Below are 57,541 nucleotides of genomic sequence, written 5' to 3'. Positions count from 1 at the left end.
GCTCGGCGGTCACGGCTCCACCGCCACCGACACGATGACGCAGACCGTGTACGTGCCCTACGGCTGCAAGGCCACGGTCTCCTTCTGGCTTCGCATCCTCACCAACGAGTCGACCAAGACGATCCCCTACGACAAGCTGACCGTCCAGGCCAACGGCACCACACTGGCGACGTACTCCAACCTCAACGCGAGCTCCGGGTACGTCCAGAAGTCGATCGACCTCAGCTCGGTCGGCGGCCAGTACATCACCCTGAAGTTCACGAGCACCGAGGACCTGGCCGCCCCGACCTACTTCATGGTCGACGACACCGCGTTCACCATCCACCCCTGACACGTCGAGACACGGCGAGGCCTGTCCCCCGAGAGGGGACGGGCCTCGCCCGCGTCATGGGAAGCGGTCCGGCGCGGTCAGCTCCACTGGATCGACGAGGTCCGGTCGTTCATGAACTCGCCGATGTAGTACTGGCCGTACTGGTAGCCGGTGTGGTCCCCGGTGTAGAACGGTCCGTCGAAGTGATCCGCGTAGCAGTTGGCGTAGGTGCGGAACGAGGAGATGTTGTCGCTCCACGGGGCGCGCCAGAAGCTGAACTCCCACTCCGGGCCGTCGAGGGCCGTGGTGCAGCCGTAGTCGGCGGAGAGCACATAGGTCGAACCGGCCCATCCGATGTGCCAGTACTCGATGCCGATGACGGTGCTGCCCTGCGCCGCCGTCGGCCGGGTGGACGAGGCGGTGGAGGAGGGGTGCTTGGCCGCGGTCTCGTCGAGCCGTGCGGCGAAGCGCGGGTCGTTCAGGGCCGACCGCGCGTCGGCCGGTGCGTCGGTGATCTTGCCGCCGGTCGCCGACGAGATGGCCGCGGTGAAGCTGCTGAAGCACGACACCTGGTCCGCGCGGGACAGGTGCACCACGCAGTGCCGGCCCGCCTTGGGCTGCGGCGCGCCGCGGCCGGCGGGCGCGCTGTCGCCGTGCGCGGAGGCGGGCGCCGCGAGCCCGGCGGCGACGATGCCCGCGACGGCCAGAAGCCGGGCGGCCCGCCGCACGAACGGCCGGCGCGGACGGGAAGTCGAGCGCGGATGTGGATCCGACGATGAACGCTTGACGACGCGCATGACGTCGTTCCCCCTTCGAGACCGTGACGAGCCGGATCGGCCCGTCTTCGGAACGTGGGACCGACGGTAGAGGCGCGGTGCCGCCGCGGGCATCCGTGCCGGCACGGAGCGTGACTCCCGTGCCGGCCCCGATGCGCCAGGGCGTCGGATCCGGGACACTTCACGGACCGGCTTCCTTCCCGGCGATCCCCCCACACGGTCAGGACCAGGTACTTCACGGCCGGCGCGGCGAAGATCGACCGTCCTGGGGCTGGGTCGCCACCGGAGGCGGAGTCGGCGCCGACAGCCCGGCCGACAGGGGCGTGACCCGCACGGAGCCGATCCCGAACTCCGCCCACACCCCTATCGGCTGGAAGGCCACCTCATGGCCGTGCGTCAGCCGCGTTCAGTCAGGCGTCGGCGCGGACCGCTGTGCGAGGTCCGCGGGTGTGTCGCTCGCGGCGCGACGGGCCGGGATCGCCGCCCGGGTGACGAACGGCGCGAGCCCCCGACCAGGACCGTCCGCTGACCTTGTTCCTGCTGGATCTCTGCCATTCCGGTGACGCGGCGACCCTCCCCTGGCACCAGAGGATGCCCGCGGCACACCGGCGTGCCTGGGTGGTCGCGGCCTGCGCACGGCGCACGGACTGACCGAGGACACCCTCACCCTGGCGGTCGTCGGGCGCTTCAACAACGGCAAGTCGACCCTGCTCAACGCCCTGCTCGGCGAGCGCACCCACCCGGTGGACACACCTGCCGACCAGGGCCCTCTGGTGACGGGCTACTACCCGTCCACGCCGGTCATCACCACCGTCTCGTACAACTCGGAACCCGTTGTCGAGGCCGTCCATGTCAACGGCCGCCGGGAGCCGTGGGACTGGGAGCGCTACTGGAACGAGTCGACCCTGCTGAACAGCAGGCCGGGGCAGGTCGGGGGAGAGCGCGGGCGTCCGGGAGTTCCAGATCGGCTACCCGGCCACGCTGTGCGAGGCGGGTGTGGTCCTGCTCGACACCCCGGGACTCGACGAGGACGAACTGCGGACCAGAGTGACGCGCGGCGCCAGCGAGTTCTGCGACGCGGTGATCGCCGTCTACCGCTCGGAAGCCCTGATGGGCACCGATGAACTGGCCCAGATCGACGCGCTGACCAGAAGCGGCCTCCATGTGTTCACGGTGATCAACGACATCGACGGCAGGGCCGGCGCGGAACTGCCCGGGTATGTGTGGAACCGGTATGTGCACGGGCATCTGGGCGGACCGCGGTACGACGGCCAGGACCTGGCGGAGCACGACCTCTTCGTCGTGGACGTGGAACGGGCGCGCCGGGGACGCCGCTCGGCGGACCAGGAGGAGATCGACGCCTCGGGCCTCCCGGCGCTGGAGGCCCGTCTCGCGGACTTCCTGGTGAACGAACGGCAGGACCTGCATCTCGACCCCTACGTCCGTGAGGCGCTCCTGTGCGCGGGCGAGCTGGAGGAGCAACTGCGCGGGCGGGTACGCGCCGTGACACCGGCCGACGCGCGGCACGTGGACGGCGGCCCCGATCCGGTCGCGGCGCTGCACGCGATCCGCGGGCGGGTGACGGTTCTGGACGACACCTTCCGCGAGTACGCGGAGCGAGCCGTGCACGCCCTCGCCGTCAGCCTCCTGCGGGAGATCGACGAGCTCAGGAGGGAACTGCCCGCACGCGTCGACTCCCTGGACCTCCGCCTGGGACGTCTGACAGGGGTGCTCCAGGCCAAACGCGCCAGCGAGACGCTGAACACCGCGATCAGCGAGCTGGTCGTGCACCGGCTCGACGCCTGGTGCGAGGTGATCGCGCAGGAACACCTGAACCCCCTGCTCGCGGAACTGTCCGAGGGGCTCGACGACGAGCTCGGCGCACTGAGCCAGGAGCTCACGGCCGTCCGGCTGCGCCTGGGCTGGGAGGAACTGCCGAGCGACCGGATCACGCCCGTGCGGCACCGCATGCTCGCGGCGACCGCCGGGTTCACGCTCGGCGGGCTGGGCGTCGGGCTCGCCGGCGGGGTCGCGGGCTGGCGGGGGGTGGCCGCGGGGACCACGGCCACGGCGCTGCTGATCGGCCTGGTGGGGGTGGCGCCGTTGTTCCTGCCGGCGGTCGCGGCCGCCGCGGTCGTCGCGGGAGCGGGCGCCGGCAGTCACCGGCTGGAGGCCCGTATCAAGCGCTCCACCCTCGACGCGGCGGACGCCTGGCTCGCGGACCTCCCGCCGCCGCACTGCCGCGGCTGACCGACCAGGTGCACTCCGCGTTCGACGACGTCCGGGCCGTGGTGCTGGCCTCGGTGAGCGCGCTGATCGACGAGGAGGAGCAGCTGATCAGCCGTGCCGCGGCGGACAGCGCGGCCGAGCGCGCCCAGCGCGAGTCCGAGCTTGGCCGTCTGCGCGAGGCTCTGGCCCAGGTCACGGAGGGCCGTTCCCGGCTGGAACGGATGTCGTCCGACGGCACGTCGACCCACGGCTGACACCCGACGACGAGGGGTGCGCGTTCACACTCGCCCGGCCGCGACGCCCCCGTCCGGCGACGTGAGCGGCCTGCGGCTGGCACGTGGGTGGCCTGCGGCTGGCGAGCGGCGGTGACAGGCGCGGGTCCAGGCTCGTCCGGGCCGTGTCGAAATCGTCCGAGGGTGGGGGGCAGCGTCGTGGCCCTCCCTGCGGCACGGGCGGGTCTCGGCGCGCCCCCGTCGGTGCGCGGCTGACGAGCGGCGGTGACCGGCGTCGAGGCTCCTCGGCTGCGGCGCCCCGCGTCTGGCGGTGTGGCTGGTGGCCTGTGGCTGACTACCAGCGGTGACAGGCGCGGGTCCAGGCTCGCCCCCGGCCGTGCCGGAATCGTCCGACGGTCAGCGGGCGGCGTCGTGCCCTCCCTGCGCCAGGGGCGGACCGTGGCGCGCCACGGTCGGTGTGCGGCTGACGATTGGCGGTGGCAGGCAGGTGTTCGTCCGGCCGTGCCGGAACCGTTCGACGGTGGGCGGGCGGCGTCGTGCCCTTCTGCCAGCACGGGCGTGGGCCACGGCGCGCAACCGTCGGCGTGCGGGCGACGAGCGGCGGTGACCGGCGTGCAGGCTCGTCCGGCCGCCGTGCCCTTTCGCCTGGTGGCGTGGGCGGTCTGTGGCTGGCGAGTGGCGGTGAGGGGCGTGTGTCCAGGCTCGTCCGGCCGCCGTGCCCCTTTGCCTGGTGGCGTGGGCGGTCTGTGGCTGGCGAGTGGCGGTGAGGGGCGTGTGTCCAGGCTCGTTCGGCCGTTGCGGAATCGTCCGTGGGCGGGTGGCGTCGTGGCCTTCCGACGGCACGGGCGGGTCTCGGCACGCCCCCGTCGGTGCGCGGCTGACGAGCGGCGGTGACCGGCGTCCAGGCTCGTCGGCCGCGGCGGCCGCCCCGCCCGAGGGCATCTCGGGCCGCGGCCGACGAGCCGCGGTGACCCGCGTCCACGCCTGCCCGGCCGCGACGCCCTCCGTCCGGGGGCGGGCGGCCAGCGCGGCGCCCCCGTCCGGGCGCGGGCGGCCAGAGCGACGAACCCCACCGGCGCCACCCACCGGCCACCACGCCACGCCACGCCCCGCCCCACGACTCGCGCGATCTTCTTGAAATACCGAACCGCTCGGTTTAGTTTTATCGAAGTGAAGGCGCCACGCCCAGGACCGAGCCAGGCGCCCCACTCTCCGAAAGGGACTCCCATGCGTTACGCAGTACTCGGCACCGGAAGCGTCGGCCGGACCCTCGCCGCCAAGCTCGACTCTCTGGGGCACGAGGTGGTCGTCGGGACCCGGGACGCCGAGGCCACCCTCGCCCGGACCGACCCCGACACCTTCGGAAACCCGCCCTTCGCCCAGTGGCTGGCCGAGCACGACCGGGTGCGGCTGCTGGACTTCGCGGAGGCGGCCGCTTTCGGTGAGGCGGTGCTGAACACCACCTCCGGCACCGCCTCGCTCCAGGCCCTCGAAGCCGCGGGCGGCGACAACCTGGCGGGGAAGGTCCTGCTGGACGTCGCCAATCCGCTGGACTTCTCCCAGGGCATGCCGCCGTCGCTGAACCCGGTGAACACCGACAGCCTCGGCGAGCAGATCCAGCGCGCCTTCCCCGGGGCGAAGGTCGTCAAGACGCTCAACACCATGAACGCCGCGATCATGGTGGAGCCGTCCCGCGTGGCCGGACCGCACAACGTCTTCGTCTCCGGCGACAACGCCGGCGCCAAGAAGCACGTCACCGAACTGCTCGCCGAGTTCGGCTGGCCCGAGGCGAGCGTGATCGACCTCGGCGACATCAGCACCGCGCGCGGCGCCGAGATGCTGCTGCCCGTCTGGCTGCGCCTGTACGGAGCGTTCGGCCACGCCGAGTTCAACTTCCACATCCAGGGCGCCCGGACCGACGCCTGACCGAGCACCGCGCGGGCGGTGCGGCCGGCCATGGCGCCGAACCCGTACCGAACCGCTCGGTGCGGTAACCCTCTATCCTGCGACGATGCGCGAGACAAACACCGTCAGGAGCGCGGGACGGCCCCGTTCCGCCGAGAAGGACGCGGCGATCCTGCAGGCCGCGCTCGAACTCCTGGCCTCCCACGGGTACACCCGGATGAGCCTGAGCCAGGTGGCCGCGGCCGCGCAGGTCAGCAAGTCGACCATCCATCTGCGCTGGAAGACCAAGGCGGACCTGGTCACCGCGGCCCTGGAAGCCATGCGCATGGTGCACGCCCCGCCCGCGAGCGGCGACACGCGCACGGACCTGGTGGCCGTCCTGGAGGACTTCGCCGAGACGATCCGCAGGGTGCGCGGCATGGCCCTGATCGGCACCTGCCTGGCCGAGGAGGCCCACACCCCCGACCTGCTCGCCCTGCTGCGCGAACGCACGGTCCTGCCCCGCCGGGCCCTTCTGCGGGAGATCCTCGAAGGGGCCCGGGAGCGTGGCGAGATCCGCGAGGACGCCGACCCGGAGGCGGCCGTCTCCGCCCTGCTCGGCCCGTTCTACGCCGACTACCTGGGCGGCCGCGGCGGCCACCACGGATGGGCCGGACAGGCCGTCGACCTGGTCCTGTCCGGCCTGCGCCCACCCGGCCCCTGACGTCCGCGACGCCCCCCGGCGGCCCCCCGGCCCACTGTGACTTCTCCCACCCGCTCTTGCCCAGGACGGAAAGGGCTACCTACGTTCGACCGCATGTCCTCCCATGACCCCGCTGCCGTCGAGTTCGCCGTAGACCTCACGGCCCACGAAATGCTCCGGCGCGCACACGTCCTGGACGCCCTCGGTCCCGACTGGGACCCGGGCGCCGCGCTGCGCGGTGAGGAAGAGGCGTACGACCTGCTGTACTCCGGCCTCGACGCGGACCAGCAGCGTGTGTACGACGAACTCGTCGAGGCCGGTGTGCTGCCACCCCGAGGGGGCGGCCATGCTGCCCCTTGACCCGCAGGCGGACATCGGCCGCCGCGCCTGGGTCGCCTGCCCGAACTGCGACGACCACCAGGGCTGCGGAGACTGCGCGCAGCAGCGCAGTTGCTCGCGGCACTGGCGCTATCTGCTCTCCAACACGGGCAGTCTGCTGCACCTCCAGTGCAGCGGGTGCGCCCATGTCTGGACGCACGAGACGGGTTTCGGCGCCACTCGCTCCCTGTGGAAGCGCATCACCGGCACCCCGTGAGGCCGGTCGGCGGATCGGGCCCCGCTTTCGGATGACCCTGCCGTCCGGCTCCGCGCACGAAGGGCCGTCCTGCCCCAGGATCGCGGTCGGCGGTCAAAGCCCGGCCGCCGTCCACCAGCCCGGAGGCAGCCGTGCGCATCCTGCTCGTGGCCAGCGCGTTCAACAGCCTCACCCAGCGAGTCCACGCCGAACTGCGCGACCGCGGCCACAAGGTCGCCGTCGAACTCGCCCTCCCGGACAGCTCACTGCCGCAGGCCGTGCGGCGGCACGATCCGGAGATCGTCGTCGCGCCGATGCTGAAGACGGTGATCCCCGAGGAGGTGTGGTCGGCGTACACCTGCCTGGTCGTCCATCCGGGGCCGGTGGGTGACCGGGGCCCGTCCTCCCTGGACTGGGCGATCCACGAGGGCGTAACCCGGTGGGGCGTGACGGTCCTGCAGGCCGACGCGGAGATGGACGCGGGGGACGTGTGGGCCTCGGTGCTGTACCCGGTCCCGCCCGTGGCCAAGAGCGATCTGTACCGGGGTGAGGTCGCCGACGCGGCGCTCACCGCCGTCCTGCTCGCCGTGGAGCGCTTCGCGAGCGGCACCCACGTCCCGCTCCGGCAGGACGAGGAGGGCCTGGCCGGGGCCGCCCCGCGGGTCAGGCCGTATCTCGACCAGAGCGTCCGGCGGATCCACTGGGACGCGGACTCCACCGAGACCGTCGTCCGCAAGCTGCGGGCGGCCGAGTCGCAGCCCGGTGTGCTGGACGAACTGCTGGGCGGGGAGTGGTACCTGCACGGCGGTCACGCCGAGAGCGCGCTGCGCGGCCGGCCGGGCGAACTGCTGGCCACCCGGACGGGGGCGATCTGCCGCGCCACCACCGACGGTGCCGTGTGGATCCCCGAACTGCGCCCGCGACGCCTGCCCGGACAGCCGCCCACCTTCAAGCTCCCCGCCGCGCGGGCCCTCGGCGACCGGCTGCCGGCCCTGCCCGAGCTCACCCCGCCCGCGCTGCCCGACGGACGCGACGGCACCTGGACGGACATCCGTTACCGGGAGGAGGGCGACGCGGGCTTCCTGTCGTTCTCCTTCCCGGGCGGGGCCATGAGCACCGGACAGTGCCGGCGGCTCCTGGACGCCTACCGCGCGGCGTGCGCCCGACCCACCTCCGTGCTGGTGCTGGGCGGCGAGCGGGACTTCTTCTCCAACGGCATCCACCTCAACGTCATCGAGGCCGCCGCCGACCCCGCCGCCGAGTCATGGGCGAACATCAACGCCATCGACGACCTCGTCGAGGCGGTCCTGACCACGACGGACCGGCTGGTGGTCGCCGCCGTCGGGGGCAACGCGGCGGCGGGCGGGGTGATGCTCGCCCTGGCGGCGGACGAGGTGTGGTGCCGCTCCGGGGCCGTACTGAACCCCCACTACCGCCTGATGGGGCTGTACGGCTCCGAGTACTGGACGTACACCCTGCCCCGCAGGGCCGGTGCCGCCGAGGCCGAACGGCTGATGCGGGAGGCGCTGCCCGTGAGCTCGGCCGGCGCCCTGAACCTCGGTCTCGCGGACCGGGTGCTCGACTGCGGGCCCGCCGACTTCGCGCGGGAGGTCGGCGCCCTCGCGGCTCGGCTCGCGTCCCACCCGGCCACGGCGCCCCGGGTCCTCGCGAAGAAGGCGGAACTCGACCGGCAGGAGGCCGTGGCCCCGCTGGCAGCCTTCCGTGAGCGGGAGCTGGACCGGATGCGCCGCACCTTCGAGGACCCCGGCGCCCCGTACCACGCGCTGCGCCGGGCGTTCGTCCGCAAGGAGCGGCCACGGGGCACCCCCGAGCACCTCACCGGCCCTCCGGTTGCGCCGAACGACTCCATCCCCTCTGTGACCCATGTCACCGGAACGGCCCTCGTCGATGTCTCAGAGCGGCCGAACGGCTGATACGAAGAGAAACGACGGCCCGAAATGCAGGCCTTCATCCCATACCTCCCCAGGAGGCGGTCCCATGACTGAGGCGACGCAGGACACGGCATCCGCAACGGACACCACCGGCGCGCCCGCCGACGAGACGCCCACCATCCACATCCTCTGGATCAACGCGGGCCTGAGCTGCGACGGCGACTCGGTCGCGCTGACCGCGGCCATGCAGCCGAGCATCGAGGAGATCGTCCTCGGCGTGCTGCCAGGCCTGCCGAAGATCCAGGTGCACTGGCCGCTCATCGACTTCGAGTGCGGTCCGGTCGGCGGCGCGGACACGTTCATCGAGTGGTTCTTCAAGGGCGAGCGGGGCGAGATCGACCCGTTCGTCCTGGTCGTCGAGGGGTCCGTCCCCAACGAGGCGATCAAGCCCGAGGGCTACTGGTGCGGCTTCGGCGACAACCCCGAGACCGGCCAGCCCATCACCACCAGCGAGTGGATCGACCGGCTCGCCCCGAAGGCCCTGGCCGTGGTCGCCATCGGCACCTGCGCCACGTACGGCGGCATCCACGCGATGGCCGGCAACCCGACCGGCGCGATGGGTGTGCCCGACTATCTCGGCTGGGACTGGAAGTCCAAGGCCGGCATCCCGATCGTCTGTGTGCCCGGCTGCCCGATCCAGCCCGACAACTTCGCCGAGACCCTCACCTATCTGCTCTACCAGGCGACCGGCGCCGCCCCGATGATCCCGCTGGACGACAAGCTGCGCCCGGCCTGGCTGTTCGGTGCCACCGTGCACGAGGGCTGCGACCGGGCCGGCTACTACGAGCAGGGCCAGTTCGCGGAGACCTACGACTCCCCGAAGTGCCTGGTGAAGATCGGCTGTTGGGGCCCGGTGGTGAAGTGCAACGTCCCCAAGCGCGGCTGGATGAACGGCATCGGCGGCTGCCCGAACGTAGGCGGCATCTGCATCGCCTGCACGATGCCCGGCTTCCCCGACAAGTTCATGCCGTTCATGGACGAACCCCCCGGCGCCAGGCTGTCCAGCACCGGCAGCTCCATCTACGGCTCCGTGGTCCGCAGACTGCGGACCATCACGGCCCGGACGGTGGACAAGGAGCCCAAGTGGCGCCACACCGGAGAGCGGATCACCACCGGCTACCGGCCGCCCTGGTGACATCCCCCCAGCTGATCACGCGTGACCCGCACAGCTGACCAGGAGTGACCCGCTTCTGCTTCGTGCACCCCCACACCCGAACCTCCCGCGCAACGAAGGGCACGGCAACGACCATGGCAAGGACGAAGGCGGCCGGAGACGGCACAGGTCTGGTGGAGATGTCCTGGGATCCGATCACCCGGATCGTCGGCAGCCTGGGCATCCACACGAAGATCGACTTCAAGCAGAAGAGGGTCGCCGAGTGCTACAGCACCTCGTCGGTCTTCCGCGGCTACAGCGTCTTCATGCGCGGCAAGGACCCTCGCGACGCACACTTCATCACCAGCCGCATCTGCGGCATCTGCGGCGACAACCACGCCACGTGCTCGGTGTACGCGCAGAACATGGCGTACGGCGTGAAGCCCCCGCACCTCGGTGAGTGGATCCTCAACCTCGGCGAGTCCGCGGAGTACATGTTCGACCACAACATCTTCCAGGAGAACCTGGTCGGGGTCGACTACTGCGAGAAGATGGTCAAGGAGACCAACCCCGGCGTCCTCGAACTCGCCGAGCGCACCGAGGCCCCGCACGCCGCCGAGCACGGCTACCGCACGATCGCCGACATCATGCGCTCGCTGAACCCGCTGGAGGGCGAGTTCTACCGCGAGGCCCTCCAAGTCAGCCGCTACACACGGGAGATGTTCTGCCTGATGGAGGGGCGCCATGTGCACCCCTCCACGCTCTACCCGGGCGGCGTCGGCACGGTCGCCTCCGTGCAGCTGTTCACGGACTACATGAGCCGCCTGATGCGCTACGTGGAGTTCATGAAGCGGGTCGTGCCCCTGCACGACGACCTGTTCGACTTCTTCTACGAGGCCCTGCCCGGCTACGAGGAGGTCGGCCGCCGCCGCGTCCTGCTCGGCTGCTGGGGCGCCCTCAACGACCCCGAGTACTGCGACTTCACCTACGCCAACATGACGGACTGGGGGCGGCGCATGTTCGTCACCCCGGGCATCATCGTGGACGGCAAGCTCGTCACCAACGACCTCACGCAGATCAACCTCGGCATCCGCATCCTGCTGGGCAGCTCCTACTACGAGGACTGGGAGGGCCAGGAGCAGTTCGTCACCCACGACCCGCTCGGCAACCCCGTCGACCCGCGCCACCCGTGGAACCAGCACACCATCCCCGCCCCGCAGAAGCGGAACTTCGACGACAAGTACAGCTGGGTGATGTCCCCGCGCTGGTTCGACGGCAAGGAGCACCTCGCCCTGGACACCGGCGGCGGCCCCATCGCCCGCCTGTGGTCCACCGCCCTGTCCGGGCTCGTCGACATCGGCTACGTCAAGGCCACCGGCCACAGCGTGGTCATCAACTTGCCGCGCACGATGACCAAGCCGGAGACCACCTTCGAGTGGAAGATCCCGCAGTGGAGCAACGCGCTGGAACGCAACCGCGCGCGCACCTACTTCCAGGCGTACTCCGCCGCCGTCGCCCTGCACTGCGCGGAGAAGGGACTTGAGGAGGTCCGCGCCGGACGCACCCAGACCTGGGAGAAGTTCGAGGTCCCCGACGAGAGCATCGGCTGCGGCTTCACCGAGGCCGTGCGTGGTGTCCTCTCCCACCACATGGTGATCCGCGACGGCAAGATCGCCAACTACCACCCGTACCCGCCCACCCCGTGGAACGCCAGCGTCCGCGACTCCTACGGCACCCCGGGCCCCTACGAGGACGCCGTGCAGAACACCCCGATCTTCGAGGAGAACTCCCCGGAGAACTTCAAGGGCATCGACATCATGCGCACCGTCCGCAGCTTCGACCCCTGTCTGCCCTGCGGCGTCCACATGTACGTCGGCGGCGGCAAGACCGTGAAGACCCTGCACGTGCCCACCGGCCTGAGCGGACTGGGCGGATGAGCGCGCCGACGACACCCCGGGCCATGACCGCGCAGGAGACCGGCCGCCGGGTCGAGGAGATCCTCGACCGGCTGGCCGCCGGCGGCGACCTGGCCACCGCCACCGCGGCCGAGGAACTCGTCCGGTCCCTCATGGACTTCTACGGCTCCGGACTCGCCCGCATCCTCCAGCTGCTGTCCGCGACCCTCACCGCCCCCGGCGAACCGGCGGCACGGCTCCTCGGCGACGAACTCGTCGCGAGCCTGCTCGTCCTGCACGATCTGCACCCCGAGGACCGCGACACCCGCATCCGCCGCGCCCTCGACAGCGTGCCGGGCCAGGACCTGGAGGTCCTGGGATTCGACCAGGACACCGGCCTGTTGAGGCTGCGGGCGGCTGCCGCGAGCGGCGGCTGCGGCTGCGGATCCGGGGCGGACGGGGCCCGGGAGGCGGTCGAGGCCGCTCTCGCCTGCTTCGCCCCGGAGGTCGGGGCCGTCGACATCGAGACCGCGCCCGCCGGGCCCACGTTCCTGCAGATCGGCGCGGCACCGACGGGGGCCCGATGACCGCGCCCGCCGCCGGCCTGCGCAGATTCCTCGGCGAACGCCCCCCGCGCCCCGAGGTCTGTGAACTGTGCGCGACCGAGGTGCCCGAGGACCACCGCCACCTGGTCGACACCGAACAGCGCGCCCTCGTCTGCGCCTGCGCCGCCTGCGCGGTGCTCATGGAACAGCCGGGCTCCGCCGCGGGCCGCTTCCGCGCGGTCCCGACCCGCTACCTCACCGACCCCGGCCACCGGCTCGACCCCCGGGCCTGGGAGACGTTGCAGATCCCGGTCGGCGTGGCCTTCTTCTTCCGCAACGCCGCGCTCGACCGGCTCGTCGCGCTCTATCCGAGCCCCGCGGGCGCCACCGAGAGCGAACTCGAAGCCGCCGCCTTCGACGAGGTCCTCGGCGGCACCCGGCTCGCCGAGCTCCTCGAACCCGACGTGGAGGCACTCCTGCTGCGCCGCACCGGCGACAGCTGCGAGTGCCACCTCGTCCCGATCGACGTCTGCTACGAACTCGTCGGCCGGATGCGCCTGTTGTGGCAGGGCTTCGACGGCGGCGCCGAGGCGCGGGCCGCACTCGACGCCTGCTTCGCGGACGTCCGGCGCCGGGCACGGCCCCTGAAGGAGACGGAGCGGCCATGACCGAGTTCTCCTTCGCCTGCACCGGCGTCCGCGCCGACCAGTACGCGGCCGGACCCACCCTCGTCTTCCGGCTGCGCGTCACCGCCTCCGGCGACACCCCCGTGCACGCCCTGGCGCTGCGCTGCCAGCTGCGCATCGAACCCGCCCGCCGCGGCTACGCGGCCGCCGAGGCCGACGGGCTCACCGACCTCTTCGGCGAACGCTCCCGCTGGGGCAGCACCCTCCATCCGGTGCAGTTCGCGCAAGTCCCGCTGATGGTCTCCGCGTTCACGGGCGAGACCGAGACCGACCTCGTCGTCCCCTGCACCTACGACCTGGACATCGCCGCGACCCGCTACCTGGACGCCCTCACCGACGGTGAGGTCCCGCTGCTGATGCTGTTCTCCGGTACGGCGTTCACCGGATCCGGCGGCTTCCAGGTGGAACCCGTCCCCTGGGACCGCGAGGCCACCTGCCGGATGCCCGTCGCCACCTGGCGGGAGATGGTCGAGCAGCACTTCCCCGGCTGCGGCTGGATCCGGCTTCCACGCGACACCATGGACGCCCTCCTCGCCTACCGCTCCCGGCACGCCCTGCCCTCCTGGGAGGCCACCCTCCGGGCGCTGCTCGACGGCGGCGCCGCCACGGACGTGCCCGCGAACGACCCGCTGCGCGCCCTCACCGGCACCACCGGAAGGACCCACCCGTGACCGCGACCGCCTTCGCGCCCGAGACCGAGGAGCGCCTCGCCCTCGCCCGGCAGGTCGCCGACGCCGTCCTCTTCGAGGGCTATGTCCTCTACCCCTACCGCGCCTCGGCCGCGAAGAACCGGCTGCGCTGGCAGTTCGGCGTGCTCGTGCCGCCCGCCTGGGGCGCCGAGCACGACGAACACGACTTCCAGCACACCGAATGCCTGATGGAACCGAAGCAGGGCGCGATCCTCTCGGTCGAGGTCCGTTTCCTGCGCGCCCGCCGGCGCACGGTGCAACAGGCGCGCCCGGACGGCGGTTTCGACACCGTTCCCGAACTCCACCTGGACGACCGGGTGCTGATGCCCTGGGACGAGGGCACCGAGGAGCGCGTCGAGCTCGTCGTGCCCGTGGCCGAACTGCTCGGCGACGGTGTCACCCGCCCGTTCACGCTCCCCGCGCGGGAGGACACCGAACCGGTCCTGGACGCCGCCGGACGCACCGTCGGACGACTGCTGCGCCAGTGCGAGCGGACCAGCGGCAGGGTCACCCTGTCCGCCCGCGAACTCGACGGCCCCTACCGCACATCGCGGCTGACCGCGGTCGTCGAGAACACCAGCGACTGGACCCCGAGCGGGGAGCGGGGCGACGGCCGGGAGGCAGCCCTGCCGCACTGCCTGGTCGCCACCCACCTCCTCATGGCCCTCAGCGCCGGTTCGTTCCTGTCGATGACCGACCCGCCCGAGTGGGCCAAGGGCGCGGTCGCCGCCTGCCGCAACCTGCACACCTGGCCGGTCCTCGCCGGCGAGCCCGGACGCGGTGACCTCGTACTCTCCTCGCCGATCATCCTGGAGGACCACCCCGCCATCGCCCCCGAGAGCCCCGGCGCCCTCTACGACGCCACCGAGATCGACGAGATCCTCGCGCTGCGCACGGCCGCCCTCACCGACGAGGAGAAACGCGAGGCCCGCGGCACCGACGCCCGCGCGGCCGCGGTCATCGACCTCGCGGACTCGATGCCCGCGGAGGTGCTGGAACGCCTGCACGGCGCGGTGCGCGGTCTGCGGGAGATCACCGGTGAGGCCGACGGCGGGTTCCCCGACGAGAACGGCGTGCAGCGCCCCGACACCCCCTGGTGGGACCCGGCGAGCGACGCCGGGTTCGACCCGGCGCACGACCGGGTCGTCGTCGGCGGCCGGACCCTCGGAGCGGGCAGCCGCGTCGAACTGCGGCCGGGACTGCGGCACACGGACGCCCAGGACCTGTTTCTCCAGGGCCGCGCCGCCACCGTGGAGGCGGTGCTGCACGACGTCGACGGCGCGGTGCACCTCGCGGTCACGGTCGACGGCGACCCCGGCGTCGACATCCGCCGGGAGCAGGGCCGCTACCTGTACTTCCAGCCCGACGAACTCGTACCGCTGGAGGGCGACGCATGAGCCGTGCCAGAACGCTCGTCGCCGGCATCGGCAACATCTTCCTCGGCGACGACGCCTTCGGAGTGGAGACCGCCCGTCTCCTCGCCGCCCGCGACCTGCCGGACCACGCCGAGGTCGTGGACGTCGGCGTACGCGGTGTGCACCTCGCCTACCAACTGCTGGACGGCTACGACATCCTCGTCCTGCTCGACGCCACGGAGCGCGGCGGGACCCCCGGCACCCTGTACGTCATCGAGTACGACGGTCCGGGCGGCGCCGGAACCACCCCCGCGATCGACGGCCACCGCATGACCCCCGACGCCGTACTGGCGCTGCTGGACACGCTCTGCGCCGGCACCGGCGGACAGCGGCCGCGACGCGTACTGATCGTCGGATGCGAACCCGCCTCGGTCGACGAGGGCATCGGCCTCAGCCGACCGGTGTCCGACGCCGTCCCCGAGGCCGTCCGGCTCGTCGAGGAACTGCTCCGGGACAACGCCCCCGACCTGGCGCGCATCCCCGCCGCCGACACTTCCACAGGAGGAGACAAGGCATGAAGAAGATCATCGCCGCCGGTGCCGCCGGTGCCGCCCTGGCCGCCGTCGCCGCGGTCGTCTCGCAGGTGCTTCCCGACGTCCGCCGCTATTTCCGCATCCAGCGCATGTGACACACCGCCCCGGCACGCCGTCCGGCACGGGTGACCGTCCGCCCCGGTACGCCGCCGCCTTGCGTCGAACGGCGTACCCGCCGCCGCGGGCACGGCGTGCCGGGCCCTCGCACCAGGAGCCCTCGCCTTGAATGAGGGCCGGCCCTGGGAGGACGAGGACCTATGCACGAGATGTCCATCGCGCTGGCCGTGATCGACCAGGTGGAAACGGCCGCCGCGCAGCACACAGGTGTCACCGCCGTGCGATCGGTACGGCTGAAGGTGGGCGAACTCGCCGGTGTCGTACCCGACTCCCTCACCTTCTGCTTCGAACTCGCCTGCGCCGGCACCCTGCTGGAGGGCGCCGAACTGGTCACGGAAGAGGTGCCCGGCCGGGCCCGCTGCACGCCCTGTGCGCGCGAGTGGGCCGTCGGCATGCCGCCCCGGCTGAACTGCCCCGGCTGCGACGGGTCGGCCGTCGAACTGCTCGCGGGCCGGGAGCTGCAGATCACCGACGTGCGGTGGGAGAGCGGCGACCCGGCCGCCCGCGAACCGATCTCCGAGGAGAGCTGAACCATGTGCCGTGTCGTCGACCTGCAACAGGCCGTGCTCGCCAAGAACGACGCCAGCGCCGGACTTCTGCGCAGCCACCTCGCGGCCCGGGGTACCACCGTCGTCAATCTCCTCTCCAGCCCGGGCAGCGGCAAGACCGCGCTGCTGGAACGCGAACTGGTCCTAGCCCGCGAGCGGTCCGTTCCCGTCGCCGCGCTCACCGCCGACCTCGCCACCGAGAACGACGCCGCACGCCTCGCGCGCTCCGGCGTCCCGGTCAAGCAGGTGCTCACCGACGGACTGTGCCATCTGGAGGCGGCGATGCTCGCCGGACACCTGGACGGCTGGCTGCCCCTCGGCACCCGGCTGCTGTTCGTGGAGAACGTCGGCAACCTGGTCTGCCCCGCCTCCTACGACCTCGGCGAGACCCTCCGGGTCGTCCTCGCCTCCGTGACCGAGGGCGAGGACAAGCCCCTCAAGTACCCCACCGCCTTCGGCCTGGCCCACCTGGTGGTGGTGACGAAGACCGACATCGCCGAGGCGGTGGAGTTCGACGAGGACGCCTTCCGCGCGAACGTGGAGCAGGTCAACCCGGGTGTGGAGATCGTGCTGACCTCGGCGCGCCGGGGCGAGGGCGGCGGCGTTCTGCTCGACCGGGCGCTCGCCGCCGCGCAGGGCGCGCCCCCGCACACACCGGTCATGGCCCGCCACCCGCAGCACGGCCACGCGCACCAGGACGCGCACGCACACCCGCACCCGGGCGTGGCCGACGCCCTCGCCCCGGCCCCGACCCGCTCGTGAGCGCACCGGCCCGGCCGGCCGCCGGCCCGCAGGATCCGCCGCACCGCCGACGGGTCGTCGTACGGGGCGTGGTGCAGGGCGTGGGCTTCCGGCCGTACGTCTACGGCCTGGCCAACGAACTCGCCCTGACCGGGCATGTGACCAACACCCCCGAGGGAGTCGTCGTCGAGGTCGAGGGCAGTGCCGCGGCCGTGACCCGCTTCTGCGACCGGATCGCGCTCCAGGCGCCACCGCTGGCCCGGGTGGAGTCCGTCCACCACCGGGAGGTGCCCGCGACCGGGGGCGGGGCCTTCACCATCCTCGCCTCCCGCGCCGGCGGCCCGGCGCGCACCCTGGTCTCGCCCGACACCGCCACCTGCGCCGACTGCCTCGCCGAGCTGGCCGATCCGGCCGACCGGCGCCACCGCCACCCGTTCGTCAACTGCACCCACTGCGGGCCGCGCTTCACGATCGTCACCGGTGTGCCCTACGACCGGGCGAACACCACGATGGCCCGCTTCCCGATGTGCCCCGACTGCGCCCGCGAGTACGGCGATCCGGCCGACCGGCGCTTCCACGCGCAGCCGGTCGCCTGCCCGGCCTGCGGGCCCCGGCTGCGGCTGGTGGTTCCAGGGACCGACAGCACGGCGACGGACGCGGTCGCCGAGGCCCGCGCCCTCCTCGCGCGCGGCGCGATCCTCGCCGTGAAGGGACTCGGCGGCTACCACCTCGCCTGCGACGCCACCGACGAGGCCGCGGTCACCCTCCTGCGGCAGCGCAAGGCACGGGGCGACAAGCCGTTCGCCGTCATGGCCAAGAGCGCGGCCGAGGTCGAGCACCTCGTCCGGCTGGGCCCGCATGAGCGCGGTCTGCTCGAAGGCGCGGTCCGCCCCGTCGTCCTGCTGCGCCGCCGCCCCGCACCGGCGTATCCGGCAGGGTCGGTGCGCCCCGCCGAGGCCGTCGCCCCCGGCAGCCCCGATCTCGGCGTGATGCTGCCGTACACACCCCTGCACCACCTGCTGCTCGGCCTGCCCGGCGACCCGGACGGCCCCCGCCTGCTCGTCATGACCAGCGGAAACCTCTCCGGCGAGCCGATCGTCACCGACGACGCCGAGGCCATGGAGCGACTGGCGCAGCTGGCCGACGCCTGGCTGACGCACGACAGGCCGATCAACGTCCCCTGCGACGACTCCGTGGTCCGTGTCTGCGACGGACAGCCCCTGGTGCTCCGGCGCTCGCGCGGCTACGCCCCGCTGCCGGTGGCGCTTCCCGTGCCCGTACGTCCCGCACTCGCCGTCGGAGGCGACCTGAAGAACGCCTTCTGCCTGGGAGAGGGGCGCATGGCCTGGCTGTCGGCGCACATCGGCGACATGGACGGCCTCGAAACCCAGCACGCCTTCGAAGGCGCCGTGGAACAAATGGAGTTCATCACCGGTGTACGGCCGGGGAGACTGGTCGCCGACCGGCATCCCGGGTACCGCTCCGCGCGCTGGGCCGAGCGGAACGCGGCCGGCCGGACCGTCGTCCGTGTCCAGCACCACCACGCCCACATCGCCTCGACGATGGCCGAGCACGGGCTCGACGGCACTCGGCCGGTGATCGGCGTCGCCTTCGACGGCACCGGGCACGGCGACGACGGTGCCGTGTGGGGCGGGGAGTTCCTGCTCGCGGACTACGACGGCTACCTCCGGTTCGGGCACCTCGGCTATGTCCCCCTGCCCGGCGGCGACAGCGCGGTGCGCAGGCCGTACCGCATGGCCCTGGCCCACCTGCGCGCGGCCGGCCTCGACTGGGCCGGCGACCTCGCCTGCACGACGGCTTGCCCGCCCGACGAACTGCGCTTGCTGGAGCGGCAGTTGGAGCGCGATCTGAACTGCGTCCCCACCTCCAGCATGGGCCGCCTGTTCGACGCCGTGTGCTCGCTCGCCGGGGTGTGCCACCTGGCGGGCCACGAGGCGCAGGCCGCCGTCGAGCTGGAGGCCGCCGCGCTGCGCGCACCGGGCGCGGACACCACCGCGTACCCCTTCGACGTCCGGGCGGGCGAGCCGCTGCGGGCCGACCCGGCGCCCCTGATGGCGGCCGTCGTGGCCGACCTGCGCGCGGGTGTCGGAGCGGACGTGATCGCCGCCCGCTTCCACCGCGGGGTGGCCGCGCTGGTGCACCGGATGTGCCGGCTGGCGCGGGAGCGGCACGGGCTGGACACGGTCGCCCTGACCGGCGGGGTGTTCGCCAACACGCTGCTTTCCACCGCCTGTTCGGCCGCCCTCGGCCAGGACGGCTTCACGGTCCTGCGGCACCGGCTGGTGCCGCCGGGCGACGGCGGCCTGGCGCTCGGCCAGCTGATGGTGGCCGCCCGGACGACGACCGACGACTGAACCACCCGCGACCACAGCGAGGAGAGGCCCATGTGCCTGGCGGTACCCGGCAGAGTGCTGGACATCGAGGACCGGGACGGCACCCGGATGGCCACCGTCGACTTCGGCGGAGTCGTCAAGGAGGTGTGCCTGGAGTATCTGCCGGACCTCCAGGTCGGCGAGTACGCCATCGTGCACGTCGGGTTCGCCCTGCAACGGCTGGACGAGGAGTCGGCGAAGCAGACGCTCGAACTCTTCGCCGAACTCGGCATGCTCCAGGAGGAGTTCGGCGACGCCTGGGAGATGGCGGCGGCCGAGGCGGGCGTCGAACCGGTGGAAGAGGTGCGCAACCAGTGAAGTACATCGACGAGTTCCAGGACCCGGAGCTGGCCCGACGGCTGCTCGACGACATCCACGCCACCGTGACCAGGCCCTGGGCGCTGATGGAGGTGTGCGGAGGGCAGACGCACAGCATCATCCGGCACGGGATCGACCAACTCCTGCCGGACGAGATCGAGTTGATCCACGGGCCGGGCTGCCCCGTGTGTGTGACCCCGCTGGAGATCATCGACAAGGCGCTGGAGATCGCCTCCCGCCCCGAGGTGATCTTCTGCTCCTTCGGCGACATGCTGCGCGTGCCCGGCACCGGCCGGGACCTGTTCCAGGTGCGCGGCGAGGGCGGTGACGTCCGGGTCGTGTACTCCCCGCTCGACGCCCTGCGGATCGCGCGCCAGAACCCGCACCGCGAGGTGGTGTTCTTCGGCATCGGCTTCGAGACCACCGCGCCGCCCAACGCCATGACGGTCCATCAGGCACGCAAGGAGGGCATCAAGAACTTCAGCATGCTGGTGTCCCACGTGCGCGTGCCCCCCGCGATCGAGGCGATCATGTCGTCGCCCACCTGCCGGGTGCAGGGCTTCCTCGCCGCCGGGCACGTGTGCAGTGTGATGGGCATGGGGGAGTACCCGGAGCTGGCCGAGCGCTTCCGGGTGCCGATCGTCGTCACGGGCTTCGAACCCCTGGACATCCTGGAAGGCGTACGCCGCACCGTACGGCAGCTGGAACGCGGCGAGCACACCGTCGACAACGCCTACGCCCGAGCCGTCCGCCCCAGCGGCAACCCGGCGGCCCGCGCCATGCTGGAGGACGTCTTCGAGGTCACTGACCGCGCCTGGCGGGGCATCGGAGTCATCCCCGACAGCGGCTGGCGGCTGTCGCCGAAGTACCGCGACTACGACGCCGAGCACCGCTTCCGCGTGACCGGCATCCGCACCGAGGAACCCGCCGAGTGCCGCAGCGGAGAAGTCCTCCAGGGACTGCTCAAGCCGCACGAGTGCGCCGCCTTCGGCACCCTGTGCACCCCCCGGACGCCGCTGGGCGCCACCATGGTCTCCAGCGAGGGCGCCTGCGCGGCCTACTACCTCTACCGGCGGCTGGAGCTGCCCACCACGCCCCGGGAGGCGAGTCCCGTTGTCTGACCGTACCGAACTCGACCCCGCGCCCCTGGACATCGAGGCGTGGACCTGCCCGGCGCCCGTGCGCGACCGGCCCAGGGTCGTCATGGGCCACGGCGGCGGCGGTGCCCTCTCCGCCGAACTCGTCCAGCAGATCTTCGCCCCCGCCTACGGCGGCGAGACGCTCTCCCAGATGGGCGACGCCGCGGTCCTCGCCCTGGGCGGCGCCCGGCTGGCGTTCTCCACGGACTCCTACGTCGTACGCCCACTGTTCTTCCCCGGCGGCAGCATCGGCGACCTGGCGGTCAACGGCACGGTCAACGACCTCGCCATGAGCGGGGCCCGAGCCGCCTACCTCTCCTGCGGGTTCATCCTCGAAGAGGGCGTCGAGCTGGAGACGGTCACCCGGGTCGCCGAGGCGCTGGGCGCGGCCGCCCGCACCGCCGGCGTGGAGGTGGCGACCGGCGACACCAAGGTCGTCGAGTCCGGACACGGAGACGGCGTCTACATCAACACGGCCGGTATCGGGCTCGTCCCGGCGGGCGTCGATCTGCGCCCGCAGCGGGTGGTTCCCGGTGACGTCGTGATCGTCAGCGGCGCCATCGGTGTCCACGGCGTGGCGGTGATGAGCGTCCGCGAGGGCCTGGAGTTCGGCGTGGAGATCGAGAGCGACTGCGCGGCACTCGGCGGCCTCGTCGAGACCATGCTCGCCGTCACCCCGGATCTGCACGTGCTGCGCGATCCCACGCGCGGCGGTCTCGCGGCCTCCCTCAACGAGATCGCGGCCGCCTCCGGTACGGGCGTGGTCCTGCGGGAACGCGATGTGCCCGTGCCGCCGGAAGTGGCCAACGCCTGCGCCATCCTCGGCCTGGACCCCCTGTACATCGCCAACGAGGGCAAGCTGGTGGCCTTCGTCCCGCGCGAGCACGCCGACGCCGTCCTCGCCGCGATGCGGGCCCATCCGCTGGGCCGGGACGCCGCGGTGGTCGGTGAGGCCGTCGAGACCCATCCGGGCATGGTCGTGGCCCGCACCGGGCTCGGTGGGACACGGGTGGTCGACCTGCCGATCGGGGAGCAACTGCCGCGGATCTGCTGAACCGCGCAGGCCGCGCTCCCACCGCGGCCGCCGCCCCGGCCGCCGTCCCGGCCGTGGTGCGGCGGCCGGGGCGGTGACTCAGCGCCCCAGGTACAGCTCCGTGACGGCCAGCGCGGCAGCCATGATGCTCAGCTGCGGATTGACCCCGGGGCAGGACGGCAGCACCGAGGCGTCGGCGATCAGGACACCCCGCACCCCGCGGAGGCGTCCGTCGGCGTCCGCGGGGCAGCGTCCCGGGCCCGCGCCCGCGGCGATCGTGCCCGTGGGGTGGTGGGCGGAGACATGGAGCCGGTTCGCCCCGGTGCGGGCGAGCAGGTCCTCAAGCTCTTCGAGGGTGCGCACCCGGGGCGTGGCGGGGATGCCCGTCAGTACCTCTTCGGCGCCCGCGGCGAAGAGCAGTTCGCCCATCGCGTGCACCGAACGCAGCAGCCGTCCGGCGTCGCGGCGGTGGAGGTCGTACCGGATCAGCGTGCGATCGCCGCCGAGTACGCGCCCGGAGGGGCGGTCGGCGATCATCGCGCCGAGCGTGGCGAGCCGGTGGGCGTCCTCCAGCTCGCGGCGCAGGTCGGCGCCCAGGCCCGGCAGGACGAAGGTGCCCATGCCGGGCGGCGTGGCGGTGGCCTCGATGAGCACACCGTGGCGTTCGTGGTGCTCCTCCACGCCCACGCTCTGCAGCACCCCCTCCCAGGCGGTGACCGGCTCGGCGAAGCGGCCGGCGAGAGTCGTCGCGGGATGGACGCTCAGATTGCGGCCGAGCCGGGGATGGCGGCCCAGACCGGAGCGGCGCGCACAGCGGCGGCCGTCGCGACCAGACGCGGCGTCAACGGCGGGCGCACGAGGTGGAACCGTGCCGCGCAAGTCCCGGGAGTCGGACGCGGGCGATGTGCCGGGACACCACCCGTTGCGCGACCCCGGCATCGTAGGGCCCCTGGGAGGATCCTCTGTCGCGCAGGTGATCCGCGCGGAGGCGCGGCGCGAGCTGAAGCAACGGCAGGCGGGCCGGGGAGGCCGGGCGGGACCTGCTCGGCCCGCTCACCGCCTCGGGCGGCGGTCTGGGCGCCGCGGAGCCGGCCGAGCCGGCGGGATCACTCAGATCTCCGCGACGCACACCTGAAACGTGAACCAGGTCGTCTTCCCGTCGTCGTTGGGCCGCACCCCCCAGCCGTCGGCGAGTGCGTCGACGAGGAGGAGGCCGCGGCCGGACTCGTCGTCGAGGGAGGCGGGGCGGGGCTGGGGGAGTTGCGGGCTGCGGTCGCTGATCTCGACGGTGAGCTCGGTGGCGTTGCGGCGCAGATGCAGGCTCAGGGGGCCCTGCGCGTGCTGGATGGCGTTGGTGAGGACCTCGGAGACCAGGAGCCGCGCGTCGTCGACGAGGTCGGCGCAGTCCCAGTCGGTGAGGGTCTTGGTCAGGAAGGCGCGTGCCTCGCCGACGGCGGCGGGTACGGCCGGCAGATGGGTGGTCGCGGCGGCGAGCGGGGCGGAGGGGAGGCGGGCCAGGAGCAGGGTGACGTCGTCGTTGTGCCCGTCGGCGTCGGGCAGCAGTGCGGCGAGGACGTGGTCGGCGGTGTCCTCCAGGCTGTCGGTGGCGGCGAAGGAGTCGTCGAGGGCGCGGACGAGCGCGGCGAGTCGGTGCTCGATGTCGCTGCCCGGGGTCTCGATCAGGCCGTCTGTGTAGAGCACGAGCGCGGCCCCGGGCGGGACGGCCACGCGGGCCTGCTGGTGCAGGATGCCGCCGACGCCGAGGGGCGCGCTGACCGGGGCCTGGAGCGCCCGCACGCCGCTGTCCCGGTCAGCGAGCAGGGCCGGCAGATGACCGGCCGAGCAGAAGGTCACCTCGCCCGTGTCCGGGGCGAGGACGAGATAGCAGCAGGTGACCAGCTGGTCGGGCAGGTCGAGATCGGCGACGATCGCGTCGAGAGCCTGCATCAACTGCCGTGGTTCCATGCCGGTCTTGGCCAGGGCGTGCGCGGCGGCCCGTAACTGGCCCATGACGGCGGCGGCGTCCAGGCCGCGGCCCATCACATCCCCGATGAGGATGCCGACCCGGCCCGCCCCCAGCGGGATGAGGTCGAACCAGTCACCGCCCACCCCCGCGCCCTGCGTGGCCGGCAGATAGCGGCTCGCGGTGGCCAGACCCGGAATGGCCGGCGGGGTGCCCATGAGGCTGCGCTGGAGGGTCAGGGCTATGTGGCGCTGCTGCTCGTAGAGGGCCTGGAGTTCGGCTTCGGCGCGTTTGCGGTCGCTGATGTCGCGCACGATGGCGCACGCGCCCTCGACCGTGCCGTCGGCGGCCCGGGTGGGCCACAGGGTCACGTCCACGTCCAGCAGTCGGCCGCTGCGTGTCACCCTGAAGGTCTCGAAGTGCTCGATCTTCTCGCCGCGGGCGAGCCGTTCCAGGAGCGCGGTGATCTCGTGCGCGCGGTCGGGCAGGGCGAGCATGGACACGTTGCGGCCGATCGCCTGCTCGGCGCTGTAACCGTACAACCGCTGGGCGGCGGCGTTCCAGTACGTGATGCGTCCGTCGAGGGTCTTGGCGAGGATCGCGTCCTGGGACGACTCGACGAGGGCGGCCAGGTGGTTGATGTGCTGTTCGGCTGCTTTGCGGTCGCTGACGTCTCGGACGGCGGCGGAGACGAGGAGGCCGTCGGTGGTTTCGAGGGGGCTGAGGCTGATCTCGACGGGGAATTCGGTGCCGTCTTTGCGTAGTCCGTGGAGTTCGAGTCCGGCGCCCATGGGGCGGACCTGGCGGGTGGCGGCGTAGGCGCCGCGGTGGTGGGCGTGTTGGCCGCGGAAGCGGTCGGGGATGAGCAGGTCGACGCTCTGGCCGAGGAGTTCCGCGCGTCCGTAGCCGAAGAGTGTTTCGGTCTGGGCGTTGACGAGTCGGATCCGGCCTTCGCCGTCGACGATGACCATCGCGTCCGGGGCGGCCTCCAACAGCCCCCGGAAGCGCTGTTCGGCCGCTTTGCGGTCGCTGACGTCTCGGACGGCGGCGGAGACGAGGAGGCCGTCGGTGGTTTCGAGGGGGCTGAGGCTGATCTCGACGGGGAATTCGGTGCCGTCTTTGCGTAGTCCGTGGAGTTCGAGTCCGGCGCCCATGGGGCGGACCTGGCGGGTGGCGGCGTAGGCGCCGCGGTGGTGGGCGTGTTGGCCGCGGAAGCGGTCGGGGATGAGCAGGTCGACGCTCTGGCCGAGGAGTTCCGCGCGTCCGTAGCCGAAGAGTGTTTCGGTCTGGGCGTTGACGAGTCGGATCCGGCCTTCGCCGTCGACGATGACCATCGCGTCCGGGGCCGCCTCCAGCAGCCCCCGGAAGCGCTCCTCGCCCGCCTCGGCGCCGTCCACCGGGGTTCCGTGGTGGCAGCAGGCCGGCCGAGTGGTGAGGGTGGTGCGTCTCGTCGCCGTACTGACCATGTCGTCCATGTAGGCCCCAACCGGCTGCTGGTTAACGATGAATCGTGCCATCACAGCGCATCCCGGTTCGCGGCACCCGCGCATGCTCGTTACTGGTCGCCTCGCGTCCGAAGGTGGTCGACACGCTTCGATAGCCTGCCGCTTTCCAGGTCCCGTAAGGTCTCGAACAGGGCGTCCAGCGCGGGCCGGCAGGCGTGTTCGGGTGGCGCCGCGAAGCCGACGAGCAGACCCGGCAGGCGCCCGTCGCCGTCGATGTGGAGCTCGGAACACGGTCTGCCCGCGGAGTACGAGGTGGCCCGCCGGCTGTTCAGTTCGCGCCATCCGGTGATGCTCTGTCCCGGCAACCATGACCGGCGCGAGGCTTTCGGACTCACCTTCTGGGGCAGGCGAGTTCGGCGCGGCCCGTCAACCAGGTGCATCGGAGCGCCGGGGCGGTCATCGCGATGTGCGACTCGTCCGTGCCGGGGAAGGAGGAGGCCTTCCTCGCGGACGAGACCCTGACATGGCTGGAGGACGTCCTGGCCGGGACGTCCGAGCGGACGCCCGTGCCGGTCGGCTTCCATCACCCGCCCGCGCGGCTGCACGTCCCGTTCATCGACGGCATCCGCCAGTTCGGCGCCGAACGGTTCACCGCTCTCGTCGAGCGTCACCCCAGCATCGCGGCGTTCCTCTGCGACCACGCCCACACCGCCGCGGCGACCGCGTTCGCCGGACGCCCCGGGCTGGTCGCCCCCGGAGTCGTCTCCACCCTCCGGCTCCCCTGGGGAGCACCGCGCGCATCCCCAGGACCATGTCCACCTGGACCATCCGCCCGCGCTCGCCTTCCATGTCTTGTCCGGGTCGGGGGAGTTGACCACGCACTTCCGGCACGTCCGCGGGTGGGCCGGCCGGGCCCGGACTTCGGTGGCTCAATGATCGTCCGCTACGCCACGGAAGTTCGCGATCCGTACCCTCCTCCACGCGCCCTGTGGCGCAGGTCACATGTTCGGTGTCCGCCCGCGCAGCCCGCCGCACGCTGCTGAAACGGGTGCCGCCGGGCCGGTGTCCGCTCTGCGAACACCCCAGTCCGGTTAGCGCTCTTGACGTTACGTCAAACATTCATCGAACATTCAGCTCGCACAGCCGCATCTGGCACAGGCACCACACAGCTCCAGCCACCCCGCATCACCGACGCCGCGGGGTGTCACGCACGTTCCGCAACCCAACCCCAGTTCGGAATCACGGAGCCCCCACATGACACTCTCCGCTCACAGACGTGCCCTCGCGCTCGCCGGCACCGCCGTCGCCGCGCTGCTCGCCGGGGCCGTCCCCGCCGCCACCGCCGAGCAGGCCGCTGCCGCCGCGCCCGACATCTCGGTGGCCAACGTCAAGCAGCACCTCGCCGACCTGCAGTCGATCGCGACCGCCAACGGCGGGAACCGCGCCCACGGCCGGACCGGCTACAAGGCGTCCATCGACTTCGTGAAGGCGAAGCTGGACGCGGCCGGATTCACCACGACCGTCCAGCAGTTCACGTACAACGGCAGCACCGGCTACAACCTCATCGCCGACTGGCCCGGCGGCGACGCCAACCAGGTCGTCATGGCGGGTTCGCACCTCGACTCGGTGACCTCCGGGCCGGGCATCAACGACAACGGCTCGGGCTCGGCGGCGATCCTGGAGACCGCCCTCGCCGTCTCACAGTCCGGCTACCAGCCCACCAAGCACCTCCGCTTCGGCTGGTGGGGCGCCGAGGAACTCGGGCTCGTCGGCTCGAAGTACTACGTCAACAACCTGCCGACCGCCGAGCGCGCGAAGATCAGCGGGTACCTGAACTTCGACATGATCGGATCGCCCAACCCGGGCTACTTCGTCTACGACGACGACCCGACGATCGAGCAGACGTTCAAGAACTACTTCGCCGGTCTCGGCGTGCCGACCGAGATCGAGACCGAGGGCGACGGCCGCTCCGACCACGCCTCCTTCAAGAACGTGGGCATCCCGGTCGGCGGGCTCTTCACAGGCGCCAGCCGGGTCAAGACCTCCGCCCAGGTGCAGAAGTGGGGCGGCACCGCGACCGCCTTCGACCGCTGCTACCACTCCTCCTGCGACACCACCTCGAACATCAACGACACGGCCCTGGACCGCAACAGCGACGCCATCGCCCACGCGATCTGGACCCTGTCCTCCGGGACGACCCCGCCGACCGGGACGGTCTTCGAGAACACCGCCGATGTCTCCATCCCGGACAACGGCGCCGCCGTGACGTCCTCGGTCAACGTCACGGGCATCACCGGCAACGCGCCCAGCAACCTCGCCGTCGGCGTGGACATCATCCACACCTGGCGCGGTGACCTCGTCGTCGACCTCGTCGCCCCCGACGGCACGGTCTACAACCTGAAGCCGTTCTCGTCGTCCGACTCGGCCGACAACGTCCAGACCACCTACACGGTCAACGCCTCGTCCGAGGTCGCCAACGGCAGCTGGAAGCTGCGCGTGCAGGACCAGGCCTCGGCCGACACCGGCTACATCAACAGCTTCAAGCTGACCTTCCCGTGACAGACCCCCGGGTGGGCCGGCGAGAGCTCCCGACCCACCCGGGTCCCAGCCTGCGAGAGCGGAACCGGGGCACCCCCGCCGGGCACGCGGAACCAGGGCACCCCCGCCGGGAACATCGAAGTGGCGATCTCCGACCACGCCGTCATGGTGAGTTGGAGGAGGGGGCGGCGTCGGTCACGCCCCCAACATCGGTCACGCGTCCGACATCGGTGACGCCGTGAACGCCGTGAACGCCGTGAACACCTGGAACACCCGAAACACCTGGAACACTGGGAAGCCGGGGCACGTCCGGCGGTGTGGTGCCGTACCCGCCGTTTGAACGGCAGAGTACGAGCCGCCCGTCGGCCTCTGCCATTTCGGCAGAAGGTTCGTTGAACGAGACGCCCGGTGGGCACGTTCAGTATGACGACGGGTCTGCGCCCGTCGGATCTGCCCTGCCCTGCCCCATCCCGTTCCGTCCGCCATGGACGCACCGACCGATTCCAGGAGTACCCGCCGATGAACAACACACCTGTCAGTGACCGGCTGGCGAAGCACCAGCCCGTCGTCCTGGGGCTGTTCCGCATCGTCCTAGGCCTGTTGTTCACCAGCGAGGGCGCCGCCACGGTGTTCGGCGTCCTGGACCGCGAGAGCAGCGCCGTGGGCGAGTGGCCCTTCTGGTACGCCGGGGTGATCGAGCTCGTCTGCGGTGTCCTCGTCCTGTTGGGCGTCGCGACGCGCGCCGCGGCCTTCCTCTGCTCCGGCATCATGGCCTTCGCCTACTTCACGGAACACCAGAAGGACGGCCTCTTTCCGCTCCAGAACGGCGGCCTGGCCCCGGTGCTGTTCTGCTGGGGCTTCCTGATGCTGGTGTTCTTCGGACCGGGCGCCCTGTCCCTGTCGGCGCTGTTCGCCCGCAGCGCGCCCCGCGGCGCCGTCCAGCCGGCACACGGGCGTACGCCCTGAGGCGCTGAGGCCCCGAGGCGCGAAGTGCGCCGCGACACCTGGGCCTTGAGGTCCGCGACACCGGCCTGGTCCTGGTGAGCGGCAGCCCGGCGGACCCCGGTCGAGCTGAGGGTGTCCGAGGTCTGTGGGCAGCACCCTTCGGGGCGCTACGGAGCGGCCGGGGGAGCGGGCGGTGCGGGCTCGGCGGGTGCGCGTGGGGGTGCGGGTGCGGGGGCCTCGCCGGTCCTGTGGAAGTGCCGGACCGCCGCGAGCATCTCGGCCCGCTCCTCGCGCGGATACGCGTGCAACGGCTTCAGCGACTCCCGCTGGTCCACGAACGTCCGCACGAACGCCCGCACCACTCCCTCGGCCAGCAGGAGCCCGACGGAGACGGCGACCAGATAGAAGGAGTCCCTGGCCAGATTCGGGCTGTCCCCGTGGTCGGCGGACCCCGCCCACATCAGTATCTTGACCTGCTGCACACCAAGGACGACAACCACCAGACTCCACACCACACCGGCCGTGTAGGCCGACAGGTTCCGCTGGGAGAGCGCCAGGAAGCTCACCGTCGACACATGCGCCGCACGCAGGTCCTCCGGGTCGGGTGCCCCGCCCCGCCGCATGGCGTCCAGCACTCTCAGACGTGCCTCGACGGTCCTGCGCACGTCCGCCGTCTGCGAGTCGCCCAACCGCCGCATCAGCGTGTACGTCTGGATCGTGCCGACCGCGAGGACGGTCACGATGAGCGTCGTGAGGAGCGCGGCGTAGTCGTCGCTCATCGCCCACTTCATGATTCCCCCCATGGTCGTACGGCCCGTGATCGCGAACCTACTCCCTGCCCCGCGAGTGCCGCGGCCGATGCCGCCACCGTGTGAAGGTCGTCATGCTCCGGCATGCACATGTGCGGCCCACAGCAGCGGGCTGAGCCGGCGATCGAGACCGTCCGGCATGTCCCGGCCGTCGCGGGCGTCCCTGACGGCCCGATGCAGGGCGTGTGCGGCCCGCCGGGGGTCCAAGTCCGCGCCGTGGGTCTTCAGGCCCTCGTAGAAGCGCCGGGCGACGGTGAGGGCGACATCGTCGGCGATCTGCCACAGGGTGCCGATGACGTGGGGGAAGCCGGCGAGCTGGAAAGCCGAGGTGAGATGGATCGACTCGTCGAGCAGCTCCACCTTGTCGGCGGCGGCCGTGTGGCAGGCGGAGAGGTAGGCCAGTCTGGCCTGGTCGAGAACGAGGGGCGCCAGGCCGTCGACGGTCAACGGGTCACTCAGGTGATCGTGCAGCAGGAGGCGGCTCCTCGAAGGATCGACGGCATCACTCGTGCCGTGACAGGCGAAGTGCGCGAAGGCGCTCTCGGGCAGGAGCCTGAACACATTGGCCTTCGTAGGCATGAGCGCGTCCTCGGGCACGCCGACCGGGTCAGGGGCCCTCAGCACAAGGGGGTTGGGCAGCAGGGCGCGCAGCTCGGTGGCCTCCTGGTCGACGCACCCCAGTCGGCCCTCGCCGGGCAGTCCGGGTGTCGTAGGCATGGCCACGACGAGGCTGCGCGCGGTCCGGTGAGGCGCCTGATCGCGCTCACGGGCATGGCGCAGGGCTGCCACGGTGGGGGTGTACGAGGAGACGACACGGTCCATCACGGTGCGACGGCCGCCCGCGGCCCCGGAGCCGACGTGATACCCGGCGGCATGCAGCGGCAGCAGCCCCAGCAGACCGCCCGGCGCCCACCAGACCCGTGGCAGTGTCTCCCCGCCGCTCTCCTCACCGACCGGGGCCTCGCCGTGGCCGAGGGCGTCGAGGACCGGGCCGGCGGCCGCGTCCCACAGCCACTCCAGCACCGCGACGAGCTCGGCCTGAGCCTGTTTCCTCTCCAGGGGCGTGGTGCCGGACACGGCGAGAGACTGAGCCCGGCGGAAGGCACCGGTCCGCTCGACGACGCTGACGGCGGTGAGGGCCGGCAGCGGCAACGCGGTGACGCCGTCGCTGTTCAGCAGCAGCGCGTCGCCGCGGTATCGGCTGACGTTGAACACGACCACGGGGCCTTGCGCGGCCTGGGCGACGAGTTCACCCGTCTCGGGCGGCCGCGCGAACGAGGTGAACCCCTCCAGCGCGCGGATCTCGCCGAGGACAGCGGCCAGTTCTCCGGCCGCGTCGCGTCGTTGCCGTGCCCTTGGGTCCTGGCCCGGCAGCGCCGCCACGTCCACGGCGGACTGCCCCGGCGCGTCCAGCACCTCACGCAACCGCTCGAAGCGGCGCGCCAGTTCAGGGTGTCGTGCGCGCAGGTCGGTGACGTCGCTGCGCGTCTGGAGCCGTTGACCGAGCAGGACCGCCCGGCCGGCCTCCAGCACTCTCAGAGCCCGCTCCACCCGCTCCCGCGGTGTCCCCGACCCGGCGGCGAGGGCCAGCGCCGCCGCATCGCTGGCCAGGCCCGCGAACCCTCCGATAGCGCGCTGCTGGTCGCCGCGGTGCAGCTGCCGGGGGGCCACCTGGGGCAGGAGCAGGACGGAGGCTTCGGCGACATCCGCCGCCGCATCGGTCCTGCCGGATGCCGCCAGCACGGTCACTGCCGCGATCCCCGCCCGGATACGCAGGGAAGGAGACGCCGAGGGGAGGTGCGCGGCCTCCGTGTAGCAGGCCGCCGCTTGCTCCGTGGCGGCCGGGTCCTGAAAGGTCTCACCGTGGCGACGCAGCGCGATGCCGAGATTGAGCAGGACAGCGGCGCGGTCCGGGTGGTCGCCGGGTGCCGAGGCGACCGCCTCCCTGCCGATGGTGACGGCCGCCCGCAGTTGCTCCGTCCCGCCGGTCTGCTCGAACCGAAGCCGCAGGGCGTGGCCGAGGCTGGACAGCCGGGTGGCACGTGCGGAGTGGCCGGCCGGAGTGGAGTCGGCCGCTTCCCGGAGTCGGGTTACGGCCCTGTCCAGGTCTGAGCTCGCGCCGTTGTGCTGGTGTCGTTGCAGCAGCGCGGCGCCGAGCGAGGTGAGGTACTCCGGGCGGTCGACGTGGTTCCGCGGGGCCTCGGTGACCGACCGCTCTCCCGCGTCGATGGCGGCGTCGAGATCCGCGGCCGCGCCGTCCCGCTGGAATCGGCTGATCAGCGGGTTGGCGAGGTTGGCCAGGAACGCCGCTCGTTCGGCACTCCCGACGGGCGCGGCGGACACGGCACGCTCACCCACGGCGATGGCCGCGTCCAGGTCGGTCCCCCCGCCGGTCCGCTGGAAGCGCGAGTGCAGCGCGTTGCACAGGTTGGACAGGCGCCCGGCCAGCGCGGGATGGTCGACGGGAGTGGCGGCGATCGCGCGCTCCAAGTGGGCGATGGCGATGTCCAGGTCCGCTTCCGATCCGGTGCGTATGAACCGGGCGCGCAGCACGCTTGCCAGTTGGGAGAGGAGTGCCGGAAGCAAGGGGTGGTCGGCGGGCGAGGCCGTGAGGGCCTCCTGGGTGACGGCGATGGCGGCGTTCAGATCCGAAACGGTGCCGCGCCGTTGGTATCTGCTGGTCAGCGCGCTTCCGAGGTTGCTGAGGAGACCGCCGCGTGTCGGGTGCCCGACGGGCGTGGCCGCCACCGCTTGCTCGTACGCGGCGACACCGGCGTCCAGATCGTCCTGCGATCCGTGGCCTCTGAAACGGGCCAGCAGGGCCATGCCGAGGTTGCTGAGCGTCAACGCCCGGCCGGGGTGGGAGAGGGGGAAGGCGGCGACGGCCCGCCGGAGATGGCCGATGGCCGTGTCGAGCTCAGCCGCCGAGCCTGTCCAATGGGCTCGGCGTGTCAGTGCCGCGCCGAGGTTGACGAGGATCACCTGGGCGGTGTCGGGATCGGGGCCGAGGGCCAGTGCCTGTTGCAGGAGTTCGACGCCGGAGTCCAGGTCCTGCGGTGTGCCGGACCGTTCGAACCGCCGCGTCAGCGCGGCACCCGCGTTGGCCAGGAGGCCCGAACGCTCGGGGTGATCCGCCGGAAGGGCGTCCGCCGCCTGCCGGAAGTGTTCGACGGCGGTGGCCAGGTCGGCCGGTGAGCCGGTCCATTCGAAACGGATCTGCATCGCGGTGGCGATGTTGGCGAGCCGGCTGCCGCGTTCGGGGTCGTCGTCCGGCAGTGCGGCCGTGGCGTGCCGAAGGTGGGTCACGGCGGCCGCCAGATCCGCTTCCGAGCCCGTCCGCTCCCCTCTGCGTAGCAGTGCCTTGCCCAAGTGGGACAGCAGCAGGGCGTGTTGCGGGTGCTGGGGCGGTATGGCGGTGATCGCCTCCCGCACCACCGTGACGGCTGTGTCCAGGTCGGCGGACGAACCTCTGCGTTCGAATCGCTGCACGAGTGCGCCGCTCAGGTTGGACACGACCGACGCTCTGCCGGGCAGATCGGAGTCGGCCAGTACCACGGCCCGTTCGAGGTGGCGCACCGCGACGTCCAGGTCTTCGTCGGAGCCCGAGCGCTCGCCTCTCTCCCGCAGCGCTGACGCGAGGTTGGACAGCAGGACCGCCCGTTCCGGATGGTCGTCGCCGGTGCAGTGAACGATGCGCTGCCAGAGGCTGATCGAGACAGTGAGCGGGTGCGGATCCGCGACGTGCATGGCGGTGCTGAGGAGGTGCACGGCCGACGGGGTCACGGCGTCGGCGAGCAGCGGCAGCATCGGCTCCGGCAGATCCTCGACACCGGCCGCGAAAGGGAGGGCCAGTGCGGACACGGCGGACTGCCGGGACGTCTCGGCCTCGTCACCCACCAGCGCCTGGCCGCGGTACCAGTGGAACCAGCCGAGCACGAGTCCCGTCCGTACGTCCTGTTCGCCGCTCACCGAGGCGAGCCGCTGGGCCTCGTAGAGCGCCGCGGGCCCGAGCACCGCCGACAGATCCCGCCCGCCGCGGACCTGACGTAAGCGGGCTTCGACGGCCTTCAGCCAGACATCGCGCACCGCGTCTCCCCCTCGCCGACGCTTGGTGATGCTAGCGGCCCGTTCCGTGAAGTACGGGGTGATCAGCCGAAGGACCAGGCCGGAGTCTGGACCGTCCTCGCGGGAGTCGCCGCCGTCGTGGCCATCCCCGACGCCGCCCGGCGCGTGATCGGCCTCCACGCGCTCTGGGCACAGCCAACCTCCGTGTCGGGCAGCCGTACGGCCTCCGCCACCGGCGACGCCGCGCGGACCAGCCCGGACAAGCCGGGAGCGACGACTCCGTCGAAGCGCGGACTGACGGCTCCACCCGCCTGACGGCTCCACCCGCCTGACGGCTCCACCCGCCTGACGGCGGTGACACCGTCGCGGTGGGCCCCGCCCGACAGCCCCGCCTGCTCCTGGCCCGCGCCGGCGCCGAGCCCGAAGTGGAGACCGCCTCCGCCCTGGTCGCCGAGGCGCTCCGCACCGCCTGCGCCACCCGCGTCGGCACTGCTCGCCCGCATTGCCCCGAGCGCCCCGGGCACGTCGCCGGCCTCGCTCGGCCAAGGCCCGCCCGGATCGTCAGGCGGGCGCCGGACCTCCCCTGCGGCAACCCGTCAGGTGATGCCGCGCACAATTGTTCGGAAATCGTACGGTGGGCGTGTTAGCTTCCGGCCGTGACTCTCCCGGCTGTGGATGCGCCCGTGACCGTTACCGAAGGAGCCGGGCACAGCCCGGCGGCCCACCCTTCGTACCCGGGCGACGGTGACCCCCTGGGGCTGCTCGATCTGTTCGGCGCCCCCTTCGTCCGCGACCCCTACCCCTGGCTCGACCGGTTGAGGTCCGAGTCTCCCGTGCATCACGACCCCGCCACCGGGCTGTGGCTGGTCAGCCGCCACCAGGACGTACGCGAGATCCTGCTCGACAACGACCGGTTCCTGCCCGACAACGCCCAGCACGCCGCCACGCCGCTGCCCGTCGCCGTGCTGAGGGTGTTCGCCCGGGCCCGTTTCGCCCTCCCTCCGGCGCTGGCCAACAACGGCACCCCCAGTCACGCGGGGCTGCGCCGGGTGGTGACGAGGTTCTTCAACGCGCAGCGCGTCGCGGCCGCCGTGCCGGTGATCGAGCGCGTCGCCGAGGAACTGCTCGACGCGGTGCGGCCGGGGCTCGAAAGCACCGGCGGCTGCGACCTGTTCACCTCGTTTGCGCAGGTACTCCCGTGCCGGGTGCTGATGGAACTGCTCGGCATCCAGGGGGTCGAGCCGGCCACGCTGATCCGCTGGAGCGATGCCTCGCTGGAGCTGTTCTGGGGCAGGCCGACGCTGGAGCGGCAGCTGGAACTCGCGGAACTGGTCGTGGAGTTCCAGCGCTGGCTCACCGAGACCGTGCGCGGCGGCGCAGCCCCGGAGGACTCCTTCATCGGGGCACTGGCGCGTCACCGTCTGCCCGACGGCAGTCTCCTGGACGTCGAGACGGCGGTCGGCGCGTGCTTCTTCGTCTTCATCGCGGGCCAGTCCACCACCGGACAGCTCGTCGCCACGGTGCTGAGCAGGGCGCTGGCCGAGCCCGGCATCTGGCCGCGTGCGGCGGCGGAGGAAGGGCTGGCCGAGGCCTGGGTGGAGGAGGTCCTGCGGCGCGAGCCGCCGGTGACCACCTGGCGCCGGGTGACCGCGCGGGCCACCCGGCTGGGCGGGGTGGAACTCCCGTCCGGCGCACAGCTGTTGCTGATGCTCATGGGCACCGGATCCGATCCGGACCTCTTCCCGGACCCGGAGCGGATGTGCCCCCACCGGGCCAACATCCGCCACCACCTGGCCTTCGGTGTCGGCCGTCATCGCTGCCCCGGGGCGTCCCTGGCACGCACGGAGGCCGCCGTGGCCCTGCGGTCGGCGGCGCGCGCCCTTCCGCACATCCGGTCGGCGGCCGAGTCGGCGGAGCCCCCGATGCTCGGCCTGCTGTCGTTCCGCGCACCCTTGCGAGTGGCGGTGGAACACCGGCCGTAGGCCCGTCTACGGCCTCGGCGGGATCCGGTACACGGAGACATGGGAGCCCGACTCGGCGGTGAACTCGCCACCGGCCCAGTCCGCGTGCCGGGATTCCAGCTCGAAACCGGCGAGTTGGGCCATGAGGTCGAGTTCGGCGGGCCAGATGTAGCGATGGGGGCTGCGGAACAGCCGGGCCTGCGGGGTGTCGTCGAAGTGGAAGTGGTGCGACACGACATGCTGGTTGAGCACGTCGTAGGTGTCCAGGCCGAGATAACCGGGCTCGTGCTGCCATACGGTGGCCGTGCGGCCGGGTGGCAGCGCGCGCAGCTCGGGCACCCAGAGCTCGATCACGAAACGGCCGCCCGGCGTGAGATGACGGGCGGCGTTTCGGAAGCACTCGACCTGCTCCTGCTGGGTGAGCAGGTTGGAGATCGTGTTGAAGACGAGATAGACGAGGGTGAACCGCCCGGGGGCGAGGGTGGTGGCCATGTCGCCCATGACCACGGGGATGGTGTCCGCGTCGGCCTTGGTCCGCAGTTGCTCGACCATCGGGGACGACAGCTCGATGCCCGTGACGGGAATCCCGCGCCGGGCGAGGGGGAGGGCCACCCGGCCCGTGCCGATGGCGAATTCGAGCGCGGGTCCGTCCCCCGCGAGTTCCGCGAGGCGGTTCACGGCCGGGTCGAGGACCTCGGGTGCGAACATGCCGGAGCCGGGCGTGTCGTAGCGCTGGGCGGTAGCGGTGTCCCAGATCTGTTCCTGCTGCATTGCCCCAACCCTCGTGCCTAGCAACGAAGTTGTCGAGCGAATTTCAGCGGACGGCCGTCGGCACCGCCCCTTCTGCCACGGCCGGCGCGGCGTACAGATCGGCGGCGAGCCACATCAGCGTGACCCCGCTCACCACATGCAGTCCGCTGGTCAGGACCGTGTCCGCCAGCGGGGCGAGCAGGGCGGGCAGCGGCAGCGCGACCATGTACCCCCAGGCGGCCGCCGCCCTGGGCGACACCCCGGCCCGGACAGCCGAGGCACCGAACAGCACACATTCCGCCCCTTCCGCGTGCCGCCGCGTCCGGCGCGCACCCCTCAGACGGGCCCGCGGCCGAATTCCACTCCGCCGCGAAGCGGAAAACAGAACGGTCACATGACCGGAAATCAGCGTCCGCTACCTAGCGGTAACAAGTCTTGGCATGCCACATTCCTGCCTGCCACCGGCCGGCGGCCCCCACCCTCACCCGCGTGCCAACACGCTCAGGAGCGCTCTCCCCAGCTGTCCGGAAAGCGTTTCTGACCTGGCCGAACGATGGAGTTCGCCGTGTCCGGAACCGCCCCCGCCCGTCGCGCCTTCGCGCGCCTCCGCAGACGCCTGCTCACCGCCCTGACCACCGTGACCGTGCTCGGCGCCGGCCTGGTCGCGGCCGAGCCCGCCGCGGCGAGCCCGTCGAGCGGACCCACCGCGATCGTCTCGCTCGGCGACAGCTACATCTCCGGTGAGGCCGGCCGCTGGCGCGGCAACAGCCTGAACAACAGCGGCAGCCGCGACGGAACCGACCGCGCCTGGACCGGCAGAACCTACGACCCCGCCCTCGTGTACGGTGCCACGGCGGCCAACGGCTGCCACCGCTCCGACTCCGCCGAGGTCAGCAGCGCCACCGGCACCGGCGTCCAGGCCCTCGTCAACCTCGCCTGCTCCGGCGCCACCACGGCCAACGTCTTCCGCTCCGCCTCGGGCGGCCAGTCCTACAAGGGCGAGATCCCCCAGGCCGACCGCCTCGCCTCCGTCGCCGCCTCCTACGACGTCAAGGCCATCGCCCTCTCCGTGGGCGGCAACGACCTCGGCTTCGCGGCCATCATCGAGAAGTGCGCCAAGGACTACATCGTCTGGTACTCGTACTGCTACGACGACCAGCAGCCCGTCGTGGACGCGAAGATCAACAACGTGATGAACGACGTCGGCAAGAGCGTCGACGAGGTCCGCGCGGTGATGAGCGCGGCAGGCTACAGCGCCGGCTCGTACCGGATCATCCTCCAGTCCTACCCGTCCCCCATCCCGCGCGGCAGCGAGAACCGCTACGGCGAGAGCGGCTGGTCCCGCGTCAACACCGGCGGCTGCCCCTTCTGGAACAAGGACTCCGACTGGGCCCGCGACTCCCTCGTCCCCCAGCTCGCCACCCGACTGCGCCAGGTCGCCACGGCCAAGGGCGTCGAGTTCCTCGACCTGCGCGACATGCTCCAGGGGCGCGAGGTGTGCGCGACGGCGAGCAAGCTGGTCAGCTCGACGCAGCCGACGTCGGCCACCACCAGCGAGTGGGCCCGCTGGATCGACAGCACCGAGACCCAGGGCCCCGTCCAGGAGTCGATGCACCCCAACCACTACGGCCAGCTCGGCCAGGGTCGGTGTCTCGCCCTCGCCTACGCGGCGGCCCCGGGCGGCCACCGCACCTGCCGCAACACCCCGGGTGCGGGAACGGCCGGCATGTACCTCACGGCGCTGCCGTAACCGTTCCCGCGGCGTCATCCGGTGACGGGGATCAGTCCCGCACCTCCACCCCGGTGGCCGCGAACAGGGCCCCGTTCGCGGTGCATGCGCACGCTGTAAGTCAGTTCGGCGGCGTCCTCGCCCAGCTTGACCCAGGCGAAGGCGCCGTAGGCGTCCCGGCCCGGACCGTGTCGGTGAGGTGCTGGGTGACGCGGTAGGGGGCGTGGAGCTACCGGGGCGGTGGGCGGCAGGACGGTCAGTGCCGGGACGGCCGGCACGAGTGCCAGTCTTCTGGCGGCCGTGCGCCGGAGCGTGGACAAGGTCACGGGGTCCTTCTCCTGAACGGTCTCGCGTAGGGGCGCCGCCCGCGGAGCGCGGGCGGCGTGGGCGGTGCGTGGTGACCCCGTCCGCCGCCGTGGGCGGGGGACGGGGCCGTCCGAGGGGGACGAGACCGCGGTGGACCGGCTCAGCCGCGCCAGGTGTCGTTCACCGTGATCTCGCCGTTGGACGGGACGGTGGCGGTACGGTTGCCGCCGCTCTCCAGCGGCACCCGGTGGCCCCGGGCCGCGTACTCGCGGCACAGGTTCCACACCAGCGGGGACAGCCCGCCGCGCATCAGCCGGTTGTCGAACCCACCGCACTCGAACGAAAAGGCGATGATGTGCATCCCAGGGATCCCCCTCACCCGGCCGGCACGGCGCGGGCCACGGCCGCGCGCAGTCCGGGCAGATCGATGAACTCGGTGTGGGTACCGGCGCTCGCACAGGCGAAGGCACCGGAGACGGACCCGGCCACCACACAGTCCTGGAGCGCCTGCCCCTCCATCAGCGCGTGCAGGAAGGCGGTGACGAACGCGTCGCCCGCGCCGTTGCTGTCCACGACCGGGCGCTCCGGGCGCACCGCCGGGAAGTGCCGTGCCTTCTCCTCGCCGCGGACCAGCAGATGACACCCCGCCGCGCCGTCGGTCGCCACCACGAACCGGGCCCGGCCCTCGTCGACGACGCGGTGCAGGACCTCCTCCAGCCGGTCGTGGACGGCGGCCGCGCTGAGGAAGACGTAGTCGGAGTTCAGCGCGTAGGTGAGGTGGTGGGGGTTGGTCCCGTCCCAGTCGTGCAGATCGGTGGAGCTCGTGATGCCGAGCCGGTGGATGTCCTCGTACATGTCGCGGTTCACACCGGTGATCGACAGATGGACGTGGCGCGCCCGCTCCAGGTGCGGCAGACAGAACTCGCGGGGCAGCAGCAGGTCGGCCGGGTGCCGGGAGTCGTAGAAGGAGAACCTCCGGCCCCGCGCGTCGACCAGGTTGATGCCGCGCGGGGTGCCGTGCGGGGAGACCAGGTGACTGAAGTCCAGCCCCCGCTCGGCGTACGCGGCGAGCACCGCGTGCCCCTGCGGGTCGTCGCCGAGGTAGTCGATGAACTTGGTGGCCAGCCCCAGGTGGTGGAAGCCGAGCGCCACCCCGTTGCCGGTGTGCGCGACGTAGTCGTACACCGGCGGCACGTGCAGCGAGTCGCCCGGCGGGACGCGCAGCTCGTCGACGCGTACGACGGTGTCCACTCCGGCGCCGCCGACCACCAGGACGTCGTAGGGGGTCGAGCTCATGTGTGTTCCTTCCGTTGCGGGTGGGGTGTGCGGGGCCTGCTGGACCGTGCCGCCCTCCAGGACCACCGCCGAGTCGATGTCGCTGCCCGGCGGGATCGTCGCGCCGGGCAGGAGGACGCTGCGCCGGATGCGTGCGCCCGCCCCGACGCGTACGCCGGGGAAGAGCACGCTGCGCTCCACCAGGCCGTCGTTGACGATGTCCGCCGGGACCAACGACGAGGTCAGCCCGGGGCATGGGACACCCACGCGCGTGCCACCCCCGGGCGCACCGTCCAGGGCGTCCGCTCGACGGGCAGACCGGCCCGCGGACCCTCGGCCGCAGGCCTCAGACGTGCCCGGTGGTAGCGCTCGACGGTGCCGATGTCCTCCCAGTGCCCGGCCACCTCGTGGCCGCGGATGTGCTCCCCGGCCGCGAGCATCGCCGGGATGACGTCCCGGCTGATGTCGTGCTGCCAGTTCGTGCCGTCCAGCTTCTCCAGACAGCGGCGCAGCACGGCGGCGTCGAACACGCAGAACGCGGCGAACACCAGGTCGCTCGTCGGCTCCGCGGGCTTCTCGGCGAACTCGGTGAGCCGGCCCGCCCCGTCGAAGCGGACCATCCCGAACAGATGCACCCAGCGCCGCTCGATCCGCTGGTACGGCACGGTCAGCGCGGCCCCCGAGGCGCGGTGGGCGGCGATCAGCGGACGGTGGTCGAAGCGGTAGACGTGGTCGGCGTGCAGCACCAGGACCTGCCCAGTGCACCAGCATCCGGGCGCCCATGCTCTTGCCGTGGAAGCCGTGGCGCAGGGCGGCGAGCCGGTTGCGGTTCGGCCGTCGCCTGGACGACGCGCAGCGCCGCCTCCACCACCCTCTCTCCCGTTGCCGGGCTTGCCGGATACCTGTCACTACAGCCCCCACGAGTACGGACGGATGCCCGCTGCCGACTGAAACGTCTTGCAGGGCAAAGTCGTTGGCGGTGCGAGAGGTGAGTCAAACACCCTGGCGAGACGGTTCGCAAGCAATCTGAAACGTTCAGGAATCTCTTGCATCGCCATGGTCGACTCTGCTTGAGTCGATGTGGCCTTCCGGCCGTACCCGCCTCTTGACAGAGGGGAGACCTGCGAGAGCGCAACATCCCCAGAAGGCCTCGTTACCGCGGAGGCCCAGGTGAAGGCACTGGTGCTGGCGGGGCACCGGCAGCCGGCTCAGACCGTTCACCTACTCCGGCGCCAAGCAACTGCTGCCGATCGCCAACAAGCCCGTGCTGTTCTACGCCCTGGAGTCGCTCGCCGAGCGGGAGTCCACGACGTCGGCATCGTCGTCGGCGCCCACGGACCGGCGATCCGTGAACTGGCCGGTGACGGAAGCGACTTCGGACTGCGAATCACCTACATCGCGCAGCCGGTGCCCCTCGGACTCGCCCACGCGGTCCTGATCGCCCGGGACTTCCTCGCCGACGACGACTTCCTGCTCTACCTCGGCGACAACTACCTGCCCGAGGGAGTCACCGAACTCACCGGCTCCGCGACCGGACCCGCCGCGGCCCGGCCGCTGCTCACCCCCGTCGCGGATCCGTCACGCTTCGGCGTCGCCGAGGTCGACGACGACGGGCGGGTGGTGAGCCTGGAGGAGAAACCCGACACACCCCGCAGCGAGCTGGCCCTCATCGGCGTCTACGCCTTCACTCCCGCCGTCCACGAGGCGGTGCGGCGGGGAGCGGCCGCCGTCGAACCCCGCACCACCAGCTCGGGCATGATGACGAACTCGGTCTGCGGGGCCGGCGTCCCGGTCAGCTCCTCCATCAGCGCCTCGACGGCGACCTGCCCGATCGCCCGCACCGGCTGCCGGATCGTCGTCAACGGCGGATCGGTGAACGCGATGAGCGGGGAGTCGTCGAACCCGATCACCGAGACGTCCTCGGGGACCGCCAGACCTCGCTGACGCGCACAGCGGACGGCCCCGAGGGCCATCATGTCGCTGGCGCACACCACCGCCGTACACCCCTCGTCGAGCAGTTCCGCCGCGGCGGCCTGGCCGCCCTCCAGGGTGAACAGCGTGTGCCGGACCAGCCGCGCCGACTCCCCGGCCGACTGGCCGAGCCGCCGCTGCGCCGCGCGCACGAAGCCTTCCATCTTCCGCTGCACCGGCACGAACCGGGCCGGCCCCAGCGCCAGCCCGATCCGGGTGTGACCGAGCGCCGCGAGATGAGTCACGGCCAGTTCCATGGCGGAGCGGTCGTCGCACGAGACGAACGGGGCGCTGATCGCCGGGGAGAAGCCGTTGACGAGCACGAACGGCACGTCCCGCACGTGCAGTCGGCTGTAGCGGGCGGGGTCGGCGGTGGTGTCGGCGTGCAGCCCGGACAGGAAGATCATCCCGGACACCCCGCGGTCCACCAGCATCTCGGTGAGCTCGTCCTCCGTCGAGCCGCCCGGACTCTGGGCCGCCAGCACGGGGGTGCAGCCCAGCCGGGTCAGAGCCTGGCCGATCACCTGGGCCATCGCGGGGAAGATCGGGTTGTCCAGTTCGGGCGTGATGATGCCGATCAGGTTCTTCGCGCGCGGCCGCAGCCGCGAGGGCCGTTCGTAGCCGAGGTCGTCGAGCGCCGCGAGGACGTTGGCGCGGGTTCCGAGGCGACACCGCGGGTGCCGTTGATGACCCGGCTCACCGTGGCCTTGCTGACTCCCGCCGCGGCCGCGATGTCGGCAAGTCGGGCGCTCATGCGGTGGACTGTACCTGTTGGGCCACCGCGCTGCCCACAGCGCCCGGAGCCCGCCGCGTTCAGGCGACGGTCAACTCCCGTCCTCCGAACGGCCATTGCCGGACGGCGGCGAGACGTCACCGAGGCCCGCCGGCCCGTACGGCGTCCCGTCGCTCCGTTCAGAGGAACGTGGCCAGTGCGCCGAGCAGCCGGTCGACGTCGTCGTGGGTGGTGTAGGGGGCCAGACCCACCCGCAGGGCGGGGTCCGGCAGCTTCAGCGCGGTGAACGGCTCGTAGGCGTAGAACGATCCGGCCGGCGCCACCACACCGCGCGCCGCCAGATGCGCCTGCGCCTCCCGCGCGTCACGGCCTTCCAGGCCCATCAGCAGCGTAGGTGTGCGCTCGGGCGCCTTCGAGTACAGGGTGACGGCGTCGCCCAGCGCGCGCAGCCCCTCCTCCACCCTCGTGCGCAACGTCAGTTCGTGCTCGTGCAGGGAGTCGAAGGACCGGCCGAGCCGTTCCCTGCGCGAGATCCCCGGACCCGGGTCCATCCCGGCGAGGAAGTCGACGGCGGCGGTCGCGCCCGCCAGGATCTCGTACGGCAGCGTGCCGAACTCGAAACGCTCCGGCACCGCGTCCGACGACGGCACCAGCTTGTCGGGGCGCAGCGTTTCCAGGAGTTCGGGCTCCGCCGCGAGCACCCCGCAGTGCGGTCCCAGGAACTTGTACGGCGAGCAGACGAAGAAGTCGGCCCCGAGGGCGGACACGTCCACCAGGTGGTGCGCGGCGTAATGCACCCCGTCCACGTACACATACGCCCCGACCGCGTGGGCCCGGTCGGCGATCCGGCGGACGGGCGGCTCGGTGCCCAGCACGTTGGAGGCCGCCGTGACCGCGACCAGCCGGGTGCGCGCGGACAGGGCCCGCTCGTAGGAGTCGAGGTCCAGTTCCATGGTCGCGGCATCGATCTCGATCCAGCGGACCGTCACCCCCGCGCGCTCGGCCGCCCGGGGTCGCCCCGCTGCACCGGGAGATCCTCGCGGTCAGCAGACCCGGCGCCCGGCCGCCGGTCGTCGACGAACTGGTGGGCCTGCCGGCCGGGGCCGTGGAGAGGGTGAGCTCGGCAGGGCCGGGCGGGTCGCGTGCGGGCGGCCGGGCGCCGACTCAATCCTCCGGCGCCCAGCCCACCTCACCCGTACCGAGCGTGATCACCGCTCTCGGCAGCATCGGTCCCTCGCCGCGCCGGGAGAGCACCACCAGCTCCCCGACCAGGGCCGACCGCGTGCCGAGCCGGGCGGCGCACTCGGCGGCCAGTTGCTTCGGGTGCTGGGTCCGGCCGAGGGACAGGTGCGGGGTGAAACGCCCCTCGCGGCGAACGCACAGCGGGAACCGCACCGCCAGTTCCCGGTGCAGCCGGGCCCATGGGGCCGGGTCCGCCGCGGCGGGGTCGAGCCACACCGTCGCGTGGTGCCGGTGCCGGAAATACCGCACACCGGCCAGCCGCGCCGTGAACGGTCCGCACTCGGCCGCCCCGGCCGACAGCAGCGGTACGGCTCCGGTGAACGCCTCCTCCGGAACGAACCCGAACAGCAGGTTCACATGCGGCGGCCACCGCCGGATCTGCGGATCGTGCTCCCACCGGATGTCCTGGATCACCGGCCACAGCTCCGGCGGCGGCAGCCAGGCCACCGCCGTCCTGGGCGTCGGCGCGACCCCCGCCGCGTCGACGGGCTCGTCCCCGCCGAAAGCCGGCATCCCACTCACCCGGCCATCGTCCCAGGAAGCTCGGCCCTGGTCCTGGGGAGGGCCGTGCCGGGGGGAGCCGCGTTCCGCGGGGCGCCGCGTTCCGGGGAGGACCCTGTGCCGGGGGGACCCCCTGGTGGGAGAGCCCCGTGCCGGGGAGCCCCGTGCAGGGCAGGACCCCGTGCCGGAGGGAGCCCTGTGCCGGGGGGAGCCGCGTTCCGGGCAGGACCCCATGCGGGGCAGGACCCCCTGCCGGGCAGGACCCCCGGTCCCGCGAAGACCCCGGCCCCCGCCCCGGCACGATCACCGCATCCCGGTGCCATGCTGGAGACGACAGCCTCATCAGCCACGAGCGGCCACGGCGAGGCAGGCATGACGACGAGCGACCAGGGGCGGGGCGGACGACAGGAACCGGATCGGTCCGCCGACTCCACGGACGGACCGGGCTGGTCCGTCGACTCCGCGGATGGACAAGGCCCGTCTGCCGACTCCACGGACAGGTCACGCCGGTCCGTCGACTCCACCCCAGGACGAGGCCCGTCCGTCGACTCCACCGATCCCTTCGCCGCCCACGCGGACGGGAGCGGAGAGTGGGCGGTGAGCCACTCTCTGGTCGGCCAGTTCCTGGCGCGCTCGCCGATCGGCATGGCCGTCATGGACACCGACCTCCGCTACGTGTGGATCAACGACGCCCTGGCGCGGCTCGGCGGCGTGACCGGCGACGAGCGGCTGGGCAAGCGCCTGAGGGACGTGCTGCCGCGGCTCGACGCGCAGGCCATCGAGTCGGTGATGCAGGAGGTGCTGGAGAGCGGGACGTCCGCCGTCGACGTGGAGTACCACGGCCGCACCCCGGCCGACCCCGACCGGGAGCACGCCTACTCAACGTCGTTCTTCCGGCTGGAGGACGCGTCCGGCGTGGTGCGCGGGGTCTGCTACATGGTCCTCGACGTCACCGACCGCTGGCGCGCCCGGGAACGGCTCACCCTGCTGAGCAGGGCCGGAGCGTGGACGGCCAGGACCCTCGACGTCTTCCGCCTCGCGGACGGACTCGCCGAGGTGTGCGTGCCGGACCTGGCCGACCTGATCACCGTGGACCTCCTCGACTCGGTGCTGCAGGGCGAACCCGCCCGGGACGGAGCACTGTCCGGCGTACAACCGCTGCGGCGGGTCGCGCGACGGGACACGGGCGACGACGGTGCCGGGGCGCTCGCGGAGGCCGGGCGGCTCGTGCAGTTCCCGCCGGACTCGCCGGGCGCGCGCTGCCTGACCGGCGGGGACTCGCTCAGAGCGTCCGTCCCGGCGCGCTCGATCGCCGGGTGGGTCCCCGTCGAACCGCTGCCCGGCCCGGACGGACCGGACCTCGGTCCCTGCTCGGTGATGCTGATCCCGGTCCGCACGCGCGCGACGGTGGTGGGCATGACGACCATGCTTCGGCGTGCGTCGCGCGAGGCGTTCGACGAGGACGACCTGCTCGTCGCCGACGAGATCGTCGGACGGGCCGCGCTCGGCGTGGAGAACGCCCGTCAGTTCACAAGGGAGCGCAACACCGCGCTGACCCTGCAACGCTTCCTGCTGCCGCGTCAGCTCGCAGTCCAGCCGACGGTGGAGGTGGCGACGCGGTACCTGCCGTCGGGCGGCGGTGTCGGGGGCGACTGGTTCGACGTCATCCCCCTTTCGGGGGCGCGGGTCGCCCTGGTGATCGGCGACGTCGTCGGGCACGGCATCCACGCGGCGGCCTCGATGGGCCGGCTGCGGACCGCCGTACGCACCTTGGCGGGCCTGGACCTTCCGCCGGAGGAGATCCTGGCCCACCTCGACGATCTGATGCTGGGACTGATCGCCGAGGAACCCCCGGAGGACCACGGCCATGCCCCGTCGGAACTCGGCGCGACCTGTCTGTACGCCGTCTACGATCCCGTCGCCCGCACCTGTGTCATGGCACGGGCCGGTCATCCGCCGCCCGCCGTCGTGGCTCCTCACAGCGCCGTCGTCTTCCCCGATCTGCCGCCCGGCCCGCCGCTCGGTCTGGGCGGCCTGCCGTTCGAGTCGGCCGAGATGGAACTGGCCGAGGGCAGCGTGCTCGCGCTCTTCACCGACGGTCTGTTCGAGGTCCGCGGACAGGACCCCGACGTCGGTCTCGCACGGCTGAGCGCGGCCCTCTCGCCCCCCGACCGGCCGCTGGAGGCCATGTGCGGCGCGGTGCTGGAGACCTTGCACGGGCGGGAGGACGACGTGGCCCTGCTCATCGCGCGGACGCACGGGCTGGGCGCGGACCGGGTGGCCTCCTGGGACCTGCCCTTCGAACCCGCCGCGGTACGCGGCGCCCGCGCCCTGGCCCGGCAGTGCCTCGGCACCTGGGGCCTGAGCGACCTGAGCTTCACCACGGAACTGCTGGTGAGCGAGCTGGTCACCAACGCCATCCGCCACGCGACCGGCCCGATCAGGCTCAGACTGATCCGCGACACCGTTCTGACCTGTGAGGTCCTCGACACGAGCAGCGCCTCGCCCCGGCTGCGCCACGCCCGCACCCTGGACGAGGGCGGGCGGGGACTGTTCCTCGTGGCGCAGATGTCCCGCCGCTGGGGCACGCGGTACACGGCGGCGGGCAAGATCATCTGGGCTGAGCAGACGCTGCCCGGGGCGCCCGGGTGACCTCGGGACCCCTGCGGGACTCAGGCCCCCGCCGCGACGGTCTGCGCGATACGCGCGAGGGTGGTCCGCATCCCGGCCCGGTTGAGGGCGGCACGGCGGGCGGGGTTCGTCCCGGCGAAGACGGTTCCGAGCAACTCGGCGCCCCTGCCCCGCCACCCGTCGGTCCGCAGGTCCTGCCAGAACTCGGTGACCCGTGTCCCCGTGCCCTCGGCCTCGAACCGGTAGCCCCAACGGGCGATCGGCAGCCCGAAGACGCCGACGTCGAAGGCGAACTCGGTGTCCTGCCGCGCCGCCGCCACCCGCCCCACGGTGAACCAGACGAACGGGCCACGCCGGTTGAACCCGACGAACCGCGACCCCGTACGCGCCGGAGGCCGCGGCACCCACACGGAACGGCACTCGGGACTCCAGCGCCCCATGTTGCGCAGGTCCGACACCAGCCCGTAGACGACCGCGGGCGGCGCGTCGACCACCGTGCTCTCCTCCAGCCTCCACTGCCGTTCCATGCCCGCTCCCCTCACACCGCGCGGAACACCCCGCCCCACGCCCTACTCGCCGGTACGGTATCGGGCGCGCCCACCGTCCGTCCCCCCGGATGTCCGGCCCGATGTCCGGCCCGATGTCCGGCCCGATGTCCGGCCCGATGTCCGGCCCGATGGCCGACCCGGATGTCCGGCCCGGATGTCCGGCGGGCAGTACGGCGGCGCCGTTCGGCATCGTCCTGGGTCAAGAGACGGGATCGCACCCGGACGCGCGCTTGTGCCATCCGGACTGGGAGCGGGTGGCGGCGAGCACCGTGGCCGGGCTGCGCTCGGCGGCGGGGACCGACCCCACCACGACCCCCGACGGCTCCGCACGGTCGGTGAACTGTCGCTGCGCAGCCCGCGGTTCCGTCGGCTGTGGGCCCGCCACGACATCCGCCGCAAGACCCACGAGACCAAGCCCTTCCGGCATCCCCTGGTGGAGGAACTGACCCTGGACCACGAGTCGCTGACCGTGAACAGCGCCCCCGGCCGGCACTCGTCGCCCACCAGACCGCCGACGGCCCCTCGGAACAGGCGCTCACCCTGCTGGGAAGCCCGGCCGCCGAGGTGCCGGACCCCGCCCCGCGCCGAACGACCCGGCGTCGCCCGGCGAGAGGCCGGCCCGAGGGCACGTCGTCCTGAACGATCGCCGCGGGGGAGCAGCCCGGTCGGCCCCGGACTTTCGCGGCCGGGCCCGGCCCCTTCCCCGCGTCGGTCTCGGGGAAGAGGCCGGACACCGTCGGCCGCGCCGCTCAGCCGGTGATCTTCACGACGCCCGAGGCCGTCACGTCCGCGCCCGTGCCGTCGGCCGGAGCGGCTGTCAGCCGCCAGGTGAACGCCCCGGGCGCCACCGGCTCGGCCGACTCGGACGTGCGGTCCCAGGTGACGCGGACGGCACTGCGGGTGCCCTCGCCCGTCCAGGTGCGGACGAGCTCACCGGTGTCGCGGCGCGTGAGCGTCACCTGCCAGGACGCGGCGGGCTTGGAGAGCCACCAGGCGGCGGCCCAGTCACCGGCCGGCGCCTGGGGCGCGGCGGTACGGGCGACCCGGAGCGCGGAGACCTCGTGCTGCGGCGCCGTGACGTGGACCGTGTCGTCGCCGTCGACCCAGGCGAGCTTGCCGGCGCCCGCGTCGAGGGTCCAGGTCGTGCCGCGCCCGTCGCCGTCCGTCGGCTTCAGACCCGTGACGGTGCCCAGGTCGGCGGTGCCGCCGTCCGTCCGCAGTGCGGTCAGGCCCAGTTCGCCGGAGGCCTCGCGGTGCGCGAGGAACCGGTCGCCCAGGAGGACACCGGACGCCGGAGCGGAGAAGGAGTGCCCGGTCGCCAGGTCGCGCACACCCGCCGCGCCCTCGGCGCAGCTGAAGTACAACAGGGTTCCGCTGTACTGGAGTTCGTCGGGCACGCAGGCGGAGCCGAGGTCGACGGTCTGCTTGAGCGCACCGGAGCGCACGTTGATCACCTTGACCGTGCCGGGCACCTTGAGGGCCGGCTTGAACAGCCACTTCTGGTCCAGCACGGCGGCCTGCGCCGGCTGCTCGCGGACGACGAGGTCGCGGGCCGTGTCCACGACGTACTGCCGGCCGCCCGCCTCGTACAGCACGAACTCCGGTGCCGCGTCGAGGATCCGGCCGTTCGTGCCCGGCAGCGCGAAGCTGTCCGCCGGGTGCTCCGGATCGTCCCCGGTCACCAGGACGTCGGTGCCCGTGTCCGGGTCGGCGACCAGCCGGGCCAGCCCCTCGTCGGTGCCGTCGGCGAAACGGCCCGCCTCAAGGCCGGGGAAGTCCGCGAGGGCCGCGCCGTCGGCCGGGTCGAGGCCGCCGCCGATGTCCTTGCCGTGCAGGGTGCGCGTACCGGCGAGGGAGTTGACGTACCGGAGCCTGCCCCGGTCGAGCCCCAGCGCCGTGATCGCGCCGTCGGCGGTCTTGACGCGCGGCACCTGACGCAACGGCAGGCCGGAGACCAGGCCCAGGCCGTCCACGCTGAACAGGTTGACGGCGCGCGAGCCGTCGGCGTCCTTGCCGAGCACGACCAGCGATCCCGTGCCCTCGGCGCGCAGGAAGGCCTGCTCGACGTCGTCGAGCAGCGTCCGCTCGGTGTCGGCCCCGGCGAAGGGTGTGAGGTGCAAGGGCCCTCCGTCGCCCTCGTACCACAGGACGTTGTCGCCGACCACGAAGGACGTGACCTCGCTGTCGGGCGACCGGGTGGCCAGCGGCACCACCCGGGGAGCGGCAGTGCTGCCCAACGGCCTTACCCGGACACCGGGTTCGGCGCCGCGCTCGAACCAGCTGACCGTGGTCTGTGTGATGCGGAAGCTGCTCGCGTCCCCGGTCACCGGCAGCGGGACGACCCCGCCGTTGTAGGCGGTGAGGATGCCGTAGCCGGGGGTGCCGGCGGCGGTGCGGTAGCCGATGACGAGCTGGTTGTACCAGGCGCCGAGCAACTCGGGTTCGGCGCCGACGGTGGCTCCGGCGGGCAGTTGGACGACCGGGTCCACGGACGGGGACCCGCCGCGCGCCACCCGGAGCTGGTACGTGCCGTCGCCCTGGTCGACGGTCGCCAGCACCCAGCCGTTGGCCACACGCGGGTTGAGGTATCCGGCGGGCACGGCGATGGTGCTGGTGAAGCCGGGATCCTCGACGCCGACCCGCACGACGTCGGTGCCGCCGTCCTCGCGCGGCCTGGTGTAGATCACGCGGTTGACCTCGTCGTGGGCCGGCACGATGGCGTCCTGCGGTACGCCGTCCAGCGCCGGGACGGGCCTGGTGGTGCGGTTGTACGTGGTGGTCCAGAGGTAGCCGCCGCCCTCGCGGTGCAGTACGCCCTGGCTGCCGGTCGCCAGGACCGTCTCGGTGCCGTCGCCGTAGGCGTCGGGCGCGGGGACGAGGACCTCGGCCGCCTGTGCCGCGTACGCCGTGGCCGGCAGCACGGTCGTGAGTCCGGCGGCGAGCACGGTGGCGATGGCCGCGGCGACCGCCGTGGCGGTTCCGGTACGGCGGACACGTCGGGTACGTCGGGTACGGCTGGTCGTGCGCAGGTGATGGGACACCTGACCCCCTCTTGTTAACCGTAAACACTCGATGCGTGCTGTGAACACGGTTAACAGTACTGATTTGCGCGGGAGTTGTGTGCGAGAGGTGTCGCGCCCGTGCAACAGGGGTGTCACAGCGCCCCGCTGTCATCAGGCCGGACCGGCGGCCGCACCAGCCGCATCGGCCCCACCGGACCACCCCGGGCACCCGGAGCGTCGGCGGGGAACCCGCCTGCCTCGGCATGGCACTCACGCTTGGCTCCGAACGAGTGGACTCGTCCGAACGCCCCCCGGGCAAGAGCCGCCACCGGCGACACGGGTGGTGATGTTGCCGTCCGAAGCACCCTGATCCGGAAGAGGCGCCAGACATGCGACGTACCCCCTCCCGCCGTCTGCTCGCCGCGGCCCTGCTCGTGGCGTCCGTGCTCACCCCGGTGGCGGTGACTCCCGCGGCCGCCGTCCACACCCCCGGCGTCGACCGGCACCACGGCGACGACTGCCCGCCGGGCGGCCTGGGCCCGGAGGTCACCGCGCGGCTGGACAAGGCGATCGAGGACGTCCGCCGCCAGGCCGGCATCCCCGGCATCGTCGCCGGACTGTGGATGCCGGGCAGGGGTGGCTACGTCCGCGCGACCGGCGTCGCCGACACCGTCACCCGCGAGCCGATGACCACCGACGTGTTCGTACGGATCGGCAGCGAGACCAAGACCTTCACGGTCACCGCCCTGCTCAAGCTCGTCGACGAGGGCCGGATCGGACTCGACGACCCGATCTCCGACTACGTCGACCACGTACCGGACGGCGAGCACATCACCCTGCGCCAGCTCGCCGAGATGCGCAGCGGCCTGTTCCCCTACACCGACGACCCCGACTTCCAGCACGACCTGCTGAGCGACCCGCAGCGCACGTTCACCCCCCACGAGGTGCTCGCGTACGGCTTCAAGCACGACAACACCTTCGACCCGGGCGCCCAGTTCCAGTACTCCAACACCAACCTCGTCCTGCTCGGTCTCGTGGTCGAGAAGGTCAGCGGCCGGAGCCTGGCGGACTTCATCGACCAGCGGGTCCTGCGCCCGGCGCGGCTGCGCCACACGGTCTTCCCGGTCGACTCCCGCATCCCCGAGCCCCACCCGCGCGGCTACACCGACCAGACGCTGACCGGTGAGGTCACCGACTCCACCGACTGGAACCCGAGTTGGGCCTGGGCGGCCGGGGCCATGATCTCGGATCTGCACGACCTGCGCCGCTGGGCGAAGGTCGTCGCCACCGGCACGCTGCTGAGCCCGCAGACCCAGGCCGAACGGCTCAGGATGCTCCCGACGGGCCACCCCAGCACCAGCTACGGCCTCGGCATCTTCGACAGCGGCGGCTGGATCGGCCACAACGGCTCCATCCCCGGGTTTGAGACCGTGACCGTGTACCTGCCCTCGCAGAAGGCCACCCTGGTCCTCATGCTCAACACGGACATCACCTACCAGGGCCAGGAACCGTCCTCGCTGGTCGCCCGCGCGATCACCGAGATCGTGACGCCGGACAACGTGTACGACAGCCCGGTACCGCCGCGCTAGGGCGCGTATCGAGTCGTGATCATCGGGTGGACCTGGTGACGCACGTGGAGCCGACGTGAGCCGACCGGTGCGCTGATGTCCGGGCGGGGACTCAAGGGACATGGCCCGGCACTCGGCTCAGGTTCCGGGGAGGATACGGCGTGTTTCGTAGGCCCACATCGCGATCTCGACCCGGTTGCGGGCGCCGAGTTTGGCCATCAGGCTGGCCAGATGCGTCTTCACCGTGCTGAGGCTGATGTGCAGTGCATCGGCGATCTCGGTGTTGGTCAGCCCGCGAGCGACGGCGAGGAGCACCTGCTCCTCGCGGGCGGTGATGGGGGACACCGGCTGGGCCACGGGCCGGCCGGCGGGCAGGTCCGCGAATGCCTGGAGCAGACGGACGGTGACGCTGGGCGCGATGAGCGCCTCACCGTCGGACGCCGACCGCACGGCCTGCGCCAGAAGGTCCGGTCCCGTGTCCTTGAGGAGGAATCCGCGGGCGCCGGCACGCAGTGAGCCGTAGACGTACTCGTCGAGGTCGAACGTGGTGATGACGACCACGGCCAGCGGGTCGGCGACGCCCGGGCCGGCGACCAGCCGGGTGGCCTCGAGCCCGTCGAGTACGGGCATGCGGATGTCGAACAGGCAGACGTCGGGGCGTAGTTCGCGGGCCAGACGTACCGCTTCCCGCCCATCGGCGGCCTCGCCGACCACCTCGATGCCGGGCTGGGCGTTCAGCATGATCCGCAACCCGGTGCGGATGATCGTCTGGTCGTCAGCGACGAGGACGCGAATGGACACCGCTCTCGCTCCTCGCTCTCGGCAGTTCAGCTTCGACATGCCAGCCCCGGTCAGTACCCGGGCCGGCTCGTAGTGTGCCGCCGAGCAGGGTCGCGCGCTCGCGCAGTCCGGTAAGTCCGTATCCGTCGCGACCCCGGCCGGTGCGCCGGCCGTTGTCGCGCACGCTCACCCGTACCGTGTGCCGTTCCGCGGCGACCCGAACGACGAGCTCGGTCGCGTCGACCGCATGGCGCAGCGCGTTGGTCACCGACTCCTGCACGATCCGGTAGACGGCCGCGTCCACGGCCGGGGGCAGCGCGTCCAGTTCGCCGTCGAGCCCCAGGTCGACCCTGAGGCGACCACCCGGGGTGCGCACCAGGCGCTCCAGATCCGCGACTCCGGCAGGGGGCGCCAGCTCGGCGCCGACCCCGCGGTCGCGCAGCGTGGCGACCATGGCGCGCATTTCCTCCAGCGTGCGCGCCCCTTCCTCCTCGACCCCCTCCAGCGCCTCGACGGCGGCGGACGGGTCGGTGCCCGCGAGCACCCGGCCCGCCTGGGCGATGATCACCATGGCCGACACGTGGTGGGCCACCGTGTCGTGCAGTTCCCGGGCGAGCTGCTCGCGCTCGCGGGAGCGCACCTGGTCCAACTGCCGCTCGCGAGCGGTCACCCGGAACCGCACGGCAGCCCCGGCCACGCCGGGCAGCAGCAGGAAGGCGAAGCCCACGACGTTCTCGACGACGGGGGTCTCGTCCGTGACGGAACACAGCGCGCCGACCGCGAGGATCACCGCGCCGCCCAGCACGATCTCGCGTCCCGATCCCCACCGGGGCAGCGCGTACACCAGCACGAGCACGACCGCGCCGGCGTACAGGCCGACGGGCTCGCGCGGCGCGGCGACGAGCGAGGCCACCGGAAGCAGGCCCACCGAGCCGAACGCCAGGGTCACCATCGCCAGCGGGCGGGTCCGGCGCCACAGGGTCAGCAGGCACAGCCATACGGCGAACACCACCGCCACCGGCCGCCACACGACGTCCTCGCGCAGGGTGGCCTCCAGCGCCACACCGGCAAGGCCCGCGGCGAGCAGCGCCCAGTCCCGCCGCACCCGGGCGGGCGCGTCGGGCGGCCGGGGTTCGGTCCACAGGGTTCGCAGGTCGTCTCGGAGCACGGTTCTCAGCTTAGGGACCGCGGCGTGCCGCGCATCGGCCGAAAGGACGGGTCGTCACTCCGCCCCGGGGCCGACGGATCCGCGGCCTGCGGGCCGATGCCGCGGAGCGCCGTGGCGACGAGCCTTTGCATCGTCGGCCGTACAAGGACGGCCGACGAGGTGGTTGGAGGACCCGATGCTCTCGAAAGCCCTGTTGCGCCTGGGCGCAAGCGCCGCCCGCCATCCCTGGCGGGTGATCGGGGCATGGCTGATCGCCGCCACGCTCGCCGTCCTCGCCGCCGTCGGCTTCGGCGGGCGTACCGCGGACTCGATGACCGCTCCGGGACTGGACTCCCGACGGGCCGCGGAACTGATCGAGCGGGCAGGCACCGGCCAGGAGGGGATGACCGCCCAAATGGTCGTCACCCCCCTCGACGACGGTGCGACGTTCTTCGACGACGACGGCGCGCGCACCGCTCTCACGCGGCTGCGGGCCGAGGTGAAGCGGCTGCCGCACGTGCTCGGCACGAGCGACCCGGCGGGGGCGCTCGACACGGGCGGGGGCACCGCCGTGCGCGGCGGCCTGGTTTCTGCCGACGGGCGGATCGCGGTCGTCCGGGTGCAGTACCCCGACCAGAGCCGGCTGTCGGCCGAAGACCTCGACGCCCTCGTCGATCTCGGCGACCGGCTGCGCGCCGAGCTGCCGCTGCGCATCGAGATGGGCGGGAACCTCTTCTACGCCTTCTCCGACCCCGACGGCGGCGTGAGCGAGCTGATCGGCCTCCTCGCCGCGGCCGCGATCCTGTTCCTGGCGTTCGGTTCGCTCGTCGCCGCCGCGCTGCCGATCGGCATGGCGGTCTTCGGGCTGACCGTCGGGGTCGCCACGATGACGGTACTGGCGGGGGTGACAGAGGTCCCCACCTTCGCACCGGTCCTGGGCAGCATGGTCGGGCTCGGAGTGGGCATCGACTACGCGCTGTTCGTGCTCGCCAGGCACCGGGAGTACCTCGCGTGCGGGCTCGATCCGCAGGCGGCGGCCGGACGAGCGGTGGCAACGGCGGGGCGGCCGGTGGTCTTCGCCGGCGGCACCGTCGTCGTGTCGATCCTCGGCCTGGCGGTCGCGAACGTGCCGTTCATGACGGTGGGCGGGGTTGCCGTCTCGATCGTCGTCCTGACGATGGTGCTCGCGTCGGTGACACTGCTGCCGGCCTTCCTCGGCGCGGCGGGCCCGCGCCTGGGCCGGGCCGGCCGGATCGGCCGGGCTCTGCAGACCAGGAAGCTGGGCCGACTCGCACGGCGGCCGGACCCGGCGGCAGGCGCCGCCCACGCCGCCGGGTGGCGTCGCTGGATCGGGCACGTCAGCCAGCACCCGGTGCCGTACGCGGTCGGCGCGGCGGGGCTGCTGCTGACCGCGACGCTGCCCGTGCTCGGCCTGCGCGTCGGCCTGCCCGACGACGGCTCACTGCCCCACAGCCGTACCGAGCGCCGGGCCTACGACCTCGTCGCCGAGGGGTTCGGCCCGGGCACCAACGGTCCCCTCGTCATCGCCGCGGACCCCGCCGGTGATCCGGGAGTGCTGGACCGACTCGTCGGGGCGGTCGCGGCGGATCCGGGCATCGCATCCGTCGCGCCGACGCACATCGATCGGGCCACCGGCATCGCGACCCTCGTGGTGTTCCCGACCACCAGCCCTCAGGACAAGGCCACGGCCGACACCATCGCCCGGCTGCGCACCGACGTGCTGCCCACGGCGATCGGGCACGGCCCGGCCAGGGCCCACGTCGGCGGCGCCGCCGCGAGCCTGTCCGATGTGGGCCAACGCACCAGCCAACGCCTGCCGGTGTTCGTCGCCGCCGTGCTGGCGATGTCGTTCCTGCTGCTGATGCTGGTCTTCCGCTCGATACTCGTACCGCTCAAGGCGGTACTGCTGAACCTGCTGAGCATCGGCGCGGCCTACGGCATCATGGTCGCGGTCTTCCAGTGGGGCTGGGGAGGCGCACTCATCGGGCTGGAAGCAACGGTTCCGATCGTGTCGTTCATCCCGATGTTCCTCTTCGCCATCCTGTTCGGCCTGTCGATGGACTACGAGGTGTTCCTCCTCTCCCGCGTACGCGAGGAGTACCTGCGCACCGGCGACAACGGCACGGCGATCGTTGAGGGCGTCTCGCGCACCGCCCGGATCATCACCTCGGCCGCCCTCATCATGGTGGCGGTCTTCCTGTCCTTCGCCGTCGCCGATGACCCCTCCACCAAAATGTTCGGGCTCGGCCTGGCCACCGCGATCTTCATCGACGCCACGATCGTACGCATGGTGCTGGTACCGGCGACCATGACACTCCTCGGCCGGACCAACTGGTGGCTGCCGAAGTGGCTGGACTGGATGCTTCCCCGCGGCCCGGTCGGCACCGACGACACCGACGCGGAATCCACGGGTGAAGCCCCGCGTCCACGGCTGGTTGACCGTTGACTCAACTCCTGCCCGCCCTTGGCGTCCAGCACCTCAGCGCGTCACCAAGGGGCATATCGAGTCGTGATCATCGGGTGGTCCTGGTGAGGTCCTCGATCCAGATCATCGAGGCGCGCAGGTGGAGACCGGCGAGGTAGCTGTCGGGAGTCTTGTCGTATCGGGTGGCGATGCCTCGCCATGCTTTGAGCTTGTTGATCAGGCGTTCGACGGTGTTCCGCTCCTTGGTGATCGACCACGCGGTCACGCTGCCCGGCGTCGACCCCGGACGGCTGGCCGTGATCGGCTGGAGCTTCGGCGGCTACCTCGCCCCGCGCGGCGTCAGCGGGGACCCGCGGGTGGCCGCCCTGGTCGCCGACCCCGGGCGGTGGGACCAACTGGAGAACCTCACAGCCCCGGCACCAGGGGGCGACGCACGACCAGGCTCTCCACCGCGTACGACAGCTCCCGCACGGAATCGTCCGGCTTCGGGTGGTAACGGCCCGCGCAGACCGAGAGGTTGACGATGAGAGAGGCGTGCCAGCCCGACCCGACACCGCGCCCGTCGGCGAAGACCTGCTTGCCGTTGAGCAGCCACACCACACTGCGCCGGCCGAACGTCACACTCAGGTTGATCACGGCTCCGGGGCGGACGGCGCTGTCGCGGACATAACTCCCGCTTCTGCGCACATGGTTGGTGAGCTCCAGCAGATCCGGGTTGTCCGGGTGGTACTCGAAGACATCGACCTCGTTGCCGCCGTCGCGCCAGGTCCAGATCGCCGGCCAGGCACCCAGCCCGACCGGCAGGCGCACTCGGGTGTCCAGCCGGTCGCCGGTCCGCACCATGAAGGCCTCGGGACTCTCCTCGGTGGTGAGCAGACCGGCGTCCCACAGCCCGTCCGGCCGGCGGGTGGCACGGAAGGTGCCGGTGCGGCAGTACCCGGGATCCGCGGTGAGGTAGTCGAGCTTGTTGTCGCCCGGGTTGGTGGGGCCTCCGTCGGGATAGGCCCATGAATGCCCCGCGACCCACTGGCGTTCGGAGGAGAAATCTGCGGCGAAGACGACATCGCTCACGACCGGGCTCCCTTGTGACACCTGCTCCACATCGCTGACCAGGTGATCCCCGAAGCCGGGCAGGTCATGCGGCCTCTCGGCGTGGCGACTTTTCTTTCACGCGAACGAGTGACAGCCCGGCCTCCCTGAGCCTGAGGGCAGGATCACCCCCCGGCCGATGTGCCCGGCATCCCCGCATGACAGGGTGAACCCTGCCGATCGCAGGAGGGGAGTTCGGGTGGCCGCGCCCATACAGCTGACACGGATGCACCGCGTTCTCATCGGCGTGGTCGTCTTCGGTGCCGTGATCATCGCCGGCATCGGTTTCGC

Annotated in this window: 46 protein-coding genes and 5 pseudogenes (1 of these 51 cut by a window edge); 31 read left to right on the top strand and 20 right to left on the bottom strand. The window is 72.2% G+C overall.

Going from position 1 to position 57,541, the window contains the following annotated elements; translation table 11 throughout:
- A protein-coding gene (locus tag ABZZ79_RS34810; protein WP_356695810.1) for a M4 family metallopeptidase crosses the window boundary here: on the top strand, positions 1–331 show its 3' end. The gene continues 2,039 nt to the left of window position 1, outside the view; the window shows 331 of its 2,370 coding nt (coding positions 2,040–2,370); the start codon falls outside the window, past its left edge; its stop codon occupies positions 329–331.
- A 77-nt stretch (positions 332–408) separates the two neighbouring features.
- On the opposite strand, the gene ABZZ79_RS34805 is transcribed toward ABZZ79_RS34810, so the two are convergent.
- The gene (locus ABZZ79_RS34805; protein WP_356695786.1) at positions 409–1,107 is read right to left on the bottom strand and encodes a hypothetical protein; all 699 of its coding nucleotides are present in this window, start codon (positions 1,105–1,107) and stop codon (positions 409–411) included.
- 557 nt (positions 1,108–1,664) lie between these two features.
- Here ABZZ79_RS34805 and ABZZ79_RS34800 point away from each other — a divergent pair.
- The 21 genes and pseudogenes from ABZZ79_RS34800 to hypE form a co-directional block, all read left to right on the top strand.
- A pseudogene (locus ABZZ79_RS34800) lies at positions 1,665–1,823 on the top strand (dynamin family protein); the annotation flags it as partial.
- A 259-nt stretch (positions 1,824–2,082) separates the two neighbouring features.
- A complete protein-coding gene (locus ABZZ79_RS34795; RefSeq protein ID WP_356695784.1) occupies positions 2,083–3,336 on the top strand; it encodes a hypothetical protein in 1,254 nt (417 codons plus the stop codon).
- An 8-nt stretch (positions 3,337–3,344) separates the two neighbouring features.
- Complete coding sequence (locus tag ABZZ79_RS34790) at positions 3,345–3,569, top strand: hypothetical protein (RefSeq protein WP_356695782.1); 225 nt, start codon at positions 3,345–3,347, stop codon at positions 3,567–3,569.
- Between the two features lie 1,206 nt (positions 3,570–4,775).
- Entirely contained in the window at positions 4,776–5,474 is a 699-nt protein-coding gene (locus tag ABZZ79_RS34785; RefSeq protein ID WP_356695780.1) for an NAD(P)-binding domain-containing protein, read from the top strand.
- Positions 5,475–5,559: 85 nt separating this feature from the next.
- Positions 5,560–6,156, top strand: a complete 597-nt coding sequence (locus ABZZ79_RS34780) for a TetR/AcrR family transcriptional regulator (protein WP_356695778.1) — start codon at positions 5,560–5,562, stop codon at positions 6,154–6,156.
- A 93-nt stretch (positions 6,157–6,249) separates the two neighbouring features.
- Positions 6,250–6,495 (top strand): DUF6400 family protein, encoded by a 246-nt coding sequence (locus ABZZ79_RS34775; RefSeq protein ID WP_356695776.1) that lies wholly within the window; start codon positions 6,250–6,252, stop codon positions 6,493–6,495.
- Complete coding sequence (locus ABZZ79_RS34770; protein WP_356695774.1) at positions 6,482–6,730, top strand: hypothetical protein; 249 nt, start codon at positions 6,482–6,484, stop codon at positions 6,728–6,730. Before ABZZ79_RS34775 ends, ABZZ79_RS34770 begins: the two co-directional genes overlap by 14 nt.
- 131 nt (positions 6,731–6,861) lie before the next feature.
- The gene (locus ABZZ79_RS34765; protein ID WP_356695772.1) at positions 6,862–8,643 is read left to right on the top strand and encodes a hydrogenase maturation protein; all 1,782 of its coding nucleotides are present in this window, start codon (positions 6,862–6,864) and stop codon (positions 8,641–8,643) included.
- A gap of 64 nt (positions 8,644–8,707) precedes the next feature.
- Positions 8,708–9,796, top strand: coding sequence for a hydrogenase expression protein HypE (locus ABZZ79_RS34760; protein ID WP_356695770.1), 1,089 nt, complete (start codon positions 8,708–8,710; stop codon positions 9,794–9,796).
- A 113-nt stretch (positions 9,797–9,909) separates the two neighbouring features.
- The gene (locus ABZZ79_RS34755) at positions 9,910–11,691 is read left to right on the top strand and encodes a nickel-dependent hydrogenase large subunit (RefSeq protein WP_356695768.1); all 1,782 of its coding nucleotides are present in this window, start codon (positions 9,910–9,912) and stop codon (positions 11,689–11,691) included.
- Positions 11,688–12,236, top strand: a complete 549-nt coding sequence (locus ABZZ79_RS34750; RefSeq protein ID WP_356695766.1) for a hypothetical protein — start codon at positions 11,688–11,690, stop codon at positions 12,234–12,236. Before ABZZ79_RS34755 ends, ABZZ79_RS34750 begins: the two co-directional genes overlap by 4 nt.
- Positions 12,233–12,862 (top strand): DUF5947 family protein, encoded by a 630-nt coding sequence (locus ABZZ79_RS34745; protein ID WP_356695764.1) that lies wholly within the window; start codon positions 12,233–12,235, stop codon positions 12,860–12,862. The genes ABZZ79_RS34750 and ABZZ79_RS34745 overlap by 4 nt, the downstream gene beginning before the upstream one ends.
- Entirely contained in the window at positions 12,859–13,551 is a 693-nt protein-coding gene (locus tag ABZZ79_RS34740) for a DUF6084 family protein (protein ID WP_356695762.1), read from the top strand. Before ABZZ79_RS34745 ends, ABZZ79_RS34740 begins: the two co-directional genes overlap by 4 nt.
- Entirely contained in the window at positions 13,548–14,966 is a 1,419-nt protein-coding gene (locus ABZZ79_RS34735) for a hypothetical protein (RefSeq protein WP_356695760.1), read from the top strand. The genes ABZZ79_RS34740 and ABZZ79_RS34735 overlap by 4 nt, the downstream gene beginning before the upstream one ends.
- Positions 14,963–15,502: a hydrogenase maturation protease gene (locus ABZZ79_RS34730; RefSeq protein WP_356695758.1), complete on the top strand. Its 540-nt coding sequence runs from the start codon at positions 14,963–14,965 to the stop codon at positions 15,500–15,502. The genes ABZZ79_RS34735 and ABZZ79_RS34730 overlap by 4 nt, the downstream gene beginning before the upstream one ends.
- Positions 15,503–15,774: 272 nt before the next feature.
- Positions 15,775–16,164, top strand: coding sequence for a hydrogenase maturation nickel metallochaperone HypA (gene hypA / locus ABZZ79_RS34725; RefSeq protein WP_356695756.1), 390 nt, complete (start codon positions 15,775–15,777; stop codon positions 16,162–16,164).
- A 3-nt stretch (positions 16,165–16,167) separates the two neighbouring features.
- The gene (hypB, locus tag ABZZ79_RS34720; protein WP_356695754.1) at positions 16,168–16,944 is read left to right on the top strand and encodes a hydrogenase nickel incorporation protein HypB; all 777 of its coding nucleotides are present in this window, start codon (positions 16,168–16,170) and stop codon (positions 16,942–16,944) included.
- Positions 16,941–19,298 carry a carbamoyltransferase HypF gene (gene hypF / locus ABZZ79_RS34715; protein WP_356695752.1) on the top strand — a complete coding sequence of 786 codons (2,358 nt, stop codon included), beginning with the start codon at positions 16,941–16,943 and terminating at the stop codon, positions 19,296–19,298. The genes hypB and hypF overlap by 4 nt, the downstream gene beginning before the upstream one ends.
- Positions 19,299–19,328: 30 nt before the next feature.
- Positions 19,329–19,634 carry a HypC/HybG/HupF family hydrogenase formation chaperone gene (locus tag ABZZ79_RS34710; RefSeq protein WP_356695750.1) on the top strand — a complete coding sequence of 102 codons (306 nt, stop codon included), beginning with the start codon at positions 19,329–19,331 and terminating at the stop codon, positions 19,632–19,634.
- The gene (gene hypD / locus ABZZ79_RS34705; protein WP_356695748.1) at positions 19,631–20,755 is read left to right on the top strand and encodes a hydrogenase formation protein HypD; all 1,125 of its coding nucleotides are present in this window, start codon (positions 19,631–19,633) and stop codon (positions 20,753–20,755) included. The genes ABZZ79_RS34710 and hypD overlap by 4 nt, the downstream gene beginning before the upstream one ends.
- The gene (gene hypE / locus ABZZ79_RS34700; protein WP_356695746.1) at positions 20,748–21,827 is read left to right on the top strand and encodes a hydrogenase expression/formation protein HypE; all 1,080 of its coding nucleotides are present in this window, start codon (positions 20,748–20,750) and stop codon (positions 21,825–21,827) included. The genes hypD and hypE overlap by 8 nt, the downstream gene beginning before the upstream one ends.
- 78 nt (positions 21,828–21,905) lie before the next feature.
- Here hypE and ABZZ79_RS34695 read toward each other — a convergent pair whose 3' ends face one another.
- From ABZZ79_RS34695 to ABZZ79_RS34685, 3 genes are all read right to left on the bottom strand, one after another.
- Positions 21,906–22,685 (bottom strand): GMC family oxidoreductase, encoded by a 780-nt coding sequence (locus tag ABZZ79_RS34695; RefSeq protein ID WP_356695744.1) that lies wholly within the window; start codon positions 22,683–22,685, stop codon positions 21,906–21,908.
- Between the two features lie 231 nt (positions 22,686–22,916).
- A complete protein-coding gene (locus ABZZ79_RS34690) occupies positions 22,917–25,286 on the bottom strand; it encodes a PAS domain S-box protein (RefSeq protein ID WP_356695742.1) in 2,370 nt (789 codons plus the stop codon).
- A gap of 38 nt (positions 25,287–25,324) precedes the next feature.
- Complete coding sequence (locus ABZZ79_RS34685; protein WP_356695740.1) at positions 25,325–25,885, bottom strand: hypothetical protein; 561 nt, start codon at positions 25,883–25,885, stop codon at positions 25,325–25,327.
- Positions 25,886–26,468: 583 nt separating this feature from the next.
- On the opposite strand from ABZZ79_RS34685, the gene ABZZ79_RS34680 reads away from it, so the two are divergent.
- Positions 26,469–27,773, top strand: coding sequence for a M28 family metallopeptidase (locus tag ABZZ79_RS34680; protein WP_356695738.1), 1,305 nt, complete (start codon positions 26,469–26,471; stop codon positions 27,771–27,773).
- A 498-nt stretch (positions 27,774–28,271) separates the two neighbouring features.
- Positions 28,272–28,718 carry a DoxX family protein gene (locus ABZZ79_RS34675; protein ID WP_356695736.1) on the top strand — a complete coding sequence of 149 codons (447 nt, stop codon included), beginning with the start codon at positions 28,272–28,274 and terminating at the stop codon, positions 28,716–28,718.
- Positions 28,719–28,864: 146 nt separating this feature from the next.
- On the opposite strand, the gene ABZZ79_RS34670 is transcribed toward ABZZ79_RS34675, so the two are convergent.
- Both ABZZ79_RS34670 and ABZZ79_RS34665 read right to left on the bottom strand, forming a co-directional pair.
- A complete protein-coding gene (locus ABZZ79_RS34670; protein WP_356695734.1) occupies positions 28,865–29,476 on the bottom strand; it encodes a hypothetical protein in 612 nt (203 codons plus the stop codon).
- A gap of 102 nt (positions 29,477–29,578) precedes the next feature.
- Positions 29,579–33,751, bottom strand: coding sequence for a CHAT domain-containing tetratricopeptide repeat protein (locus ABZZ79_RS34665; protein WP_356695732.1), 4,173 nt, complete (start codon positions 33,749–33,751; stop codon positions 29,579–29,581).
- Between the two features lie 503 nt (positions 33,752–34,254).
- On the opposite strand from ABZZ79_RS34665, the gene ABZZ79_RS34660 reads away from it, so the two are divergent.
- A complete protein-coding gene (locus tag ABZZ79_RS34660) occupies positions 34,255–35,553 on the top strand; it encodes a cytochrome P450 (protein WP_356695730.1) in 1,299 nt (432 codons plus the stop codon).
- Positions 35,554–35,559: 6 nt separating this feature from the next.
- Here the strand turns inward: ABZZ79_RS34660 and ABZZ79_RS34655 are convergent, their stop codons facing one another.
- A complete protein-coding gene (locus ABZZ79_RS34655) occupies positions 35,560–36,303 on the bottom strand; it encodes a class I SAM-dependent methyltransferase (protein ID WP_356695728.1) in 744 nt (247 codons plus the stop codon).
- 43 nt (positions 36,304–36,346) lie between these two features.
- Positions 36,347–36,574, bottom strand: a complete 228-nt coding sequence (locus ABZZ79_RS34650; protein WP_356695726.1) for a hypothetical protein — start codon at positions 36,572–36,574, stop codon at positions 36,347–36,349.
- Between the two features lie 351 nt (positions 36,575–36,925).
- Here ABZZ79_RS34650 and ABZZ79_RS34645 point away from each other — a divergent pair, with 351 nt between their 5' ends.
- Positions 36,926–38,032, top strand: coding sequence for a GDSL-type esterase/lipase family protein (locus ABZZ79_RS34645; RefSeq protein WP_356695808.1), 1,107 nt, complete (start codon positions 36,926–36,928; stop codon positions 38,030–38,032).
- Between the two features lie 445 nt (positions 38,033–38,477).
- Here the strand turns inward: ABZZ79_RS34645 and ABZZ79_RS34640 are convergent, their stop codons facing one another.
- Genes ABZZ79_RS34640 through ABZZ79_RS34630 form a run of 3 tightly spaced genes read right to left on the bottom strand, consistent with a single transcriptional unit; the run spans position 38,478 to position 40,338 of the window.
- Positions 38,478–38,678 (bottom strand): hypothetical protein, encoded by a 201-nt coding sequence (locus ABZZ79_RS34640; RefSeq protein WP_356695724.1) that lies wholly within the window; start codon positions 38,676–38,678, stop codon positions 38,478–38,480.
- A 14-nt stretch (positions 38,679–38,692) separates the two neighbouring features.
- Positions 38,693–39,859: a PfkB family carbohydrate kinase gene (locus ABZZ79_RS34635; protein WP_356695722.1), complete on the bottom strand. Its 1,167-nt coding sequence runs from the start codon at positions 39,857–39,859 to the stop codon at positions 38,693–38,695.
- Positions 39,835–40,338 (bottom strand): sugar phosphate nucleotidyltransferase, encoded by a 504-nt coding sequence (locus ABZZ79_RS34630; RefSeq protein WP_356695720.1) that lies wholly within the window; start codon positions 40,336–40,338, stop codon positions 39,835–39,837. Before ABZZ79_RS34630 ends, ABZZ79_RS34635 begins: the two co-directional genes overlap by 25 nt.
- 424 nt (positions 40,339–40,762) lie before the next feature.
- Here ABZZ79_RS34630 and ABZZ79_RS34625 point away from each other — a divergent pair.
- Positions 40,763–41,329 (top strand): annotated as a pseudogene (locus ABZZ79_RS34625) (sugar phosphate nucleotidyltransferase); the annotation flags it as partial.
- Here the strand turns inward: ABZZ79_RS34625 and ABZZ79_RS34620 are convergent.
- The 3 genes and pseudogenes from ABZZ79_RS34620 to ABZZ79_RS34610 all read right to left on the bottom strand — a co-directional run bounded on the left by ABZZ79_RS34620 (position 41,269) and on the right by ABZZ79_RS34610 (position 44,051).
- Positions 41,269–42,317, bottom strand: a pseudogene (locus ABZZ79_RS34620) (LacI family DNA-binding transcriptional regulator). The pseudogenes ABZZ79_RS34625 and ABZZ79_RS34620 overlap by 61 nt on opposite strands.
- A gap of 158 nt (positions 42,318–42,475) precedes the next feature.
- A pseudogene (locus ABZZ79_RS34615) lies at positions 42,476–43,312 on the bottom strand (aminotransferase class V-fold PLP-dependent enzyme); the annotation flags it as partial.
- 148 nt (positions 43,313–43,460) lie between these two features.
- Positions 43,461–44,051, bottom strand: coding sequence for a 2'-5' RNA ligase family protein (locus ABZZ79_RS34610; RefSeq protein ID WP_356695806.1), 591 nt, complete (start codon positions 44,049–44,051; stop codon positions 43,461–43,463).
- A gap of 585 nt (positions 44,052–44,636) precedes the next feature.
- On the opposite strand from ABZZ79_RS34610, the gene ABZZ79_RS34605 reads away from it, so the two are divergent.
- The gene (locus tag ABZZ79_RS34605; RefSeq protein WP_356695718.1) at positions 44,637–46,691 is read left to right on the top strand and encodes a SpoIIE family protein phosphatase; all 2,055 of its coding nucleotides are present in this window, start codon (positions 44,637–44,639) and stop codon (positions 46,689–46,691) included.
- Between the two features lie 20 nt (positions 46,692–46,711).
- On the opposite strand, the gene ABZZ79_RS34600 is transcribed toward ABZZ79_RS34605, so the two are convergent.
- On the bottom strand, positions 46,712–47,197 hold the full coding sequence (locus ABZZ79_RS34600; RefSeq protein ID WP_356695716.1) for an SRPBCC family protein: 486 nt from the start codon (positions 47,195–47,197) through the stop codon (positions 46,712–46,714).
- Here ABZZ79_RS34600 and ABZZ79_RS34595 point away from each other — a divergent pair.
- Positions 47,196–47,978: a hypothetical protein gene (locus ABZZ79_RS34595; RefSeq protein WP_356695714.1), complete on the top strand. Its 783-nt coding sequence runs from the start codon at positions 47,196–47,198 to the stop codon at positions 47,976–47,978. The genes ABZZ79_RS34600 and ABZZ79_RS34595 overlap by 2 nt on opposite strands.
- Here ABZZ79_RS34595 and ABZZ79_RS34590 read toward each other — a convergent pair.
- Positions 47,968–50,259, bottom strand: a complete 2,292-nt coding sequence (locus tag ABZZ79_RS34590) for a hypothetical protein (protein WP_356695712.1) — start codon at positions 50,257–50,259, stop codon at positions 47,968–47,970. The two genes, ABZZ79_RS34595 and ABZZ79_RS34590, sit on opposite strands and share 11 nt — an antisense overlap.
- A gap of 350 nt (positions 50,260–50,609) precedes the next feature.
- Between ABZZ79_RS34590 and ABZZ79_RS34585 the strand changes: the two genes are divergently transcribed.
- Entirely contained in the window at positions 50,610–51,809 is a 1,200-nt protein-coding gene (locus ABZZ79_RS34585; protein ID WP_356695710.1) for a serine hydrolase domain-containing protein, read from the top strand.
- Between the two features lie 117 nt (positions 51,810–51,926).
- Here the strand turns inward: ABZZ79_RS34585 and ABZZ79_RS34580 are convergent, their stop codons facing one another.
- Both ABZZ79_RS34580 and ABZZ79_RS34575 read right to left on the bottom strand, forming a co-directional pair.
- On the bottom strand, positions 51,927–52,589 hold the full coding sequence (locus tag ABZZ79_RS34580; RefSeq protein WP_356695708.1) for a response regulator transcription factor: 663 nt from the start codon (positions 52,587–52,589) through the stop codon (positions 51,927–51,929).
- Entirely contained in the window at positions 52,564–53,736 is a 1,173-nt protein-coding gene (locus tag ABZZ79_RS34575) for a histidine kinase (protein WP_356695706.1), read from the bottom strand. Before ABZZ79_RS34575 ends, ABZZ79_RS34580 begins: the two co-directional genes overlap by 26 nt.
- A 175-nt stretch (positions 53,737–53,911) precedes the next feature.
- On the opposite strand from ABZZ79_RS34575, the gene ABZZ79_RS34570 reads away from it, so the two are divergent.
- Positions 53,912–56,182, top strand: coding sequence for an MMPL family transporter (locus ABZZ79_RS34570; RefSeq protein ID WP_356695704.1), 2,271 nt, complete (start codon positions 53,912–53,914; stop codon positions 56,180–56,182).
- A 67-nt stretch (positions 56,183–56,249) separates the two neighbouring features.
- Here ABZZ79_RS34570 and ABZZ79_RS34565 read toward each other — a convergent pair.
- Both ABZZ79_RS34565 and ABZZ79_RS34560 read right to left on the bottom strand, forming a co-directional pair.
- Positions 56,250–56,411, bottom strand: a pseudogene (locus ABZZ79_RS34565) (IS5/IS1182 family transposase); the annotation flags it as partial.
- Positions 56,412–56,566: 155 nt separating this feature from the next.
- Positions 56,567–57,232: a beta-glucanase gene (locus tag ABZZ79_RS34560; RefSeq protein WP_356695702.1), complete on the bottom strand. Its 666-nt coding sequence runs from the start codon at positions 57,230–57,232 to the stop codon at positions 56,567–56,569.
- Positions 57,233–57,541: the final 309 nt, after the last annotated feature.

The organism is Streptomyces sp. NPDC006458 (assembly GCF_040612135.1).
Classification (GTDB): domain Bacteria; phylum Actinomycetota; class Actinomycetes; order Streptomycetales; family Streptomycetaceae; genus Streptomyces.
The sequence above is the reverse complement of the archived record's forward strand: the minus strand, read 5'-3'. Positions and strand labels throughout refer to the sequence as shown.

What these genes read in the sequence shown, in the direction of transcription:
- ABZZ79_RS34690 (WP_356695742.1), bottom strand. Translation starts at nt 25,286, where the DNA reads ATGGCACGATTCATCGTTAACCAGCAGCCGGTTGGGGCCTACATGGAC.
- ABZZ79_RS34730 (WP_356695758.1), top strand. Translation starts at nt 14,963, where the DNA reads ATGAGCCGTGCCAGAACGCTCGTCGCCGGCATCGGCAACATCTTCCTC.
- ABZZ79_RS34780 (WP_356695778.1), top strand. Translation starts at nt 5,560, where the DNA reads ATGCGCGAGACAAACACCGTCAGGAGCGCGGGACGGCCCCGTTCCGCC.
- ABZZ79_RS34755 (WP_356695768.1), top strand. Translation starts at nt 9,910, where the DNA reads ATGGCAAGGACGAAGGCGGCCGGAGACGGCACAGGTCTGGTGGAGATG.
- ABZZ79_RS34600 (WP_356695716.1), bottom strand. Translation starts at nt 47,197, where the DNA reads ATGGAACGGCAGTGGAGGCTGGAGGAGAGCACGGTGGTCGACGCGCCG.
- ABZZ79_RS34595 (WP_356695714.1), top strand. Translation starts at nt 47,196, where the DNA reads ATGCCCGCTCCCCTCACACCGCGCGGAACACCCCGCCCCACGCCCTAC.
- ABZZ79_RS34680 (WP_356695738.1), top strand. Translation starts at nt 26,469, where the DNA reads ATGACACTCTCCGCTCACAGACGTGCCCTCGCGCTCGCCGGCACCGCC.
- ABZZ79_RS34640 (WP_356695724.1), bottom strand. Translation starts at nt 38,678, where the DNA reads ATGCACATCATCGCCTTTTCGTTCGAGTGCGGTGGGTTCGACAACCGG.
- ABZZ79_RS34675 (WP_356695736.1), top strand. Translation starts at nt 28,272, where the DNA reads ATGAACAACACACCTGTCAGTGACCGGCTGGCGAAGCACCAGCCCGTC.
- hypB (WP_356695754.1), top strand. Translation starts at nt 16,168, where the DNA reads ATGTGCCGTGTCGTCGACCTGCAACAGGCCGTGCTCGCCAAGAACGAC.
- ABZZ79_RS34655 (WP_356695728.1), bottom strand. Translation starts at nt 36,303, where the DNA reads ATGCAGCAGGAACAGATCTGGGACACCGCTACCGCCCAGCGCTACGAC.
- ABZZ79_RS34740 (WP_356695762.1), top strand. Translation starts at nt 12,859, where the DNA reads ATGACCGAGTTCTCCTTCGCCTGCACCGGCGTCCGCGCCGACCAGTAC.
- ABZZ79_RS34670 (WP_356695734.1), bottom strand. Translation starts at nt 29,476, where the DNA reads ATGAGCGACGACTACGCCGCGCTCCTCACGACGCTCATCGTGACCGTC.
- ABZZ79_RS34805 (WP_356695786.1), bottom strand. Translation starts at nt 1,107, where the DNA reads ATGCGCGTCGTCAAGCGTTCATCGTCGGATCCACATCCGCGCTCGACT.
- ABZZ79_RS34585 (WP_356695710.1), top strand. Translation starts at nt 50,610, where the DNA reads ATGCGACGTACCCCCTCCCGCCGTCTGCTCGCCGCGGCCCTGCTCGTG.
- ABZZ79_RS34710 (WP_356695750.1), top strand. Translation starts at nt 19,329, where the DNA reads ATGTGCCTGGCGGTACCCGGCAGAGTGCTGGACATCGAGGACCGGGAC.
- ABZZ79_RS34775 (WP_356695776.1), top strand. Translation starts at nt 6,250, where the DNA reads ATGTCCTCCCATGACCCCGCTGCCGTCGAGTTCGCCGTAGACCTCACG.
- ABZZ79_RS34785 (WP_356695780.1), top strand. Translation starts at nt 4,776, where the DNA reads ATGCGTTACGCAGTACTCGGCACCGGAAGCGTCGGCCGGACCCTCGCC.
- hypA (WP_356695756.1), top strand. Translation starts at nt 15,775, where the DNA reads ATGCACGAGATGTCCATCGCGCTGGCCGTGATCGACCAGGTGGAAACG.
- ABZZ79_RS34760 (WP_356695770.1), top strand. Translation starts at nt 8,708, where the DNA reads ATGACTGAGGCGACGCAGGACACGGCATCCGCAACGGACACCACCGGC.
- ABZZ79_RS34570 (WP_356695704.1), top strand. Translation starts at nt 53,912, where the DNA reads ATGCTCTCGAAAGCCCTGTTGCGCCTGGGCGCAAGCGCCGCCCGCCAT.
- ABZZ79_RS34745 (WP_356695764.1), top strand. Translation starts at nt 12,233, where the DNA reads ATGACCGCGCCCGCCGCCGGCCTGCGCAGATTCCTCGGCGAACGCCCC.
- ABZZ79_RS34750 (WP_356695766.1), top strand. Translation starts at nt 11,688, where the DNA reads ATGAGCGCGCCGACGACACCCCGGGCCATGACCGCGCAGGAGACCGGC.
- ABZZ79_RS34770 (WP_356695774.1), top strand. Translation starts at nt 6,482, where the DNA reads ATGCTGCCCCTTGACCCGCAGGCGGACATCGGCCGCCGCGCCTGGGTC.
- ABZZ79_RS34610 (WP_356695806.1), bottom strand. Translation starts at nt 44,051, where the DNA reads ATGCCGGCTTTCGGCGGGGACGAGCCCGTCGACGCGGCGGGGGTCGCG.